Below are 56,147 nucleotides of genomic sequence, written 5' to 3'. Positions count from 1 at the left end.
GCAGCGTTTCCGTGCTGCCGCTGCGGCCCAGGTCCAGAGTGATGTACGGACCGCCGTTGTCCGCCGGGGTCTTGGTCTGGAAGATGTGCGTGAACTTGCTGGTGCCGTGCAGCGAGGTGGGCATGAACATCTCGTAGCTGATGGTCCATGTCTCACCGTCGCGCATCTTCAGGGCGGTGCCGTCCTGCACCATGCCCTTGGACTCGGTGCGCTGGCGGTCGCCGCCACCTGTGGTGTCCCGGTCGTCCTTCCAGATGTTGAAGCGGTAGTGGTCGCCGCCCTCGACGACCACATAGTCCCGGTCGGGGTGTGCGTTGCCGCGGTCGGCCTCGATGCCCTCGAACGCCTTGAGCCCGGCGCTGGACGGGTCCGGATGCCAGAGCAACTGCGCGGCCGCGGCCCGGGAGGCGGCGGAGGCCGGGGCGGCCCCCGAGGTCAGTTGCCCGAGGGCGATCGGTGTTCCGACGGCGGCCGCGGCCATCGAGCCGAGGACCCGGCGGCGGCTTAACGAGCGCGGAACGAGGGGTTCTGCCATGGTCGTTGACTTCCTTCCTGATTCGGTAAAGGAGTGGCGTGCTCATGGCGCACCACGCACATTGGACCGGACCAAATGGACCGTCAAGGCTCACGGGCGGTTCTTTACCTCAGAATGACATTCACGTAGATGAACATGCGTGCCCCTTTTTGGGTGCTTCGCAGGTCCTCTGGTCTCTGATGATGGGCATTCATTCGTCATTTTGAACGCGTAGACACTGTCTACTCCTCTCTGGTAGACAGTGTCTATGGATGAGCGTGAGCAGGACTCGGGTCTCCGGTCCCGATTGGTGGACGTCGGAGTGGGGCTGGTGGAGGCGGAGGGGGCGCAGGCCCTTTCGCTGCGGGAGATCGCCCGTCGGGCCGGGGTGTCCCACGGGGCGCCGCGGCGCTACTTCCCGACGCATCTGGCCCTGCTGTCCGCCATCGCGCGCCGCGGCTTCGAGCGCCTGGCCGACCAGGCCGGTGCGGCCATCGCCGCTCATGAGGGCGATCCACGCGGGCAGTTGACGGCTCTGGCGCGGAGCTGTCTCGACTTCGCGCTGACCAACCGTGGCATGTTCGAGCTGATGTTCCGTCACGATCTCCTGGAGAGCAACCAGCTCGGCCTGCGGGAGACGAGCCTGCCGCTTTTCGCCACCCTCGTCGACCTGGTGGCCAGGGTGCGGCCGGACTCCGGCGCGGAGCCACGGATCGTCGCGGGCGCGCTGTGGGCGAATCTGCACGGCATCGCCCAACTGTGGGGCTGGGGCAGCCTTCAGCTCGCGGTGGGAGTGGATGACGCCGAGCCGCTGCTGCGTGCCGCGCTCGACGCGCACCTCGGCCCGGAGGCCCGATGAGCGCCCCGCGTGCACGACGCCTCACCCTCGTCGGCAGTGTCACCGGGGCCGTGATCGTCGCCCTGGACAGCACCGTGCTGACCGTCGCCCAGCCCCGTCTGCAGCGGGACCTCCATGCCACGTTCGCCCAGGTCCAGTGGACCAGTACCGGATATCTGATCGCCGTGGCGAGTCTGCTGGTGTTCGCGGGCCGCCTCGGCGACCGCCACGGCCATCGGCGCGTCTTCGCCATCGGGATGCTGGGCTTCGGCGCCGCCTCGGCGGGCATCGGGCTCGCGGGCGGCATCGGCTGGGTGATCGGGCTGCGGGTCGCCCAGGGGGTCTTCGGGGCGCTGCTGCAACCCGCCACCCTCGGGATGCTGCGCGCCGCGTATCCGCCCGACCTGCTCGGCAGGCCCCTCGCGGTGCGGACCGGCGCCATCGGGCTGGCGGCCGCGGCAGGCCCCCTGGTCGGCGGGGCGCTGACCACGCCCAGCACCATCATCACCGCCAGCGGGAGCGCCCTCAGCCCGCTGGCGAGCGGATCCAGCGCGAGCACGTCCTGCACGCACCGGTGGCGGCACTGCTGAGGCGCCGTCAGGGACCCCGCCGGACTGCGGTTGCGGGGATGGTTCTGGTGGCGGCCGGTGTGCTGCTGATGTCCCGTCTCGGCCGGGGCTCGGGCGCCGAGGCGATCGGTGGATGCTTTCTCGTGCTGGGCGCGGGTTTCGCCACCGTGATGGTCACCGCGACCACCGTCGTCGTGCGCCACGCGTCCGTGGACACCGCCGGGGTGGCGGGCGGGCTCCAGCAGACCGCCATGAACATCGGCCCCGCGCTGGGGGTCGCCGCCGCGACCACGCTGATGAGCGTGGCCGGACCGGGCGGCACCACCGGACGGCCGCCCGGCGACGGGCCGGGCTGGGCGGCCGACGGCTTCCTCTCGGCGATGGGGCCGGCGCTGACGGCTCTCGCGGCCGTGGCCGCGGCCGGTGCGCTACCGGCCACCAGACTGTCGGGCCGTGCGGCGGCGCGGCCACCCGAGGTCAGCCGGTGGAGGAGCTCCCGGACGGGCCGCCGAGGTCGGAGATCGCGTCGAGCGCCTGACCCCACTGCGGGTGCATCGCCACCTTCTTCAGATGCATCCCCATGACCTGTTCGCCGAGCGCGGGGTCCATGTCGTCCGACAGCTGGAACGCCGAGAGCTTCGCGAGATGAGGAAGGATCTCGTCGTCGCCCGCGATGTGCAACGGGTCATGCAGATACCGGTCCAGTGCCGCCAGATCGGCCACCGCCGCGCAGTAGGCATGGGTGAAGCCCTCGGCCGAGTCGCCGAGGAACTGGCCGACGGTGGAGAACGCGACCGGCTCCAGCGCGCCCGTACGGCGCATTGCCGCCAGAACCCTGGCCTTGTCCTCCTGGGTCGTGCCGTCCTTGAAGCTGAACCGCAACACGTTGAGCAGCATGGGGAGTTCCCCTCGTGGATAAGTTGGCAGATGAACTGGCTGGTTCAAATTAATGTCCAGTCGCGTCAATGGGCAAGGGGGTTGGGAAATCTGAACCGACGAGTTCAGTACGGCGTGTTGTGAGATACGATGCGCCGATGACGGCAGTGACAGCCTCGTCCGGGCGGAAGGTCTCGCGAGGGCGTATCGACAAGCGGCAGGCGATCCTTGACGCCGCCTTCACCGTCTTCGCCCGGCGGGGCTACGGACAGGCGTGCGTCCAGGACATCGCGGATGAGGCGGGTGTCGCCAAGCCCACGGTGTACAACCACCTCACCGACAAGGAGACCCTGTTCCGCCATGCCATGGAGGCCGCGGCCGACGCCGTGATGGCGGAGAACCTCGCCGTCGTCGAGCGGCTGCGCGAGCCCGGGGACGATCTGCGCGCCGCTCTGGAGGACATGGCGTACCGCATGCTCCAGGTGTGCTGCGGGGAGCGTTCCCGTGCCCTGCGGCGGCTCACCTACGCCCAGGCGGCCGACTTCCCCGATCTGATCGAGATCGTCCAGGGGCGTACGGCCATCCGGCTCGGTGAGGCGCTGGCGGACCGGCTGGCCCGGCTGTCGCTGGCCGGGGGGCTGCGGCCGGGTGATCCGGCGCAGGCCGCGGAGCAGTTGCTCGCGCTGCTCACCGGCCCCATGGAGGCGCGGTCCCGGCTGGGCACCCGCAAGGTCTCCGCGGCCGAGACGCGCACGGTCGCCCGGTCCGCGGTGGACACCTTTCTGCGGGCATACGAAGCCGCCGCCACCGAGCACCCCTGACCCGAGGGCCGGGGACCGGTGGCGGCGGCTCGTCGACGCTGTCGGCTCAGGTGAGAGCGACCAGCAGATCGCCGCCTTCCACCTGCTGGATCGCGCTGATGGCGATGCGCGACACGGTCCCGCTCTTCGGGGCCGCGATGGTGGCCTCCATCTTCATCGCCTCGATCGTCGCCACGGTGGCACCGGCCTCCACCTGATCGCCCTCGGTCACCGCCAGCGTCACCACACCCGCGAAGGGCGCCGCCACATGGCCGGGGTTGCTCCGGTCGGCCTTCTCGGTGGCCGGTACGTCGGAGGCCGCGGAGTTGTCCCGCACCTGGACCGGGCGCAACTGCCCGTTCAGCGAGGCCATCACCGTGCGCATACCGCGCTCGTCGGCGTCGCCGATGGCCTCCAGCTCGATCAGCAGCCGGACCCCGGGCTCGAGGTCCACCGTGTACTCCTGCCGCGGGCGCAGCCCGTAGAAGAAGTCCTTGCTGTCCAGCACGCTGGTGTCGCCATGGGCCTGCCGACGCGCCTCGAACTCCTTGGTCGGACCGGGGAACAGCAGCCGGTTCAGCGTCGCCCGCGGATCCTTCTCCAGCAGCTCCCGGTCCTCCGTGGACAGCTCTGCGGCCGTCGGCTTGGCGGCGGCGCGGCCCTCCAGCGCCTTGCTGCGGAACGGCTCGGGCCAGCCGCCCGGCGGATTGCCCAGCTCGCCGCGGAGGAACCCGATGACCGAGTCCGGGATGTCGTACCGGCCCGGATCCGCCTCGAAGTCCTCCGGCGACACCCCCGCCCCCACCAGGTGCAGCGCGAGATCGCCGACCACCTTCGACGACGGGGTGACCTTCACCAGATGGCCCAGCATCCGGTCCGCGGCGGTGTACATCGCCTCGATCTCCTCGAACCGGTCGCCGAGGCCGAGCGCGATGGCCTGGGTGCGCAGATTGGACAGCTGACCGCCGGGGATCTCATGGTGGTACACCCGCCCGGTCGGCGAGGCGAGGCCCGCCTCGAACGGTGCGTAGATCTTGCGCACCGCCTCCCAGTACGGCTCCAGGCCGCCGATCGCCTCGAGGTCGAGCCCGGTCGGCCGGTCGGAGTGGTCGGTGGCGGCCACGATCGCCGACAGCGACGGCTGGGAGGTGGTGCCCGCCATGGAGGCCACCGCGCCGTCCACCGCGTCCGCACCGGCCTGGACCGCCGCGAGATAGGTGGCGAGCTGGCCGCCCGCGGTGTCATGGGTGTGGATGTGCACCGGCAGGTCGAACTCCCTGCGCAGCGCGGAGACCAGTGTGGCCGCGGCCGGGGCGCGCAGCAGCCCCGCCATGTCCTTGATGGCCAGCACATGCGCGCCCGCGTCCACGATCTGCTCGGCGAGCCGCAGATAGTAGTCGAGGGTGTAGAGCTGCTCCGAGGGGTCGGACAGGTCGGAGGTGTAGCAGAGCGCCACCTCGGCGATCGCCGAGCCGGTCTCCCGTACCGCGTCGATCGCGGGCCGCATCTGCCCGATGTCGTTCAGCGCGTCGAAGATCCGGAAGATGTCGATTCCGGTGGCCGTGGCCTCCTGTACGAAGGCGGTGGTCACCTCGGTCGGGTACGGCGTGTAGCCCACCGTGTTGCGGCCGCGCAGCAGCATCTGCAGACAGATGTTGGGCACCGCCTCGCGCAGCTTGGCCAGCCGCTCCCACGGGTCCTCGGCGAGGAAGCGCAGCGCCACGTCGTAGGTGGCCCCGCCCCAGCACTCCAGCGACAGCAGTTGCGGCACGCTCCGGGCCACCACCGGGGCCACGGCCAGCAGGTCCCTGGTGCGGACCCGGGTGGCCAGCAGCGACTGATGCGCGTCCCGGAAGGTGGTGTCGGTGACCCCGATCGTGGGCGACTCGCGCAGCCATCGCGCGAAACCCTCCGGGCCCAGCTCGGTGAGCCGCTGCTTGGAGCCGGCGGGCGGCGCGGTGTCCGGCACCGGGGGCAGCTTGGTGCTCGCGTTGATCAGATGGGGCCGCTCGCCGTGCGGCTTGTTCACCGTGACATCGGCGAGATAGGTGAGCAGCTTGGTACCGCGGTCGGCGGAGTGCCGCGCGGTCAGCAGATGCGGCCGCTGCTCGATGAACGACGTGGTGACCTGTCCGGCCCGGAAGTCCGGATCGTCCAGCACCGCCTGGAGGAAGGGGATGTTCGTGGATACGCCGCGGATGCGGAACTCGGCCACCGCACGCCGGGCGCGGCCGACCGCGGTCGCGAAGTCCCGCCCCCGGCAGGTCAGCTTGACCAGCATCGAATCGAAGTGGGCGCTGATCTCCGCACCGGAGTGGGTGGTGCCACCGTCCAGCCGGATGCCGGAGCCGCCCGGGGAGCGATATGCGCTGATCATTCCGGTGTCCGGGCGGAAGCCGTTGGCCGGGTCCTCGGTGGTGATCCGGCACTGCAGCGCCGCACCCCGCACATACACGCTGTCCTGGGTGAGGCCGAGGTCGGACAGCGTCTGGCCGGCGGCGATCCGCAACTGCGACTGGACCAGATCGACATCGGTGATCTCCTCGGTCACCGTATGCTCGACCTGGATCCGCGGATTCATCTCGATGAACACATGGCGGCCCTCGCGGTCGAGCAGAAACTCCACCGTGCCGGCGTTGCGATAGCCGATCTGCCGGGCGAACTTCACCGCGTCGTCGCAGATCCGCGCCCGCAGCTCCGGATCGAGGTTGGGCGCCGGCGCCAGCTCGATCACCTTCTGGTGGCGCCGCTGCACCGAGCAGTCGCGTTCGAACAGATGGATGACATCGCCCTGCCCGTCGGCGAGGATCTGCACCTCGATATGGCGGGGCTCCACCACCGCCTTCTCCAGGAAGACCGTGGAATCGCCGAAGGCGGACTCGGCCTCCCGCGCCGCCGCCTCGATGGACTCACGCAGCGTCTCCCGGTTCTCGACCCTGCGCATCCCGCGCCCGCCGCCACCGGCGACGGCCTTGACGAACACCGGGAAGCCGAGCTCGTCCGCGGCCCGGACCAGCTCGTCCACATCGGTCGACGGCTCGGAGGAGCCGAGCGCCGGCACCCCGGCCGCACGGGCCGCGGCCACCGCGCGCGCCTTGTTCCCGGTGAGCTCCAGGATCTGCGCGCTGGGCCCCACGAACGTGATCCCCGCCTCTTCGCACGCACGTGCGAGATCGGGGTTCTCGGACAGAAAGCCATATCCGGGATAGACGGCGTCCGCGCCCGCACTGCGCGCCGCGCGGACGATCTCCTCGACGGAGAGATAGGCCCGCACCGGATGGCCCGGCTCACCGATCTCATACGCCTCATCGGCCTTGAGCCGATGCAGCGAGTTGCGGTCCTCGTGCGGGAACACGGCTACGGTTCTCGCGCCCAGCTCATAGCCGGCGCGGAAGGCGCGAATGGCGATCTCTCCACGATTGGCGACCAGCACCTTGCGGAACATGCCCGATCCCTTCTACCTGCCCGGTACCTACAACACACGCTTGTCGGCGAACACTACTGCCGCGTCCCACGCAGGACGCCCGGGGTGTGATCGAGTTCTCGTGGATGGGGTGCGGGATGGCAACCGGGTCCTTGTCGTCCATGGTCGCAGCGGATACGGAGAGCGACCCTGTGGCCGCGCCGGGTGACGCCGTACATGGACCCGGAACGCCGTTTCGAACGCTGGGATCGAGGAGCGCGGGTGCGACGTAATGGGTAAATCACAATAATTTGCGCAAACCCTCAGGTGCCGAAAATGACCGCTGAAAAGGACCTTGTGCCGTGCCATGGCGAGATCTGGCGACTCCGCCCATCATGCCGCCATGACAGCAGACCTGACGCGTCGTCACATTCTCGGTCTGGCCGCCCTGCAGAGCGCGGCGGCCCTCGGACTCACCCGCATCGGCCTCACCCCGGCGGCCGCCGCCCAGCGCGCCGACCACTTCCCCGCCGTCGTCGTCGGCTCGGGCTACGGCGCGGCCGTGGCCGCGCTCCGGCTCGGTGAGGCGGGCATCAGAACCCTCGTCGTGGAGATGGGGCGGTTATGGGACACCCCGGGTCCCGACGGCCGGGTCCACTGTTCGATGACCGCCCCCGATCAGCGCTCCATGTGGTTCAAGACCAGAACCGAGGCGCCCCTGTCCACCTTTCTGTGGCTGGACGTCATCAACAAGGACATCACCCCCTACCCCGGCGTCCTGGACCGCGTCCGCTTCCCCGGCATGTCCGTCTACGTGGGGCGCGGGGTCGGCGGCGGTTCGCTGGTCAACGGTGGTATCGCGGTCACCCCGTCGCGCTCGTACTTCCAGCAGATGCTGCCGCAGGTGGCCGCGGACCCGATGTACGACACCTACTTCCCGCTGGCCAACCGCATGCTCGGCGCCAACACCGTGCCCTCCGCGTGGTTCGAGGCCACGGAGTGGTACACCTACGCCCGCGTCGCCCGCGACCAGGCGGCCAGGGCGGGCCTGAAGACCGTCTTCATGCCCAATGTCTACGACTTCGACTACATGCGGCGCGAGGCCGACGGAACGGCGACCAAGTCCGCGCTCGCCCAGGAGGTCATCTACGGCAACAACTTCGGCAAGCGCAGCCTCGACAAGACCTATCTCGCGGCCGCGCTCGGCACCGGCCAGGTCACCCTGCACACCCTCAGCCGCGCCCGGGCCCTGCGGCGGGCGCCCGACGGCAGCTATGTCCTCACCGTGGAGCGCGTCGACACCACCGGCACCGTCGTCTCCACCGACGAGATCACCTGCGGTTCGCTCTTCCTCGGCGCGGGCAGCCTCGGCACCACCGAACTTCTGCTGCGCGCCCGTGAGACCGGCGCCCTGCCCGAGCTGAGCGAGGAGGTCGGCCGGGGCTGGGGCGGCAACGGCAATGTCATGCTCGGCCGCGCCAACCATGTGTGGCACCCGACCGGTGCCCGTCAGTCCACCATCCCGGTGATGGCGATCGACGACTGGTCCAACACCGCCAACCCGGTCTTCGCCGAGATCGCCCCGCTGCCGGCCGGCCTCGAGACCTGGGTCAGCCTCTACCTCGCCATCACCCGGAACCCCGAGCGCGCCACCTTCACCTATGACGCGGCCAAGGACGCCGCCGTGCTCGACTGGACCCGCGCCCAGAGCGCGCCGTCCGTCGCCGCGGCCAAGGCGCTCTTCGACCGCGTCAACTATGCCAACGCCACCATCTACCGCTATGACCTCTTCGGCGACACCCGGGCCATCGCCGACGACTTCTGCTACCACCCCCTGGGCGGCTGTGTCCTGGGCCGGGCCACCGACCCGTACGGCCGGGTGACCGGCTACGACGGCCTCTATGTGACCGACGGATCCCTCATCCCGGGCTCCATCGGCGTCAACCCGTTCGTCACCATCACCGCCCTGGCCGAGCGCACCATGGCCCGGGTGCTGGCCGAGGACCGCGTCGGCGCCCGCTGACGCCCGGTCCCACCGGGATCACTTCCAGGGAAGGGTGAGCCAGGGGCTCTCCGGATCGGTGGTGAGGATGCGATGCGCGGTGAGCATGTCCTCGTACCACTCACCGAACTCCTCGTCGTCGAAGTGGAGACACCGCCCGAGGATGTACGCGGCGGAGAACTCCTCCCAGGAGCGGTAGTTGGCCTGCGCCGACCGTCCCGCGCGCAGCACCGCGCGCTCGGCCTCGTCGAGGGAGCAGAAATGTGCGGCGAGCCCCCAGCGGGCCATCCCGGAGGCCCGCCCGTAGTCCCACGCCTCCACCGTGCGGACGAACTTTCCCTCGGCGATCAGGCCGTCCGCGCGGAACCGGGCCTCATAGCGGGCGATCCGGCCGATGAGCCGCTGCACGCCCGCCACCTGCGCCTCCACCTCCGCGCTGTCCCGGGGCTCCGCCTTGGTGACCCCGTCGGGGGTGATCCGGACCTCGCCGGGCTCGGCGTCGGTGCGCCGCAGCACCCGCTCGGCCACCGTCCGCCAGTGGTCCACCCCGACCGGGCCGGCGAAGTCCAGGGCCAGGGTTCGGCGCACCCCGAGCGCGAACTCCCAGACACCGCTGATCAGTTCGGCGCTCAGCAGCAGCTCCTGGATGCGCTGCCACTCCTCCCGGCCGGTGATGCCCCACCACTCCTTGAGCCGGCTCCGCTCGCGGGTGTATCCGCCGCCGTGGTAGGCCATGGCGTTCCACAGCTCGCCGTTCTTGACGAACAGCAGTGCCCCGCAGGCCAGTCCATGGGCCACCGGGCCCTGCGTCGGCCCGCCCACCCGCAGCCCGCGCAATTCCATGGGCGCGTGTGCGCGGCCTTCGCCATCGGCGGCGTGTTCGGCGTGGCCGCTCCACAGGGCGCGGTGCGCCGGGGAGGTCGGGAAGAACGTCTCACACGGACTGCCGGGGTTGACCACGATCCACGGCGGATCGCCGGGCTCCCACTCCGTGGCGAACCACCCCAGGGAGTAGGAGAGATAGACGGTCTCCGGATGGGGCGCGGGGAGCATGCCCTCGGTGAAGATGGGCAGGCAGTTGGCCTGCACCTGGGGATACCAGTACGGGGTGAACAACACCGTCCCGGGGCGCGCCTGAAGGCGGGAGTACGCATCGGCGACGAAGAGTTCGGCGCGCGCCAGCACATCGAAGTACGCCGACCAGTCGCCGCGCGCCTTCGCCTCGTACAGCTCCCGCTCGATCGCGCTCGGCGCCTGCCAGGTGGTCTGTGTGCCGCCCTGGACGCCGTGTTCCGACACGGCGGCGGGCCCCTCCCCGTTCCCCATGGCCGGCCACTCTATCCAGCGGTCCGCCGGGCCCGCGTGATCAGCCCAGGGCCCGGTCCAGGTTGAACGCGGCGCTGATGAGCGCGAGATGGGTGAACGCCTGAGGGAAGTTGCCGATCTGCTCACCGGTGCGGCCGATCTCCTCCGCGTACAGCCCGACATGGTTGGCGTACGTGAGCATCTTCTCGAAGGCCAACCGCGCATCGTCCACCCGTCCGGCCCGGGACAGCGCCTCGACGTACCAGAACGAGCAGATCGAGAAGGTGCCCTCCTCACCGCGCAGCCCGTCCGGGCTGACCTTGGGGTCGTAGCGGTAGACCAGCGAATCGGACACCAGCTCCTCGCCCAGCGCGTCCAGCGTGGACAGCCATTTGGGGTCGGTGGGGGAGATGAACTTGGACAGCGGCATCATCAGCACCGAGGCGTCGAGCACCTCCTCGCCCTCGCGCTGCACGAAGGCGCGCCGCCGCGGCGACCAGCCGCAGCGCATGATCCGGCGGTAGATGTCATCGCGCGCCTTCGACCAGCGGGCCATGTCCGCGGGCAGGCCGCGGTGGCGGGCGATGCGCATCGCCCGCTCGATCGCGACCCAGCACATCAGCTGCGAGTACAGGAAGTGCTGCGGGCCGGCGCGGGTCTCCCAGACGCTCATATCGGGCCGGTCCCAGTTGTCGCAGACCCAGCCGACGGCGTCGCTGACGGTGTCCCAGTGGTCGCTGGCCAGCGGCTGCCCCCATTTGTCGTAGAGGTAGAGGGAGTCCACCAGCGCTCCGTAGATGTCCAACTGGAGCTGGTGGACCGCCGCGTTGCCGACCCGGACCGGGGCGGAGCCCTGATGGCCCTCCAGATGGGGGAGCGTCTGCTCGGGGATCTCACTGCGGCCGTCGATGCCGTACATGATCTGCATCGGGCCGCCGGGGCCGTTATCGAAGCTGATGTCCTCGGACAGGAACCGGACGAACGCCTCGGCCTCCTGGGCGAAGCCCAGCCTCAGCAGCGCGTAGATGCAGAACGCGGCATCGCGGACCCACACATACCGGTAGTCCCAGTTGCGCTCGCCGCCGATCTGCTCGGGCAGGCTGGTCGTCGGGGCCGCCACGATGGCGCCGGTCGGCGCGTAGGTGAGCAGCTTGAGGGTGAGCGCCGAGCGGTGCACCATCTCCCGCCACCGCCCGCGGTAGCGGGACTGCGAGAGCCAGCGCCGCCAGTAGCGCACGGTGGCGTCGAACAGTTCGTCCGCCTCCGCCTGCGGACAGTGCCGCGGCTGCACCGTGCCGCCGATCCGGTCGAGCGCGAAGACCGCGGCCTCGCCCTCGACCAGCTTGAACGTGGAGACCACATCGGCGCCGTCGGTCTCCACGGCGACGCTGGACGTGAGCGCCAGCGACAGCTCGGGGGACTCGAAGATCGTGAGCCCCTCCTCGGCGCGCACGGTATGCGACTGCCGGGCGTAGTCGAACCGGGGCGCCACCCGTGCGGTGAAGGGCAGCGATCCGCGAACGCACAGCACCCGGCGGATCAGCCGGTGCCGGTCCGCCTCGCGTGAGTCGTCCACGATCGGCATGAAGTCCTGGACCTCGGCGACCCCGTCGTCCGCGAAGAAGCGGGTGATGAGGATGTTGGTGTCGGGGAAGTAGAACTGCTTCGTCCGGGCGGGCACCTCCGGTGTGAGCCGGAACGAACCGCCGCGGTCGGCGTCCAGGATCGACGCGAACACACTGGGTGCGTCGAACCGGACCGGGCAGTACCAGTCGATGGTGCCGCGGGTATCGACGAGCGCGGCGGTGCGCAGATCGCCGATCAGACCGTGCTCGGCGATCGGCGCATAGCGGGACGCGTCCGTCGGGCGGCGGATGGGGTCGGCGACGGTCATCGGAACCTCCCACGCTGAGGGAGGGGCGGGAAACCCTGGGTAGCGCGGACTCTCGCTTCAGGATACGACCGACGGGCCGGTCCGGCGCAGCGCCGCCCGTCTGCGTAGCCGGTCGCCACGCTCTGTGCACAGGAGTGCTCGGGGGCGCCCCGGGCCGGCGCGAACGCGGACGGGACCGCCGTCGCACGCCGGCTCGGTGATCACCGCGCCACCTCCGGAGACACGGTGCTCCGGCCCCGTCGTCACCGGTGGGCGGCGCCGGGTGCCGCCAGCCAGGACGCGACCGCCGCCGCGATGGGCTGACCGGTCTCCAGCTCGACAAAGCCGAATTGCCCGCCCTGGTTGCACTCCAGGAACCACCAAAGGCCATCGGCGTCCTCGGCGAAGTCGAAGGCCCCGTAGGCGAGACCGGTGAGAGCCATGTACTCATGAACGGCGCGCACGATTCTGGCGGGCACATCCACGGCTTCCCAGCGGTGTCCATGACATCCATAGCGCCCGTCCACCTGCCCCGAGGCGGCGGTCTTGCGCGCGGCGAATAACTCGCTGCCGACGCAGATCAGCCGGATGTCGGCCACTTTGGGAATGTACCGCTGAAGAAGGGTCGCCCCGGCCGCGACATCGGAGAAATCCGTGTCCGGTCCGATACGGGTAGTAGGCAGTGCGACCGGCGGATCGGCGGTCGGTGGACCGGACGCGGATTTCACCACGATGTCCGAGCACTGGATGGCGAAATCGCGCGCCGCGCGTGGATAGGTGGTGACCAGAGTCGAGGGCACGGCGAAACCGCTGTGCTGGGCGACCCGCAACTGGAACGGTTTGTGCCGGGCCGGTTCGGCGGCCGCTGGATGGTTCATCCAGCGCGCCGTTGTCCCGTAGAGCATCCCGTAGAGCGCCTGTCCGCACTCGGCCGTCAGCCACTCCGATGCATTCGCCGCGTGGGCCGCGGGGCGGCCCGGCCTGCGCACCCAGATGGACCGCACGCCGTGGATGCTGACGAGGCGTCCCTCGGTCGACAGATATCCCGTGAAGTCACCGCGATCGAATTCGACCGACAGCCCGGCCTGATCCGGAAGGTCGGCTGGATCGAAACGCACCAGAGGGACGCCTTGTTCGCGCAGCTCTGCCACCACCAAGTCGGCGGTGACATCCTGGCGACAGGTCAGGATGAGTACCGTCATCGACGTATGCGCAGGTCAGTCGTCGAAGTGCGTCTTCGAACCCGCTGTGGACGTGGTGGTGCCGGTGGCCAGCAGCACCGCACGGTCGGCGATGGCCGGACGCCCGTCGGAGAGGACATTCAACTGCAGGGCGGCGTCATAGGCGTAGGTAACGCTGACCGACGACCGCTCGGCAGGGATTGCGTGCTTCAGTACGAAGGGCTGCATGAGTGACCTCTTGGTGCTCCATGTATTCGTCTATCCACCACGCAACAGTACGTACTAAAAGTCTACGGCACTCCCTGGCAACGATTTTGTCCTCTGTGTTGCGATATGAAGTGTGTCACAGGATCCCAGTGGAACCTCAACGCCCGATTGAACGTCAACATATGCCTCAGGTATTGCGTCACCGAATAGTCGGCCACCGCAGAGGGAGCACCGGCTGAGGAACGGCGGGTCAGGACGTCTGAGCGGCCTCGCGGTGGGTGATACGGATCTTCGACTGGCCGTGCGGCAGCTCCTCCCAGTCCGTCATGAACCGGGCCGCCAGACCGTGTTTCTCCGCCAGCGCGATGAGCGTCTCGGTGCGGTAGTAGAAGTCCTCCCGCAGCACCTGGTGTTCGACGCCCTCGGTGCGGTCGAAGGTGAAGTCGAACCAGCCGCCGGGCGCCATGACGCGGCCGACATGGGCCAGGCACTCCTCGATGACGGGCAGCGGCGAGTGCGAGAAGACACTGTGCGCGTGCACCACGTCGAAGTGGGCGTCGGGCAGGAAACGCAGCGTCAGATCGCGGACCGGGGTGAGGGTGGGACGGCGGCCCTGCAGCCCCTCGCGCACCAATGTGTCCTGTGCGGCCGCGAGGATCTCGGGCGAGATGTCGACGCCGTAGTAGTGGCCCGGCTGCAGATGGCCGATGAACCGCCAGCCCGCCCGTAGATTGCCGCAGCCGATCTCCAGCATCCGGTGTTCCGGCCGCAGACCGTGGTCCAGGAGATAGTCGAACTGCATCGCGCCCAGCGCCAGCCACCGCTCATGGCTGCGGCTGCCGACCGCCGCTTCCGGGCTGGTGCGGGTGTCGGACCGCATCACCGCGCGGTAGTACGCGACGTGGTCGGGGTAGCGGTAGCGCAGCCAGGCGTCCCGGGTGGCACGGAACAGGTGGCGCGGTACGCGCTGCGGGTGGCGCAGTGCGTAGGAGACCCGGTGGCCGAGGGCGGAGCGGTTGACGCCGAGGTTCTTGGCGGGCATGTGGACTCTCTCGTGGTCGTCGTACGGACGCGCGGCGGACGATGCGTTCCCGCGTCGCTGTTGTCGGTACCAGCCTCGGCGCCGTGGCGGCGGCGCGGATCGGCGGAGCGGTCCAGGTCCGGACGCGGTCCGGGTGATCCCCGTATCAACCGATCGGATGATGCGGCGTCCGGTCCGGCGCGTTAGGACTGGCTGAGGGAGTGATCCCAGAAGGACCGGAGAGGTCCGCAGTGAAACCGGGAGAGTTGGGAGGCCAGGGGTGCGGTCGGCGGTCAGGGCGGTCGGACGGTCAGGATGGGCGCCGTGGTCGGCGATGTGGTCGGCATGGTCCGGGCGGTCCGGGACCGACGGCGTGGACGATCCGGATGAGCGGTGGCTGACGGCGGTCCTGCACATCGCGTTCTTCCTGCTGCTGGGCTCCTCGCTGGTCCGCTATCTGATCCGGGACACCGGCACCCCGCCGAACGGCTGGGTCATCGCCCTCTTCGTGGCCTTCGGCGCGCTCTATCTGCCCGGCCGGTGGCCGGCGCCCGCGCCCAGCCCCGGTGGCCGGCCCTCCGGCCGCTATCTGGTCTGGCTGACAGCGGTGCTGGCCGCATGGGTCGCGCTGCTGGTCCTGGCGCCGAGCGCCGCATGGTGCGCCATGCCGCTCTTCTTCACCGGTCTGCACACGCTGCCCACCCGGTTCGCGGTGCCCTTGGCCGCCGTGCTCACCGCGCTCGTCGTCACCTCGAAACTGCGGTTCATGCACGACGGCTTCGACCCCAACGCGCTGATCGCGCCGCCCGCCATCGCCGCCGTGGCCGCCGCCGTCCTCATTCATCTGCGGCGCCAGTCGGCGCGGCAGCGGGTGCTGATCGACGATCTGGTCCGCACCCGTCGCGATCTGGCCGCGACCGAGCGGCGGGCCGGAATCCTGGCCGAGCGTCAGCGGCTGTCCTCGGAGATCCATGACACCCTCGCCCAGGGCCTGTCCAGCCAGCGGATGCTGCTGCAGGCCGCCGACCGCACCTGGGAGACGGATCCGGAGGCGGCCCGAGGCCATATGCGCGACGCGGCGGAGATCGTCTCCCGCAGCCTCGCCGAGGCCCGCCGGTTCGTCCAGGACCTGGCCCCGGCCGACCTCGCCGAGCGCTCCCTGGCCCAGGCGCTCGGCGCGCTCGCCGAGCGGGAGAGCGGCGCGGGGCAGACGGTGGACTTCCACCTCGACGGCCCCCTCGGGCCGCTGCCCGAGCGGGTGGCGGCGGCACTGCTGCGCATCGCCCAGGGCGCGCTGGCCAATGTGCGGGAGCACGCCGGGGCGAGCCGGGCCGCGCTCACCCTGACCTGTATGGGCGACCAGATCTGTCTGGACATCGCCGATGACGGCCGCGGCTTCGACACCGACGCCGTCCCCGCGCCAGGAGCGGACCGGTCGCGCGGACACGGGCTGCGGGCGATGCGGGTCCGCGTACGGCAACTGGGCGGCACGCTCACCGTCGAATCCGCACCGGGCGAGGGGACCGTCGTCTCGGCCGCGATCCCCGTCGAGCCCCTTCCCGCCCTCGTCCCCGACCGTCCCGTGGAGGCCACGGCATGAGCCCGACCCCATCCCCGTCGTCCGGCGCTGCTCCGAGCGCGGATGCGGCCGTGTCCCCGTCGCCCGGCCCCGCCGCGGGCCCGGTCCCGCCCGCTCCCGCCATCCGGCTGCTGCTCTGTGACGACCACGCCGTGGTGCGGGCGGGGCTGCGGGCGCTGCTGGCCAGTACCGACGGCATCGAGGTGGTCGGCGAGGCGGGCAGCGGCGAGGAGGCCCTCGCCATGGCCGCCCCGCTCCGGCCCGATGTGGTGCTGATGGATCTGCAGCTCGGGGAGGGCATGGACGGGGTGACCGCCACCCGGCGGCTGGTCTCCGGCGACCCGCCCGCGCCCCGTGTCCTGGTGCTCACCATGTTCGACACCGACGCCGACATCACCCGTGCCATCGAGGCCGGGGCCACCGGCTATCTGCTCAAGGCCGAGCGGCCGGAGGAGCTGTTCGCGGCGATCCGCAACGCCGCCTCCGGCCGTACCGCGCTGTCCGCCCCGGTCGCCGACCGGGTGCTGGCCCGGATGCGCAGCCCGCGCCCCGGGCTGTCCGAGCGGGAGCGCGACATCCTCCGGCAACTGGCCCGTGGCCTGGGCAACCGGGAGATCGCCCGGGCCCTGTTCATCAGCGAGGCCACGGTCAAGACCCATCTGGGTCGGATCTACGGGAAATTGGGGGTCGAGACCCGGGCCGGGGCGGTGGCGGTGGCCACCGAGCGGCGGTTGTTGCCCTGACGGCGTCAGATCGCCGAACGGTCCAGCAGCGGCAGCCGGTCCTGGTCGGGCAGGACGAGCGTACGCGTGGGCAGCGGGATCTCGATGCCCTCGGCGCGGAACCGGCGGTGCAGCTCCTTCATGAACTCATGCTTGATGAGGTACTGGTCGCTGAACTCCAGGGCCCGCAGAAACACCGAGAAGTCGATGCCGGACTCTCCGAAGGTGTGGAAGCGCACGCTCGTCTCGTGGTCGACGACCCCGCCCTCGACGCCGGACATCACCTTCCCGGCGACCTCGATGGTCACCCGCTCCACCTGGTCCAGATCGCTTCCGTAGCCGACCCTCGCCTGGACCATGACCGACATCTGCTGCTCGGGCTGGTGAAAGTTGGTCATGATGGTGTTGCCCAGCTTGGCGTTCGGGATGATGACGAGATTGTCCGACAGTTGCCGCACCGCCGTGTTGCGCCAGTTGATGTCGACCACATAGCCCTCCTCCCCGCTGCTGAGCCGGATGTAGTGGCCGGGCTGCACCGTCTTGGAGGCCAGGATGTGCACCCCCGCGAAGAGGTTGGCCAGGGTGTCCTGCAGCGCCAGGGCGACCGCCAGACCGCCCACGCCCAGGGCGGTGAGCAGCGGTGCGATCGAGACGCCCAGCGTCTCCAGCAGGATCAGCACGCCCATCGCCAGCACCGCGATCCGCGTGATGTTGACGAAGATGGTGGCCGTTCCCGCCACCCCGGAGCGGGACAGCGCCAGCGAGCGCACCATACCGGCCACCACCCGCGCCGCGGTGACCGTGCTGACCAGGATCAGCACGGCCTTCAGCGTCTGATTGACGTCATGGCCGACCGTGGCGGTCAGCGGCAGCGCGGCGGCCGCGGCGGCGACACCGGCGGCCATCGACGCCCACGGCGCCAGTGTGCGCAGTGTGTCGACGATGATGTCGTCGCCGCTCCACCGGGTGGAGCGGGCCCGCTCACCCAGCCAGCGCAGCGCCACGCGCAACAGCACACCACCGGCCGCGCCGCAGACCAGCGCCGCCCCGACGACGATGACATCGTGCAACGTCAGGTCCCGGTTCATCGGCTACCGCCCGCTATGCCGGAAAGCGCGTCAGAACCGGCCGTGCGGCCGGCGGTCGTCGGTGCGGCCTCCGGTCTGGAGTTCTGTGGAATCACGTTGTCACCTGTTCGTGCCTGGGTTGTACGGGCTGCGCCGTGCGTACATGTGTACGGCTCCGGCGTGAGGTGCCATCCTGCCGCATGCGATCAGGACCGAATGACGGGATGCCCCGCTACCGCACGTAACCCGCCAGGAAGGCGGCGGCGCGCCACCGCATGTGACGGAGAGGTGATGTGTGGTGGAATCGGGTCGTATGGAAAGCCGGAAGGGCGTGGAGAGGGGATGGCCGTTCCTCGCGGCCGCCTACGCCTTCGTGGTCACGATGTGCGGTACGACGCTGCCCACCCCGCTCTACTCGCTTTATCAGCGGGAGTTCGGCTTCTCCTCGTTCATGGTCACGGTGATTTTCGCCGTGTACGCGGCGGGGGTCATCGTCGCGCTGCTGCTGCTCGGACGGATGTCCGACTTCATCGGGCGGCGGCCCGTCCTGCTGGCCGCGCTGGCACTGTCGGGCCTGAGCGCGGTGTGTTTCCTCCTCGCCGGCGGACTGCCGGAGCTGTTCACGGGCCGCACCCTCTCGGGGCTGTCCGCCGGTCTGGCCACCGGCACCGCCACCGTGATGGTGATCGAGCTGGCCCCCGAGCCCCGGCGCCGTGCCGCCACCCTCCTCGCGACCGGGGCCAACCTGGGCGGCCTCGGTGTCGGCCCGTTGCTGGCCGGCCTGCTGGCGCAGTACGCCCCGGCGCCGCTGAAGCTGGTGTTCGTGGTGGACCTGGCGCTGGTGGCGGTGGCCGCCGCCGTGGTGCTCGCTCTCCCGGAGACCGTACGGACCCGAGGGCGTCCGCCGCTGAGGCCGCAGCGGCTGCGGGTGCCCAAGGAGATGCGCGCGACGTTCGCGGCCGCGGCGATGGCGGGGTTCGCGGGCTTCGCCACACTGGGCCTGTTCACCTCGGTGTCGCCCACGTTCCTGAGCGAGGTGGAGGGGGAGAGCAATCTCGCGGTGGCCGGTGCCGTGGTGTTCTCCGTGTTCGCCGCCTCGGTCGCCGGGCAGGCGCTGGGGCGGCGGCTGGGCCCGGGGCGGTCGCTGCCGGGAGGGTGCGCGGTGCTGGTGGCCGGTATGGCGGCCATCGCGGTCTCGCTGGCGATCGCGTCGCTGGCGCTGCTGGTGCTGGGCGCCGTGATCGCGGGGACGGGCCAGGGGCTGTCGTTCCTCGCCGCCGTACGGGTGGTGACCGAGCGCAGCCCGGCCGACCGGCGCGCCGAGGTCACCTCCGCCCTGTTCGTGCTGATGTATCTGGCGATCTCGATTCCGGTGATCGGCGTGGGGGCGCTGTCGCTCGCGGTCGGGCTGCGCTCCGCCGGGCTCATCTTCACGGGCTGTGTGGCGCTGCTGGCCGTGGCCGCCCTGCTGCGGCTGCGGGGGATCTCCGACGCGGCATCCAGCCGCTGAGCAGGCACTCCGAATGCGGCGGGGACGGCGCGCGGCGCGGCGAACCGCTCGATCCGCCCCCAGGGGGAGCGGATCGACGGCATCACGGCATTCGGCGCGGGCGCCTCGCGTCACAGCTCCAGGACGGTCCGCACCGGCAGATGGTCGCTGGGGTACTGGCCGTCCCCGGAGTAGGTGTCGATGACGGCGTGGTGGGTGCGCACACCGGGTGAGGTCAGGATCCAGTCGATCCGGTCGCCGTCCGGGACCAGCGGGCCAAAGCCGTGGAACGTCCCGTACAGCGGGCCGCGCCGCTCGGCGGTGTCCCACGAGTCCACCAGCGTGCCGCCGTGCAGCATCGCGTCGTAGACCGGGTTGCCATGGGCCGCCACATTGAAGTCGCCGGTCACGATGCGGGGGAGCGCGGAGTCCAGCCCGCCGAGCCGCTCGGTGATCAGAGCGGCGGCGTGGTCACGGGCGTTCTGGCTGCGGTGGTCCAGATGGGTGTTGAGGGCGTAGAACTCCTCGCCGGTCCGCCGGTCGTGGAAGCGCACCCAGGTGACCATCCGGACCACGGCCCCGCCCCAGGTGTTGGAGCCGATCACATTCGGGGTGTCGGACAGCCAGAAGTGGTCGTACTCCACGGGCTCGAGCCGCCCGGTGTCGTAGAAGACGGCCATGAACTCGTCACGGCTGCCCCCCATCCGCCCGGTGCCGATCCACGCGTAGCGCTGTCCGAGGTCGTGGGCGATATCACGGAGCTGGCCGTACAGCCCCTCCTGAGTGCCCAGCAGATGGGGCCGGGCCCGGCGCAGCAGCTCCCGCATGACCGGGCGGCGCCGGCCCCAGGAGTTGGGCTCGCTGTCGCCGGCGTAGCGCAGGTTGAACGTCATGACGGCCAGCCGCGAACCGTCGGCGGGGGCGACCGGGGCGGCGGGGACCGCCGTGGCCACGTACTGCGGCTGGGAGGCGAGCGGAAGCGCGGCGGCCGCCGCGGCCGCGACGCGCATACCGTGACGGCGGCTGAACACAGGTGCGGGCATGGCTCCTCCAAGGTCTTGAAGGTGCGGTGACGGACCCAGTGTCGGACCCCGCGGTGTGGGGGGTGTGTCCTGCGGTGGCCGTCCGGTGGAACGTACGGTCACGCAGAGCCGACCTCAAGAGCGCGGGCGGACCCCACCCGTGACGGCGGACCCACCCGTGACGGCGGACCCACCCGTGACGGCGGGCCCATCCGTGACGACGAAAGTGGCCGGGGATGCGCGGTGGCGGCGATGGGTAGAGAAGGGCGGTAGCTGTCGAGACGGAAGGGGCACCTGGGGTGACGTTACGGCCGCTGACCTTCGTCGTGGGGACCGGACGATGCGGTTCGACCGCTCTGTCCCGCGTCCTGCGGCTGCACCCGGATCTGCTCAGCGTGAGCGAGCTGATCGCCGCACTGGAGCCGGACGCGCTTCCCGAGGCGCCGCTGACCGGAACGGAGTTCTGGCGGATCCTCGCCACTCCGCGGTCGTTCGCCAACCGCGTCATCCGCGACGGCATTCCGCTGCCGGAGTACCGGTATCCGCATGTCAAGGGGCGGTTCTCGGTGGCGGGCGGAGGCATTCCGGCTCTGTGCATGATGACGCTGCCGCATTTCACCGACGACCCCGACGCGCTGTTCGACGCGCTGGAGCCGGAGCTGTCCCGGCGGCCCGCCGCCCCGGTGGCCGATCACTACCGAGCGCTGTTCGACCTGCTGGGGGAGCGGTTCGGCGGGCGGGCCATCGTGGAGCGTTCCGGCTACTCGCTGCGGTCGGTGCCCCGGCTGAGGGAGGTCTTTCCCGAGGCCCGGTTCGTCCACCTGCACCGGGACGGCGCCGACTGCGCGCTCTCCATGAGCCGCCACCCCGGATTCCGGCTGATCCAGTTGATGGCGGAGCGCGCCGAGGCCACCGAGGACCTTCCGGCCGGTCTCGACGCGCTGCTCAGCGACGATGACGCCGATCTGCGTCCGCTGTACGAACGGACCGTACCTGTCGCCGAGTTCGGCCGGTTGTGGTCGCACACGATCGTGGAGGGGCTGGCGCATCTGTCCCAGCTCCCGGCCGCGATCCGGATGTCCCTGTCGTACGAGAGCCTGCTCGACGCGCCCGAGCGCGAGCTCACCCGGCTGGCCCACCACCTCGGCGTGAAACCCCTCCCGGAGTGGCTGGCGGCCGGAAGCGCCCTGCTCGACGGCGACCGCCGGGGCACGGCGGCCGCGACCCTGTCGCCCACCGAACTGGCCGCCCTCCGCGAGAGCTGCGCCCCCGGCGCCCGGGCCCTGAGCCTGGCCGGCGCCGGATGAGATAGCCGCTCCGGTGTGCGGATGAGGTAGATCCGGTATGCGGATGGGCTAGCTCCGGCGCGTGGATGAGATTGCTCCGGCGTCGGGACGGGCTAGCTCCGGCGTCAGGCCGTCGCCGCCTCGGCGACCTCCCCCGACTGCTCGACGGCCACCGCCCGCAGCGCCTCCAGCAAGGCGGCCACCGCGGGCACCCGCGCCGCTTCCGGCCGCAGCAGCGCGCAGACATGGCGCCGTGGCCAGTCGTCCAGCGGACGCGGCTCGACCCGCGGATCGGGCCGGGGGAGCAGCCCGAGGCCGTCCATCAGGGCGATGCCCACCCCGTCGCCCACCAGGCCGAGAGTCGTCGCCTGGTCATCAGTCGTGGTCACCACCCGCGGCTCGAACCCCGCCTCCGCGCAGCGCCGCAGCAGCCGCTCGCGGTCCCGCTCCAGGATCCACCGCTCCCGCGACAGATCGGCGAGGCCGACGCTGCGCCGCCCCGCGAGCGCATGGCCGCGCGGCAGCAGCACATGGCGGCGGTCGACCAGCAGCGGGACCCGGCGCAGCGGGCTGTGTGCGGTCCCCGAGGCGTCGCCCGTCTCATCGTCGGCGACGATCGCCAGATCGGTCTCGCCCGCGTCCAGCAGCCGGTACGCGTCATGGGAGTCGGTCTGGCCCAGCTCCACCTCCACCTCGATACGGGAGGCGCCCAGCCTGGCCAGCGCCGCGGGCAGCACGGCGACACAGACGCTCTGCACCGAGGACATCCGCACCCGGCCACGGGTGCGCGCGGCGAGCGCCTCGAACTCGTTCTCCACATCCCGCAGCCCGGCCAGCACGTCCTGGGCGCGCTCGGCGAGTCTGTGGCCCGCGGGCGTGAGCCGTACCCCCCGTCCCGCCTTGACCGTGAGCGGCACGCCCACGGCACGTTCCAGCGCGCGCATGTGATAGCTGATGGCCGGTTGGGTGTAACCGAGACGGTCCGCCGCGGCGCTGTACGAGCCGGCGCGACAGACCTCAGCGAGTACGGTGAGCTGGCGAAGATCGATCACTACAGGACGATAAAAATCGTTTATCAATTCCCGTAAGACTCTAATTGGACGCGTGATCGAGAGACCGTCAAAATCATGGTGACGGATTTCGCCCGCACCCGCTCATTGATCTGACCGATCGGACACGGCCCCACCCGCACTGGCTGCCCGTACGGTCACAGCCCGCCCACAACGGTTTCCTCCCCACCGATCCGGCCGGACCGGCAAGGGGACCCGGGCGCGGTGACTTTCCTCCCTCCGCCCGAATCCCCCGCTGGAATGGATGGATGGTGCCCGATGCATGATGGCTGGAATCGCATGACTCCGGTGGTCGCGGAGAACAATCCCTTCCACCAGATGTCGCTCAACGAAACCGTTCACCCCCCGCTCCCCGAAGTGGTGGACGCCGTCCTGCGCACCGCGCGGACCGCTCACCGTACCCTGGATGCCCTCGGCACCGGGCTCTGTCAGGCCCTCGCCGGACATCTGGGAGTGCGCCCGGAACATGTGCTGGCCGGACCGGGTTCCGGCGCGCTGCTCCAGCAGTTGTTCTCCACCCTCACCGGACCGGATACGGACACGGTGCACGCCTGGCCCTCGTGGGAGGCGTACCCGATGATGGCGGCCAACGCCGGATCCACCACCGTCCGGGTGCCGCTCACCGGATACGACCACGATCTGAAGGCGATGGCCGACGCCGTCACCGACCGCACCCGCATGGTCCTGCTGTGCACCCCCAACAACCCCACCGGCACCGCGCTGGACCAGGAGCGCATCCTGCGCTTCCTCGAGCGGCTCCCCGCGCATGTCACGGTCGTCATCGACGAGGCCTACCGGGACTTCGCCGATCCCGGCGCCGTCGCCGACGGCATCGCACTGCACCGCGCCGATGAACGGGTCTGTGTGGTGCGGACGTTCTCCAAGTCGTACGGGCTGCTCAGCCTGCGGGTGGGCTATCTCGTGGCACATGAGCCCGTGCTCGCCCCGCTCCGCTCGGTGCTGCCCTTCTACCGGGTGAGCGCCGTGGCGCAGGAGGCCGCCATCGCCGCGCTCGGCGCCCAGGAGCAGGTGCTCCGGCAGTGCGCCGAGACCGCCGAGGAGCGCGACCGGCTCCATCGGACCCTGCTCGACCAGGGCTGGGAGGCGCCCGCGAGCCAGGGCAACTTCCTGTGGCTGCCCATGACCTCCGGTGTGGAGCGCTTCACCCAGTTCTGCGCGGACCACGGCGTGGTGGTGTGCGGCAAACCGGGCGAAGGGGTACGGGTGACCGTCGCCGAGCCCGCCGCCAACCAGGCGTTCGCGGAGCTCGCCGGGAAGTACCGGGAGGCGTCCGTATGACGCCGCCCGACGTCGCGGTCACCGATGTGGCCGACCCGCTGGCGGAGGCCGCACCGACCATGGAGCTCCTGCTGCGCGAGCTCGACCGGCGCTGGCCGCCGGAGGCCGAACGCCTCCACCAGATCTCCCGGTACGCCCTGCTCCCGGCGGGAAAGCTGCTGCGCCCGCTGCTGCTCATGGAGTCGGCCGAGGCGGTGGGCGGCGGCGGACCGGCCGTCGTCCCGGCCGCGCTGAGCGTGGAGTACCTCCATGTGGGATCCCTTGTCCACGACGATGTCATCGACGGCGACGCGACGCGGCGGGGCCGTCCGTCCGTCGTGGCGCGCTACGGCACCGCCGACGCCATCGTCACCGGGGACGCCCTGATGCTGGGCATGTTCGGCGTGCTCACCGACGGCGCCGAAGAGGCCGGCGGGCTGCCGCCGGGCCGGGTCCTCGGCGCCGTGCGGGTCTTCGCCCGGGCCGGCGTCGACCTGTGCCGCGGCCAGTCGATGGAGGGCGAACTCCGCGGCGACCTCGGCTGCGGACTCGACCGGTATCTCACCATGAGCTCCCTGAAGACCGGGGCGCTGTTCCGGGCCGCCTGCCGGGGCGGGGCGATCCTGGGCGGCGGAAGTCCCGCCCAGCAGCACGCGCTCACCGCCTATGCCGAACATCTGGGGCTTGCCTTCCAGATGCACGACGACCTGCTGCCGTACACCAGCGACCCCCGCACCACCGGCAAGTCCGCCCTCAGCGACATCGCGGCCGCCCGGCCCACCTTCCCCGTCCTGCTCTGCCACGCCATGGCCGGCGCCCCGGGCCGCGCCCGGCTGGAGGCGGCGCTCGGCGGCGCCCTGCCCGCCGCCGACGCCCTGCGGACGGTGCACGAACTGCTGGAGACGACCGGCGCGCTCGACGCCGCGCGGGACCAGGCCACCGCACAGGCGGACCGGGCCACGTCCTGTCTGGCGGAGCTGCCCCGCTCCCGGGCCACCGCCGTGCTCGCGGCGGTGGCCGATCTGTCGGTCAGCCGGGACCGGTGACACCGTGGCGGCCCCGCGCACCGCACTCCTGGCCCATCTGCAGACCTGGCGCCCGTACACCCTGTGGTACCCCGGGCTGGTCGGCCTCGCCGGAGCCACTCTCGCCGGATCACACCCCACCACGGGGCAGTTGCTGGTGGCCTGGGCCGCGCCGACCCTCGGCTGGGTCGCCGGCCACTATCTCGGCGACTACTACGACCGTGACCTCGACGCGCTCAGCAAGCCCCAACGCCCCATCCCCTCGGGCCGGTTGAGCCCACGAGCCGCCGTGGCCACGGGCATCGGCTGCGTCATCGCGGTGGCCGTGCTGGCCCTGTGGGCCAACTGGCGCGCCGTGGCCGTGGCCGCCGCCGCCATGGCGGGCATCGTGGCCTACAGCCGGGTCCTCAAGGGACGTGGCCTGTCGGGCAATCTCATACGCGGCGTGCTGACCGCGCTCACCGTGCTCTTCGGCGCGATGGCCGTCCAGCCGTGGCCACCGTGGCGGGCGCTGCCCTTCGCCCTGGTCTTCCTGGCCCATGACACCGCGTCCAACCTCGTCGGCACCCTCCGCGACGTCGACGGCGACCGCGAGGGCGGCTACGCCACCGTGCCGGTGCGCCAGGGCGTCCGGCGCGCCACCCACACCGCCGCCGCGCTGTATCTGGGCGCCGTGGCGGTGGCCTGCGCCGCCACCGGGCTGGTGCCCAAGGACACGGCCGGCTATCTCGTGCTGCTGTCGGCGGCGGCGCTGTGCGGCGCGGGCGCCTTCGGGCTGCTGCTGCGGTCACCCGGACACCTCGCCCCCGCGCTGGCCCTGCGCGCCCACGCCGTCCTCGTCGCCGAACGCCTGGTGCTGGCCGCGGCGGTGGTGGCCGGGGGCGCCGGTACGGCACCAGCCCTGGCGCTGCTGACGCCGCTCCTCACGGTCAGCGTCATCACCCAGAGCCGGATGCGGGCCCGGCATGAATTCCCCGCCCCCTTGGCCGACGGCGGGCCCACCCTCCCCGATCCACGCCCCTGAAACACCGCGCGCCACCAGCAGAAGGGTCCGCTCCCATGCCCGCTTCCGCCTTGACCGAGAGCGTCGGCACGGCCGTCACCGCCGGTACCGAGGCGCTCCTCGCCCACCGGCGCGACGACGGCGCCTTCGTCTTCGGCGCGCACCACGCCTCCCCGCTGAACACCGCCGGAGCCCTCACCGCACTCCACTTCGCCGATCCGGAGGGCTCGGCCGAGACCATCGAGCGCGGTGTCACCTGGCTGTGCGAGACCCAGCGGGACGACGGCGGCTGGGCCATGCGCGGGGTGCCCACCGAACCCCTCACCACCGCGCTCGCCGCCGCGGCGCTCCACCTGCTCGCCCCCCGCCGGGCGGCGACGGCCGTACACGCCGCACGGGCCCGGTTCGACGAGCTCGGCGGCTCCGGGGCCGTCCCGGAACCCGCGATGACCGCCCTCATCCGCCAGTTCCACACCTTCGCCGGACTGCCCCACGAGGGTGCCCAGCGACGGCTTCCCCTGGAACTGCTGCTCTTCCCCGGCCTCAGCCGCCGCCTGCTGAGCCTGCGGCTGCCGATCTACGCGAGCCAGGCGCTCGCCCAGTCCGCCCACCGCCGCCGCGGCCCGGCCGGCCGCGCCCTGGACCGGCTGGCCCGGCCGAGGGCCCTGGCGATCGTCCATGACGCCTACGAACGTGAGGGCGCCACCGGCGGGTTCAGCACCGACCCCTGGCTCACCGGACTCATCTGCCTGGGCCTCGCCCGCTCCGGCCAGGCGCCCGGCCTGGTCCGCGCCGCCGCCCGCTGGCTCCGCTCGGCGGCGAACCCCGACGGCTCCTGGGATCTGATGCCCCTCGACGTGACCTGGACGAACTTCGCCACCGCCGCGCTGATCGAGGCCGGTCACGCGGCTGACCCGCAGCTGATCGGCACCCGCGAGATGCTCCACCGCCACCAGCAGCCCGAGCCGTTCGACGCCCTCGGCTGCCCGGCCGGCTACTGGGGGTTCTCCAGCCCCCGGAGCTGGCCGATGGCCCTGGAGACGGCCGAGTCCAGCGCCATCCTGCTGAAGCTGCCCGGCGGCGCGGACGACCGCCACGTCCGCGCCGGGCTGGCGTGGCTGACCGCCACCCAGGACGGGGCCGGGTCCTGGAGCCTCGCCGTACGGAACAGCAAACCGGGCGGCTTCGGGCCCTGCCCCCAGATGACCGCCAAGGTCGTGGGCGCACTGCTCGATTCCGGGGCCGGGGCCGACGACCCGCGCGTGGCCAAGGCGGTGCGCTGGCTGCTCGGCCGGCAGCGACCCGACGGATCGTTCGAGGCCATGTGGTACCGCGGCGGCACCCCCGGCACCGCCGCGGCGCTGGAGGCGCTCAGCCGGGCGGGCCGCACCGGGGAACACCACCGGGCGGCGGCCCGGGCCAGGGACTGGCTGCTGCGCACCCGGCACCCCGACGGCTCGTGGAGCACGGGCGAGGGCACCCGGCCCGGCACCGTCGAGGAGACCGCCTGGGCGCTGCGCGGGCTGCTGGCCGCCGGGTTGAACCCTGCCGACCCTGCCGTCGCGGCGGCGGCCCGATGGCTCGTCGACGCCCAGCGGGCGGACGGCGGCTGGACCCCGGGCCCGGTCAACGAGTACGTCCGCGGCTGTGCCCGCTACGCCGACGACGGCATCGCGGCGGGCCTGGCGCTGCGGGCCCTCGCCCACTACCGCTCCGCGGAAGCGGCGGAGGCCGCGGGAGCCACCGGCGGGTCCGGCGCCCTGGGCACAACCCCCGGCACCACCGACACCACCGGCATCGGCGAAGGAGGCCGGAAATGAGCCCCGATGTGCTCGTGTGCGGGGCGGGCGTCGGCGGTCTCGCCGCGGCCCGCGCGCTCGGCGGCCTGGGACTGGACGTCCTGGTGGTCGACAAGCAGCCGAAGGTCCGTCCGATCGCCAAGGGAGAGGTGCTCCAGCCGGGCGCGCTGCGCCTGCTGCGCTCCTGGGGCGTGGAGAAGCGGCTCGACGCGCAGGGGGCGGTCCGGCTCGGACGGCTGGTCGTCCGCGATCCGCGAGGCACCGCGCTGATGTCCCTCGACTACGGCCAACTGCCCGCCCCCGACCAGTGGTTGCTGGCCCATGACCACACCGCCATCCTCGCCGCCCTGGCCGAGAGCCTCGGGCCGGGTGTCGAACTGCGCCGGGGTGTCCGCGCGGAGGCGCCGCTGCGCGACGACTCCGGCCGGATCACCGGACTGCGGCTGGCCGAAGGCGGCAGGGTCTACGAGCAGCGGGCGCCACTCGTGGTCGCCGCCGACGGCATCTCCTCACGGCTGCGGTCCTGGGCGGGCATCGAGGCCAAACGGGCCGACTATCCGCACCGGCTGGTCTCCTTCGACATCGGCGACGCCGACGCGGCGGCGCGGGCCGACGACTTCTCCGCGTATGTCACCGACCGGGGGCTGCGGCTGCTCTATCCACTGCCGGGCGGCCGGCTGCGGCTCTACCTCCAGGCCGGGCCCGATGAGCTGCGCGGGGTCACGGCACGTGGGGGACTGACCGACTGGGCCGCCCGGGCGCTGTCCCAGGTGCCCGCCCTGGAGCCGCTGACCGCGTCCCTGCTCGCCCATCTCGGCAGCCGCCAGACCCTGCCCGTCGGGCGGCTGCTGTCGCCCCGGCTGGCCGGCCGCGGACTGGCGCTGGTCGGCGAGGCCGCGTACGCCGTCCATCCGATGGCGGCGCAGGGCATGAACACCGCCATCACCAGCGCCGGTGCCCTCGCCGAGCGGCTGTCGGGCCAGTTGGAGCGTACGGGCGGGATGTCGGCCGCGGCGGTGGACGCGGCGCTGCGCGACTACCACGAGCGGCAGTTGCCCCTTCTCACCCAGGCGGCCAGGACCAGCGGCAACGCGGCGCGGATGGTCACCGATCTGTCGTGGCGCGGCCGGGTCCTCGGGCGCCGGGCCGTCCGTCATACCGGCGCCAACCCCCGGCTGCTGCACACCGTCACCCACAACATGTCGGGCCTCGGCCCGCGCCCGCTGACTCCGCTGGACCGGCTGCAGCAGCTCGGTCTCCTCCCCGATCCGCGCGCCCACCGAGTGCCGACCGCCCCGGCCGGCCGACCGCGACCCATGTGAGGACGGTTTACCGCATGCCCACTTCCGAATTGATGGTGACCCCCGTCTCCGGAGCACTCGGCGCGGAGATCCGCGGTGTCGATCTGACCGAGCTCACCGATGAACTCTTCGAGCGCGTCCACGAGTTGCTGCTGGGGCACCTCGTCGTCTTCTTCCCGGGCCAGGAACACCTCACCCCCGAGGCGCATATCGCCCTGGGGCGGCGGCTGGGGGAGCTGGAGGTCCATCCGTTCCTGCCGAAGGTCGAGGGCCATCCCGAGATCGTCGTCCTGGACGCGGACCAGGGCGCCAAGGCCGACGAGTGGCATATCGACGTGACCTTCCAGCCCAATCCGCCGGTCGCCTCCATCCTCCATCTGCAGGTGTGTCCCGCCTCCGGCGGCGACACCATGTGGAGCAACCAGTACCTGGTCTACGAGACGCTCTCCGAGCCGATGCGCGAACTCCTCGACGGGCTCACCGCCGTGCATGTCCTCAACACACCGCAGACCGGCGAGCACTCCGCCGAACACCCGGTGGTGCGGATCCACCCCGAGACCGGCAGGCGCTCCTTGTACGTCACCCGCATGTGGACCTCGCACATCCCGCAGCTCAGCCGCCCGGAGAGCGACGCCCTGCTGCAATACCTCTTCGAGCACTCCGAGTCGCCCCGGTTCAACTGCCGCTACCGCTGGCAGCCCGGCGCCGTCGCGATGTGGGACAACCGCGCCACCCAGCACCTGGCCGTCAACGACTACACCGAACCCCGCAGGGGACAGCGGGTGACCGTCCTCGGCGACCAGCCCACCGGCGACACCCCGCGCTGGAAGGAGTACCGGCCCGCGCCCGACGAGCGCTACTACCCGCGCCACGTCACGGCCCGCCACGGCTACCGGTGACAGCAGCCCGTCAGCGGCTCGGGCGTCGCCGCCGTACGATGGCGGCGACACCCGCGCCGAGCACCAGCACGGACGCACCACCGGCGAGCAGCACGGGAGTGCTGCCGCCGTCGTCCCCCTCGGACGTGGCGGAGGTGGCGGAAGTGGCGCGGGAGGCCGCCGAGGCGTCGTCCGATGAGGGGGCTTCCGACGAGCGGGCCTTGGATCCCAACACCACATCGGAGCAGGAGTAATAGGTGTCCGGGGTGCTGGTGTTCCGCCAGATCGTATAGAGCAGCTGACGGCCGGTCCGGTCGGCGGGCAGCGTGGCCTTGATGCGGTACGCGTCGTCGACCAGCGCGGGGTCCTTGGCCGTGGCGAACGGCTTCGCCTCCAGGTCCGACCACTTCAGCGGCCGCGCGGGATCATAGCCCTCCTTGGTGAGATACAGCTCGAAGGTCCCCGTGTGCGGGATCGTCGACCGGTAGGTGAGCGTGAGATCGGCCCCGGCCGACAGCCGCGTCGAAGGCCAGTCGGCACGCACCAGATCCAGCCCCCGGTACGCCTCCAGGCCCCCGCTGCACAGCTTCCCGTCCGGGACCCGCTCCCGGTCCCTGCCCGCCACGCCCGCGATGCGCAGGTTGTCCCAGTCCGCCGCCTCCGGACCATTGGCGGCCCGAGCCGCCCGGCACGCCGCCGACCGGGCCGCGCCCCCACCCTCGGGGGAGCAGGCGAACGTCCGGCTTACCGGGTCCGTCGGCGCCCCGTGCGCCTGGGCGGGCTGAGCGGCCAGCGCCGTGAACAGGCAGGGGAGGGCCCCGAGAAGAGCGCCCACGGCGGCGGTGCGATGCGAGGTCATCCGGTGCGGCCCTCCGGGTCGGTTCTACGGGACGGGCGCGTCGCCCGTCCCGTCGAATACGGGAAGCTTGGACCGGGCGTTCAACGGCCCGCCGGAAGCAGTCGTGGAATGCCGTACAACCATCCGCGACCCCGGCATGTCTCCCTAGTCAGACGCAAACAGCGCCTACGCCCATGAAGAATCATTAAGGGGGACAAATGAATCTTTCTCGCCGTATGGCCGCCACCGCGGTGCTCGCCACCGCCATCGCGGGCACCGTGGCCCTGACGCCGCAGGCATCGGCCGCCACCAAGGCCGCGTACAACGGGGTGTGCGGCAGCGGGTACAAGGTGGTGAACTCGGCGCCCATCGGCTCCAAGGGCACCGTCTTCCTCACCTACAACTCCGCCAAGGGCAAGAACTGCGTGGTCACCGTCCGGAACGCCACGGGCAAGGCGGTTCCGATGTTCGCCTACCTGTACGTTCAGGGCGCCGACGAGTCGGCCGAGGATGCCGGCGCGTACACCGCGTACGCGGGCCCGGTGTACGGCGACGGGCGCGGTAAGTGCGTGGACTGGGCCGGGGGCATCGACAACCAGTCCACCTGGACGTACGAATCGAACTGCGGATCCCTCAAGGCCCACCGCGTGACCAAGGGCTGGTAAGCCCGAAAGCCACGCGTCGGCACACCGACGGGGGAACACACGGGGGAGCGGCGGCCACCTTCTGGGAGGGTGGCCGCCGCGATCGTCGTGTCGGCCCCTGGCGCTCGGTGACCCTCGGTGAGGTTGGTGGCGTACATGTACGCCACCGCCGAGATGTCATCGCCGTCGACCCGCTCGATATGGATGTTCGAGGCGTTGTGGCGCAGCGGGTATCCGGCCGCCTCGCGGTGCTCCCGCTGCCAGGCGATCACCTGCTCGCGGCCCCGGTTGTCGGAGGCGGTGAACTCCTCGTACGGGGACTTCCCGGTGTCCGAGCGGGAGGTGACGTGGACATCCTCGGTCAGCGGCTCGGGTCAGAGTCGAACTGCCCCTCGTCGAAGGCGAACCACCAGCGGTGGATCAGCTCATGGACCGCCAGACGATCGAGCATGCGGAACTCTCCCCCCGAAGATTCAAGTGATCGACAACATATCCCCCGAGCGCCAGTACGGTGGCCCCATGGCCCGCACTCCACGACCGTCCCGCCGCCGCGAACGCCTGCTCCGCCATGTGCGGGCCCTGGCGCCGAGCGTGTCGAGCGAGGGCGGGGCGCGGCCGTACGCACTTGCCTCCGCCGACGTCGTATTGTCGCCGGTCGGCGGGGACCCTGCCGAAGTGCCCGTCTTCGTCAACACGGTGGCGGAAGCACTGCGCCGCCATGAGGTCCTCAAGGCAGGCCGAGGATGACGCCGTCGCCCACCGCGCTGCGGCAGGCCGAGGAGATCTACCGCCGGGTGGCGTTCGATACGTTCGCCCAGGATCTGAAGATGGGGCTCAACCTGGGGTTCTGCCGTACTTTCGCGGTACCGGAGATCGCCCGGCTGCTCACCGCCACCGGCCGGATGACCCGGCACACCCGGGCCCGCGCCAAGGCGACCGGCGAGTTGATGTATCGGATGTTCCGCCATGGTCTGGACGGTGAGGAAGGCGAGCGGACCGTCGCCGCGCTGAAGAGTCTGCACGCCCCGTGGGCCATCAGCGACGACGCCTACCGCTATGTGCTGGCCTGCTTCGACCTCGCCCCGCTGCGCTGGTGCGCGGCCTATGCCTGGCGGGCTCCCACCGACGCCGAGCGGGACGCGTCCCACACCTTCTATCTCGCCCTCGCCGAGCGGATGGGCATTCCGGACGTGCCGCCGGACCGGCGGGAGTTCGAGGCATGGACGGAGGACTTCGAGCGGGCCCACTTCACCTTCACCCCCGAGGCCCACGCCCTGTGGGCGGCCACCAGGGACCTGCTCGCCGGGCGTGTCCCCGGGGTGCTCGGCCCGCTCGCGGGCAGCGCCGCCGACAGCCTTCTGGACGAGGGGCTGCGCCGGGCGCTCGGCGTTGGGCGGCCCGCGATGCCGGTCCGCGCCGCGACCCACACCGCGCTGCGGCTGCGCGCCGCCACCGGACGGGCGGGCAGGAGAATTCGCGGAAGCCACCGACCCGCCGGTATGTCGATGGTGCAATAGCGGGGCAGGCTCTGGTATCTGACCTGGCCGTGGCCTCACGCTGCCGCGTCGAGCTGCGCATTGCCCGTCACAGGTGGAGGAACGTTCATGCGCCCAGTCACCGGCTCCCGCGCTTCCGTACCCGCCATGGGCCGCGCCGTCCCCCGCCTGTCCGCCGACCGGGGGCGGACGCCGCCCCGGATGCCCGCCGCCCGTCCGCCGATCCGGTCGCGGGCCGATGCCGAGACCGTGGCGCTGCTGCACCGCGCCGCCCGGGTGCTCATCGAGGAGGTGCCGCGGCTGGCGGACCGTATCGTCGCGCTGATGAAGGAGCGGGAGCCCGTCTACCGGTCGCCGTCCCTCGACCCGCATGAGGTGTGGCGGGAGGTCCACGACTCGCTGAGCAACAATGTGCGTTCGCTGGTGCACCCCAAGGAGACGCGAGAGTCGGCCAGGTCCTGCGCATGGCGGATCGGCACCGACCGCGCCGCCCAGGGTTTTCCGCTGGACGCGCTGCTGCACGCGTACCGCATCGGCTGCACCGTCGTGTGGGAGCAACTCCTGGAGACCGCCTCGAAGGAGGACCCGCTCGGCGCCCAGTCGCTGGTCCACGTCGCCGCCGACGTATGGAACTTCGTCGACGAGCACTGCACCCTCGTCGCCACGGCGTATCAGGAGGTCGAGCGGCAGCTCTCCTGGCACCGGGAGAACCGCTACCGGATCATCGTCGCGGCCCTGCTCGACGGCACCGCCCGGGTGAGCGACTTCCCCGAGGCGGAGGAGGCCCTCGGCCTGCCCGAGCAGGGGCGATACGCGGTCGTGGCGCTTGAGGACGCCGACGCCTCGTCCCGGGCGCCGCACCCCGCCACGGTGTGCGCGGGTCTTCGCACGGTCTGGCATGCGGCGGAGGGCACCGCCCACGCCATCGTGCTGCTCGGCGACGTCGGCGCGGAGCGGCTGGTGCGCGGGCTGGAGGTGCCGCCCGGCGCACGGGCCGGGGTCAGCCCCGCCGTGGCCGGTCTCGCCGCGGTGAACACGGCCCGCCGGCTCGCCGATACGGCGCTGCGCACCCGCCCGGCCGCCGGGCAGGCGGCGCTGCTGGACGAGCGCTACCCGGAGGCGCTGGTGGTGTCCTCCCCGGACCTCGGGGCCGCGCTCGCCGACCGGATGCTCGGGCCGGTCCTGGCGCTGGAGTCCGCCGACCGGGAGATGCTGCTGACGACGCTGGCCACCTGGCTGGAGGGCGGGGGATCGGCGCGCCGCGCGGGAGAGCTGCTGTTCTGCCACCGCAACACGGTGCTCAACCGGCTGCGCCGCTATGAGCAGTTGACCGGGCGTTCGCTGGACCACCCCCGAGAGGTCATGGAGTTGTCGCTCGCGCTGTCCGCGCACCGGCTGCTGACGCCCTGAGCAGCACCCCTCGGCCTGAGGTGATGTGGGCGTGCACAACGGCCCTCGGCCGAACATGTGCACCCGTCACACGGTCCGCCGGTTGGGCTGTACGCGACCGCGCTGACCTGCTGTCGTGGCGATTCCGCCCCTGTGACATGGGGCGGAACCCGCACAAGGAGCCGCGACATGTCCGACTACGATCAGCCCTGGCGCGCGTCCGTCCCGCCCTTCAAGCCCCGGACCACGCGCCGCACCAGCACCATGCCGCCCCGCCCCACGGCACCGCCTCCGCCGACGCGGCGCACACCGTGGCAGCGGCCCTGGCCCTGGCCGGCGCGGGCGGCGTGCACCGCGCTCGCCTGTCATGTGGCCGCCGTGGTGGTGAACTGTGCCGCCGAAGGCGTCGTCAACCTCGGCGCGGGCGGCGGATTCACCGTGGGCGCCTTGCTGATCGGCCTGGACACGGCGGTGCTGCTCACCGTCCTGGCCCGGGCCCACCGCCGGTCCACCGCCACGACGGAGGAGGGGGAGGGGTGAGCTTCCTCGATCCCAGAACGCTCGCGTTCGTGCTCTTCGCGGGCTTCATGGCCATCTCGTTCCTGCTGTGCATCCTCGCGGCCACCGGCAATGACGACCCCACCGAGTTCTACCTCGGCACCGGCGGGCTCAGCCCGATGCAGAACGGCCTGGCCATCGCGGGTGACTACATCTCCGCCGCCACCGTGCTCAGCACCACCGGCACCATCGCCCTGGCCGGATTCGACGGGGTGCTCATCGCCTCGTCCACCGTGCTCTCCATCCTGCTGTTCATGCTGGTCCTCTCCGGACCGCTGTGCGGACGGGGGCGGTTCACCCTCGGCGACGTCCTCTCCGAGCGGCTGAGCGAACGCCCCGCCCGCATCGGCACCGCCGTCGTGGTGCTGGTGGTCGTCATGCCGCTGCTGCTGGTCCAGCTCAACGGCGCCGGCGCCATGCTGGCGGTGCTGCTCGGCATCCCGGGAAGCGGCGCGGTCACCGGCTGCACCGTCTTCATCGGTTCGCTCATGGTCTGCTACGCCGCCCTCGGCGGGATGAAGGGCACCGGATTCATCCAGATCCTCAAGACGGTGCTGCTGCTCGCCGCGTTCGTCCTGCTCGCCTGTCTGGTGCTGAAGCGCTTCTCGTGGAACCCCTTCACCCTCTTCGACGCCGCGGCCGACGCCAGCGGCTACGGCGACGGCTTCTGGCAGTCCGGCCGACAGTACGGTGACTCCCTCAGCGGCCGCCTGGATGTCATCAGCGTCCAGCTCACCCTCGCCGTCGGCGCCGCCTGCATGCCCCATCTCACCATGCGGCTCCACCCGATCCGCGGCATGCGGGCCGCCCGCGCCGCCACCACCTGGGCGGTGGGCGCGGTCACCACCATCCTCGGGCTGATCGTGATCGTGGGCGCCGGAGCCACCGCCGTCGTCGGCGCCCGGGCCCTGCGCGCCTCCGACCCCACCGGCAGCGACTCGCTGCTGCTGCTGACCCTCGCCCTGGACCCGGCGGCGCAGGAGGCCCACCGCAGCCTGCTCTTCTCCGTCGTGGCCTGCGCGGTCGTCGCCACCACCCTCGCGGCGGTCGCCGGACTCACCCTGGCCGCCGCGGCCTCCCTCGCCCATGACGTCCTGGCCAAGGTCGTCTTCAAGGGCAGGCTCTCGGCGAACCGGGAGCTGGCCGCCGCCCGTACGGCCATCGTGGTCGTCGGCGTCGTGGCCGTCGTCCTCGCCATCGTGACCCAGCACTGGAACCGGCAGGTCCTGATCTCCTTCACCTTCGCGGCCGCCGCCTCGGCCCTGCTGCCGATCGTGCTCTACGGCACCCTGTGGCGCGGCTTCACGGTGAACGGACTGCGCTGGGCGCTGTACGGGGGACTCCTCCTCACCGCCGTGACCATGGCCTTCTCCCCGGCGATCTCCGGCAACCCGCTCGCGGTCTTCCCCGGGCACGACTTCCACTGGTTCCCGCTCCGCAACCCGGGCCTGGTCACCATTCCCGCCGGGTTTCTGCTCGGCTGGCTCGGCTCCCGTACCGGACGGCGGGCACGGCATGCCCAGGACCCCACGCGGGGGGACATGCCGTACGCGATGCCCACCGGCTGACCCGACCGGCGCCGCCCCGGGCCTCTTACGGGGACCGGGGCCCGGCCTTGGCGCGCCGGTGGGCGGCCACCCGCTCACGGGTGGCGCACCGCCGTGAGCAGTAGCGGCGCTCCGGTCCGCTGCCCACGGTGAGGAAGACATCGCCGCAGCCGGGGGAGGAGCACAGGCCGCCGGGCGGGCGCTGACCGTCCCAGATCAGCACGGTCAGCGCCATGCACGAGGAGGCGAGGAACCATTCGCCCCAGGGCGCCTCGTCATCGCTGTCCAGGTGCGGATGCCAGGGCGAACGGCCGTCGTGCGAGCTCAGCCGGAGCGGACCCGTGCCCTCCCGCAGCAGTCGGTTCAGCACCCCGGCGGCGGCGTCGACCTGCTCGGCGGCGAACACCTCGCGCAGCCGCAGCGCGGCGGTGCGCATGCCCGCGACATCGTCGGCGGTGAGCTCGACCGGGCCGGGCTCACCGTGGTCGAGGAGGATCCCGGCGATCGCGCGGGGATCCGGACGCGGCTCCGCCGTCAGGGCGTTGACGAGGGCGGCGGTGCGCCGGGCGGTGTCCCGCACCGAAAGCCGGGTCGACCGGTCGTCCATCGAGGGTGGTGACACGACGCCAATGTAACGCACCTGGCGAACATTTACGTTACCTCCGTAACGTGATCCGCATGCCAGGGCGTTACGCGATGGGGTGCTATCTGGGCGGGGCGGCCACCGCCCGCGCGGGGGACGAGATGTCCGGGCCCGCGCTGCTGCTGGCCGGACCGGCGCTCACCGGTTCGGCCTCCTCGGGCTCGTCGCTGCTGGCGGGCATCATGATCGCGGCGGCGGTCGGCGGACCGCTGTTCGGCGTGCTGCTCGACCGCTCCGCCCGGCCGGGCCGACTGCTGGCCGCGGCACTCGCCCTCTACGCGGCGGCGCTGACCGCGATCCTTCTGGGCCTGGGGCGGCTGCCGTTCGCCCTCACCGTTCTTCTCGCGGTGGGCGCGGGGCTGCTGGGACCGGCCCTGTCCGGCGGCTGGACCTCCCAGCTACCGCGGGTGGCACCGCCGCGGGCCCTGCCCCGGGCCAACGCACTCGACGCGATGACATTCAGCCTCGCCGCGCTGGTGGGGCCCGCACTCGCCGGGGCCGTCGCGGGGGCGGCCGGGGCGCCGGCCGCCGTGGCGGTGTCCATCGCCCTGATCGGCCTCGCGCTGCCCGCCGCCTGGGCGCTCCCCGCGCGACCGCGGCCCGCCCCGGTCCCGCCACCGGCCACGTCGGTCGCCGCCGATCTCACCGCCGGACTACGCGCCATCGCCCGCAACCGGCCACTGGCCCGAGCCACCGCCACCTCCGTCGTCTCCTGTGTCGGCCAGGGCGCGCTGCTCACCTGCTGCCCGCTCCTCGGCGCGGCCGTGCTCGGCGGCGCCGACCGCGGCGCCCTGCTGCTGTCCGCCACCGCCGCATCCGCCCTCGTGGCCAACGCGGTGCTCGCCCGCCGCCCCCGCCCGCCGCGTCCGGACACCGTGCTCCTCGGCGGAGTCCTGCTGCTCGTCCTCGCGCCCCTGCTCGCGGCCACCGGCCACCCGGTCGCGCTGATCGCCGCCGTGCTGCTCGCCGGGGCCGCCGAGGGCCCCCAGCTCACGGCCCTGTTCGCGGTGCGCCACCGGGAGGCGCCCGAGCGGCTGCGCGGCCAGGTGTTCACCACCGGCGCCAGCCTGAAGATCAGCGGCTTCGCCGTGGGCGCGGCCTTCGCCGGTCCACTCGCCACCTGGTCGCTGCCCGGCGCCCTGTTGGCCGCAGGGGGGTGCGAGGCGCTCGCGGTCCTGGTGTTCGTATGCTTGCCGGGCGATTCGGAGGATGTCGTTCCGGATCTGTCCCCGGGGGCTGTGTGACAGAGGCACGTCAGCCATGATGACCTGCATGGAAGACCTGAAAGACCTGCTGCCCGTCGAAGCCGTCCGGCTCGACGTCCGGGCGGCCGACTGGCGTGAGGCGATAGGCGCGGCCGGCCGACTCATGGTGGAAACGGGCGCCACCACCGACGAGTACACCGGCGAGATGGTCGCCAACGTCGAGGAGAACGGGCCGTACATCGTCATCGCCCCGGGGGTGGCGTTCGCCCACTCCCGGCCGTCCCCGGCAGTGCTCAGGACCGGGATGTCCTGGGTCCGGCTCGCCGAGCCCGTGGAATTCGGGCATGAGTCCAACGACCCCGTCACCCTCGTCGTCGCCCTGGCCGCCCAGGATTCGGCCGCGCACACCTCCGCGATGGCGAGCCTGGCCCGGCTCCTGGGCGACCCCGCCACCGCGGCCGCCCTCGCGGAGGCGCCCACCCCGAAGGCGCTGCACGCCGTACTGGCGGGGGAGCGGCCGGAGGACGGCTCCGAGGAGTCCGGGCCGACCGACGCGCCCGAGGCGTCCACCACGCCCAAAGCGTCCGCCACCCCCGAGCCGCCCACCGCCTCCGCGCCCCGTGCGGCCTCGCTGCACACGATCCTCACGGTCTGCGGCAACGGCGTGGGCACCAGCCTGTTCCTCAAGAACACCCTGGAGCAGGTGCTGGACCGCTGGGGGTGGTCGGGGTTCGTCACCGTGGAGGCCACCGACACCATCTCCGCGAAGGGCAAGGCGTCCGAGGCCGTGGCCCTGCTCACCTCCCGTGAGATCGCCAGGACTCTGGGGGATGTGGGACGGCCCGTGAAGGTCGTCCAGGACTTCACCAGCACCGCCGAGGTGGACGCGGTGCTCCGGGACACGTACGACGTCTGAACGACGGGGACAGAGGAAGCACCATGGGCTGGTTTGTCACCCTCGCCACGTTTCTCGTCAATGAGATTCTGAGCGAGCCCGCGTATCTGATCGGCATCATCACCGCCGTCGGACTCATCGCGATGAAGAAGAGCACCGGGCAGATCATCGGCGGCGCCATCAAGGCGACCCTCGGCTTTCTGCTGATCGGCGCGGGAGCGGGACTGGTCACCGCCTCCCTCGACCCGCTGGGCACCATGATCCAGGGCGTCACCGGCGCCCACGGCGTCATCCCCACCAACGAGGCCATCGTCGGCATCGCCCAGGACCAGTTCGGCTCACGGGTCGCCTGGCTGATGATCCTGGGCTTCGTGGTCAGTCTGCTGCTGGCCCGGTTCACCCCGCTCCGCTATGTCTTCCTGACCGGGCACCACATGCTCTTCATGGCCACGCTGCTGACCGTGGTCCTGGCCAACGGCGGCCGCTCGACCGTGGCCGTGGTGGCCGTCGGCGGTGTGCTGCTGGGCATCATGCTGGTCGCGATGCCCGCCTTCGCCCATCCCTGGACCAAGCGCGTCACCGGCAGCGACACCGTCGCCATCGGCCACTTCGGCACGGCCGGATACATCGTGGCGGGCGCGACCGGACGGGTGGTCGGCAAGCGCAGCCGCTCCACCGAGGAGATGAAGCTCCCCGAGGGGCTGCGGTTCCTGCGTGACTCGATGGTGGCCACCGCCCTGTCGATGCTGCTGATCTACCTGGTCATGGCCGTCCTTCTGCTCGTCAAGGAGGGGCAGAAGACCGCCTTCAAGGCGTTCGCCACGGGCACCGGCACGGTGGCCACCGGCACCGGGAACTACCTGATGCAGTCCGTGATGCAGGGGCTGCAGTTCGGCATCGCGGTCGCGGTGATCCTCTTCGGGGTCCGTACGATCCTCGGTGAGCTCGTCCCCGCCTTCCAGGGGATCGCCCAGAAGGTCGTCCCCGGCGCCCTGCCCGCGCTGGACGCGCCCATCGTCTTCCCGTACGCGCAGAACGCGGTGCTGATCGGCTTCATCTCCAGCTTCACCGGCGGCCTGATCGGGCTGGCCCTGCTCACCTGGATCTTCAATCCGGCCTTCGGTCTCGCCCTGGTGCTGCCCGGTCTGGTGCCGCACTTCTTCACCGGCGGTGCGGCCGGGGTCTACGGCAACGCGACCGGCGGCCGGCGCGGCGCGGTCGTGGGGGCGTTCCTCAACGGGCTGCTCATCACCTTCCTCCCCGCTCTGCTGCTCAAGGTGCTCTGCGCGTTCGGCGACCAGAACACCACCTTCGGCGACGCCGACTTCGGCTGGTTCGGCGCGCTCATCGGCAACGCGGGCAAGGCCGGTGGCGCCGCCGGACTCGTCATCATCGTGCTGCTCGGCCTCGCCGTCCTCGGGGGCGCGATCCTGGTGCAGAAGCGGGTGGTCGACACCGGCTGGGACCCGGGCGCGGCGCGCGACGCCCTGATGCCGCGCGAGAGTGTGGCGACGCCCGCCGAGGCGGGTACCACCACGGCCGCGTACGCCAAGATCCCGCCGCCCGCGGGCGCTCCCGCACCCCCGCCCGCCGCCTGACGCGGCGCGGCGCCCCGGTGGTCCCGTCCTGTCCCGTCCAGAGCCCTCGGCCCGGGACGGGACAGGACCACCACCGGGGCGAGAGGGTTCACGCCCGCTTGACGTAGTCGCGCAAGTGGACGGCCGTGAGGGAGCCGCCGGTGTCCACGAGGTCGGCGGGGGTGCCGGTGAACACCACCTGACCGCCGTCATGACCGGCCCCCGGACCCATGTCGATGATCCAGTCCGCATGCGCCATCACGGCCTGGTGATGCTCGATGACGACGACCGTGTTGCCCGCGTCGACAAGGCGGTCGAGCAGGGCGAGCAGTTGGTCCACATCGGCGAGATGCAGTCCGGTGGTCGGCTCGTCCAGGACGTACGTCGTGCCGCTCCGCGCCATATGGATGGCCAGCTTCAGCCGCTGGCGCTCACCCCCGGAGAGTGTGGTGAGCGGCTGGCCGAGACCCAGATAGCCCAGCCCCACCGCGGCCAGCCGGTCCAGGATCAGCCGGGCCTGACCGCCTGTGAAGAACTCCCGCGCCTCGGCCACCGACATGCCCAGGACATCGCTGATGTTCCGCCCGCGCAGCCGGTACGTCAGCACCTCGGGCCGGAACCGCCTCCCCTCGCAGTCCTCGCACACCGAGGCCACCTCGGCCATCATGGCGAGATCGGTGTAGATCAGCCCGATGCCCTTGCACCGGGGGCAGGCCCCCTCGGAATTGGCGCTGAACAGACCCGGTTTGACGTGGTTGGCCTTGGCGAACGCCGCCCGGATCGGATCGAGGAGCCCTGTATACGTGGCCGGGTTGCTGCGGCGGGAGCCACGGATCGCCGACTGGTCGGCGACGATCACCTCCTCCCGCCCGGACAGCGACCCGTGGATCAGGGAGCTCTTGCCCGATCCGGCGACACCCGTGACGACGGTGAGCACACCGAGGGGGATGTCGACGCTCACATCCCGCAGATTGTGCAGCCGCGCGCCCCTGACCGGCAGTTGCCCACTGGGCTGCCGCACGGTCTCCCGCAGCCGCACCCGGTGGTCCAGATGGCGCCCGGTCAGGGTGTCCGAGGCGCGCAGCCCGGCCAGGTCGCCCTGGTAGCAGATCCGCCCGCCCGCCACCCCCGCACCGGGCCCCAGGTCCACCACATGGTCCGCGATCCGGATGGTCTCCGGTTTGTGCTCCACGACCAGCACCGTGTTGCCCTTGTCCCGCAGTTGGAGCAACAGCCGGTTCATGCGCTCGATGTCATGCGGATGCAGACCCACCGTGGGCTCGTCGAAGACATAGGTGACATCGGTCAGACTGGAGCCCAGATGCCGGACCATCCGCACCCGCTGGGCCTCGCCACCGGACAGGGTCGAGGACTCCCGGTCCAGGCTCAGATAGCCCAGGCCGATCTCGACCAGTGAGTCGAGGAGCGCCCGCAGGCTCTCCAGCACCGGTCCGACGGAATCGTGCCGGATGCCGCCCACGAACTCCGCCAGATCGCTGATCTGCAGGGCCGAGCACTCCGTGATGGAGCGGCCGTCGATCCGGCAGGACCGGACGGCCTCGCACAGCCGGGCGCCCTCACATTCGGCGCACTCGGTCAGGGCCATGGCCCGGTCGGCGAACGCGCGCATCCGCGGCTGCATCGTCTCCCGGTCCTTCGCCAGGTACAGCCGGCGGACCTTGGTCACCAGCCCCTCGTAGGTGAGGTTGTTCTTCCCCACCTTGATCTTGGTGGCCGGTTTGTGGAGGAAGTCCTCCCACTGGGCGGGGGAGTAGTGCTGGAGCCTGATATCGGGGTCGAAAAGGCCGGAGGCCGCCATAACCTGCCAGTGCCAGCTGTCCACCTCGAATCCGGGGACGGTGATGGCGCCCTCCTTCAACGACTTCTCCCTGTCGATGAGTTGGGCGATGTCCATGTCGGTGACCCTGCCGAGCCCCTCGCACCGCGGACACATGCCTTCGGCCGTGTTGAAGCTGAAGGCGAGGGGAGGGCCGACATAGGGGCTGCCGACCCGGCTGAACAGGATCCGCAGCAGGGTGTGGGCATCGGTGGCGGTGCCCACGGTGGAACGGGAGTTGGAGCCCATCGGCTCCTGGTCCACGATGATCGCCGCGCTCAGATTCCGCAGCGAGTCGACATCCGGGCGGCCGAGCGTCGGCATGAAGTTCTGGACGAACGCCGTATAGGTCTCATTGATCAGCCGCCTCGACTCCGCGGCGATGGTGTCGAAGACGAGCGAGGACTTACCGGAGCCGGAGACGCCGGTGAAGACCGTAAGGCTGCGCTTGGGAATGTCCACACTCACGCCCTGGAGATTGTTCTCCCTGGCGCCACGGACCTTGATTTCGCTGACATCCATGCCTTCAAGTGTTTCATTGAAGTGCACGTTGAGACTTTTCGCGGATTTCCTCCCAACACCCGCCGGATACGGTGCGGCAGAGCCGCGCTAACCTTCAACTCGCCCGTGAACCCTTGCCGGGAAGGTGACGAACCGTGAGCCGTACGGACGCCGCGCTGCGCCCCGTCGATCTGGCCCGGATGGCGGGTGTCTCCACCCAGCAGATCCGCAACTACGTCGACGCGGGCATCCTGCCCGCGGCCCCCCGCACCCCTGCCGGCTACCGCAGGTTCGAGGACCGGCACCGCAGAGCCCTGGGGACCTACCGGGCCCTGCTGCCGGGATACGGCGCGGAGACCGCCCGCGCGGTCATGCGGGCCGTCCACGCCGAGGACATCGCCCTGGCGCTCACCCTCGTCAACGCCGGCCATGCCGCGCTCCACGACCAGCGGCTCTCCCTCCAGGCGGCGGGAGAGGCGCTGGAGACGGTCGCCGGGCAGACCCCGGACACCTCGGCGCCCGCACGCTCCGGGCCACTGCGCATCGGCGAGGTGGCCGCCCGGATCGGGGTGCGCACCTCGGCCCTCCGGGTCTGGGAGTCCGCCGGTCTGCTGCGCCCGCGCCGCGACCGGGGCACCGGCTACCGCGTCTACGGCCCGTCCGACGTCCGGGACGCCCGGATGATCGACCTGCTGCGCCAGGTCCGCTATCCGCTGCCCCAGATCCGGCCCGTCATCGAGGGCCTGCGCCGCACCGGCAGCAGCGACGCCCTGCGCACGGTCATCGCCCGGCGTCAGGAGGGGCTCGCCCAGCGCGCCACGGCCATGCTCGAGGGCTCCTGCCGACTGCACCACTACCTCACGGAAAATCGGTCGGCCGAGGACCGATGAGTTCCCGGCGCGGGAGCGGTCGATAGGGGTGAACGCTCCCCAGCCCAGGAGGAACCGATGGCCACCGACGGATTCACCACATGCCTGTGGTTCGACGGCAACGCCGAAGAGGCCGCGCAGCACTACATCTCGATCTTCAAGAACTCCAGGCTCGGACGGATCGCGCACTACACCGGGGGCGAGCCCGGCGGCGCGGCGGGCTCCGTGATGACCGTCGAGTTCGAGGCCAACGGGCAGAGGTTCGTGGGGCTCAACGGCGGGCCGCAGTTCACCTTCAGCGAGGCCATCTCCTTCCAGGTGCACTGCGCGGACCAGGACGAGGTGGACTACTACTGGAGCAGGCTCTCCGAGGGCGGCGAGGAGGGCCCCTGCGGCTGGGTGAAGGACAAGTTCGGGGTGTCCTGGCAGGTCGTCCCCACCGTGTTCCTCGACATGGTGACCGGCTCTGACCCGCAGAAGGCCAAGCGGGCCACCGACGTGATGATGAAGATGGGCAAGCTCGACATCGCCGCGCTGCAGGCGGCGTACGACGGCGCGTAGTCGGCCCTGGGAGCGGGCCCGTACGGCATGCGGTCAGGCTGCCGTACGGGCCCGGTCAGGCTGCCGTACGGGCCCGGTCCGCGTCGTACGGGCCCGGTCCGCAGTCGTACGGGCCCGGCCCGCGAGCGTGCCGCTAGCGGCCGTGGGTGAAGTCCGCGGGGTCGGTGTTGGCGCCGCAGAGGAGTACGGCGACCTTCTCCCCGGGCCGCGGCCGGTACCCGCCGGAGGTGAGGGCCGAAAGCGCCGTGGCCGCCGCGTGCTCGACCGCGATCCTGCGGTCGTCCCACAGGGCCTGCCGCGCGGCGACGATCGCCTCGTCGGACACCAGGACGGACCGCACCCCGTCCTTGCGGGCCCACTCCAGCGCGTCCGAGGACACATGGCGCGCCCCCAACGAGTCCGCCGCGACCGAGTCCACCGGGACATCGACCACCGCACCGGCCTCCAGCGCGGCGTTCAGGGCCCGGCACCCGTACGGCTCCACGGCGACGACCCCCACCCCGTGCTCCAGGGCGGACACCGCGACACCGGTGAACAGCCCGCCGCCCCCGACCGCCACCACCACGGTGTCCAGGTCGGGCCGGGCCTGGAGGATCTCCTCCATCACGGTGCCCGCCCCGGCGGCGATCAGTGGGTGGTCGTACGCGTGCGACAGCAGCGCACCGGTCTCGGCGGCGTGCTTCTGCGCGGCCTCCCGCGCTTCGTCGTACTCGGTGCCGATCTGATGCACCTCGGCGCCGAGCCGGCGCAGCCGGCCGACCTTCACCGGGGGCGCGGTCTCGGGCACGAACACCGTGGCGGGCACGGAGTGCTGTGCCGCCGCCCACGCACACGCGAGCCCGGCGTTTCCGCCGGAGGCGATGGTGACACCCGTGTCCGGCAGAGTGCCCGCCTCCTGGTGGGCTCTGACGAAATTGAACGCGCCGCGCGCCTTGAAGGTGCCCGTGTTCTGCAGGAACTCCAGGGCCAGCCAACCCTCGGCCGCACCCCATGTCCCCTGCTCCACCGGAGCGAGCGCCACCGGCCGGATATGTCCCGCGGTCCGTTGGGCCGCGGCTCGTACGTCCTCGATGGAAAGAGTCACTGAAACACTGTAACAACCACTGGTACGCTCGGCCCCGTGCGAAGCAACCGGGACCGAGCCGATCAGCCCACCCTGGAGGCCATCGCCGAGGCCGCCCTGTCCGTCGTCGACGACGAGGGGCCCGAGGCGCTGAGCTTCCGCAGGGTGGCGCAGCTCCTGGGCGTCTCCCATGCCACGGTCTTCCGCCGCTGCGGCGACTTCGACGGTCTGGTGAACGCGTGCGCGGACCGGCTGGCCGCGCGGATGCCGCAGGTGGGGCAGGACCTCGACTGGGCCACCGCCACCGAGGCCCGCTTCTCGGCGTTCTACGAGGTGCTGATCGAGCATCCCGGGCTGGTGGCACTGAGGTCGGGCCGCGCCTGGTGGGGCCCGCATCTGCTGAGCCGCCTCGTGGAGCCGCAGCTGGCGCACAGCATCGCCGCCGGCATGGCGCCCGAGGTGGCGATCCGGGTCTACCGGCGGCTGTATCTGCTCACCCTCGGCGCCGTCGCCTTCGTCGACCACCGCGACGCGAAGAAGGTGCGCACCGCCGCACGCACGGCGCTCGCCGCCCTGGACCCCGAAGAGTTCCCGGCCCTCACCGGGAACCTCGGCGTCATCGTGCCCGCGCTGACCGACCACGAGGTCTACCGCGGCGCGCTGCGGCAGTTGATCGACGCCTCCGCGGCGGCCTGCGCCGGACGGTGACCAACGCCCGCGGGGCGGGCCCCGAAAGGGCCCGCCCCGCTTGGCACTGCGGTGTGGCTACAGCGTCTGCTGCACCCGCTCCGCCACCAGCTTGATGAAGCGCGCCGGATCGCTCAGCTCACCGCCCTCGGCGAGCAGCGCCATGCTGTGGAGCAGCTCGGCCGTCTCCGCGAGACCGCTGTCGTCCTTGCGCTCACCGTGGGCCTTGCGCAACCCGCTGACCAGTGGATGGGTGGGGTTCAGCTCCAGAATGCGCTTGATCTGGGGCAGGTTCTGGCCCATGGAGCGATAGATGTTCTCCAGGGCCGGGGTGACATCGAAAGTGTCACCCACGATGCAGGCCGGGGAGGTGGTCAGCCGCGTCGACAGCCGCACCTCCTTGACCTGCTCGCTCAGCGCCGTGGTCATCCAGGAGAGCAGCTCCGCGAAGTCCTTCTGCCGCTGCTCCCGCTCGGCCTCCGCCTCCTCGTCCTTCTCGTCCTGGGAGTCGAGGTCGACCTGCCCCTTGGCGATGGAACGAAGCTGCTTGCCCTCGAACTCCGGCACGGCGTCGACCCACAGCTCGTCGATGGGGTCGGTGAGGAGGAGCACCTCGAAGCCCTTGTCCCGGAACGCCTCCATATGGGGCGAGCTTTCCACGATCGAGCGGGACTCGCCCGTCATGTAGTAGATGTGCTCCTGCCCGTCCTTCATGCGCTCGGTGTAACCGCGCAGAGTGGTCGGCTGCTCGGCGTCCCGCGTCGAGGCGAACGAACACACCTCGAGAATCGCCTCGCGGTTCTCCAGGTCGCTGAGGAGACCTTCCTTGAGAACGCGGCCGAATTCCGTCCAGAAGGTCCCGTAGCGCTCCGCGTCGGAGGACATGATGTCCTTCACCGTCGAGAGCACCTTCTTCACCAGGCGACGCCGCATAAGCTGAATCTGGCGGTCCTGCTGAAGGGTTTCCCGCGAGACGTTCAGCGAGAGGTCCGCGGCGTCCACCACGCCCTTGACGAAGCGGAGGTACTCCGGCATCAGCGCTTCGCAGTCGTCCATGATGAAGACGCGCTTGACATAGAGCTGCACACCCCGCTTGCGGTCCTGCATATACAGGTCCTGCGGTGCGCGGGCCGGAATGAAGAGCAGCGACTGGTATTCGAAGGTGCCCTCCGCCTGCATGCGGATGGTCTCGAGCGGATCGACCCAGTCGTGGCTGATGTGCTTGTAGAACTCGTGGTATTCCTCGTCGGTGACCTCGTCCTTGGGACGGGCCCACAGCGCCTTCATCGAGTTGACGGTCTCGAGCTCGGGCGCCTTCTCCTCGCCCTGCTCGGCCTCGTCCGTCTCGTCCGTCGTCACCGGGGCCTGGGCGGGGGCCATCCTGATGGGCCAGGTGATGAAATCCGAGTGCTGCTTGATGATTTCCCGGATCTTCCAGGGCGAGGCGTAGTCGTAGAGATGGTCCTCGGTGTCCTCCGGCTTGAGCTTCAGCGTGACGGAGGTGCCCTGGGGCGCGTCGTCGGCCGGTTCGAGGGTGTACGTGCCCTCGCCGCTGGAAACCCAGCGGGTGCCCTGGCTCTCCCCGGCGTGACGGGTCAGCATGGTCACCTCGTCGGCCACCATGAAGCTGGAGTAGAAACCCACCCCGAACTGCCCGATGAGGTCCGCGGAAGCGGCCGCGTCCTTCGACTCCCGCAGCTCCTTGAGGAATGTGGCGGTGCCGGAGTTCGCGATCGTGCCGATGAGCTCCACGACTCCGTCATGCGACATGCCGATGCCATTGTCGCGGATGGTCAGTGTGCGGGACTCCTCGTCGACCTCAACGGTGATATGGAGATCAGAGGTGTCCGCCTGAAGGTTTCCGTCGCGGAGCGATTCGAGCCGCAGTCTGTCCAGCGCGTCGGAAGCGTTGGAGATGAGCTCGCGCAGGAAGACGTCCTTGTTCGAGTAGATCGAATGGATCATCAACTGCAGAAGCTGCCGCGCCTCGACCTGAAACTCGAAAGTCTCGACCCCTGTAGTCAACTGTTTCCCCTCATGAGATAAGTGTCGACGCCATCAAGTACCGTGCGTCATCGGCAGCTTATCGAAGGTGAGGGGTGTCGAGCGGCCTTCCGGGTAGATGACGGACGGCCGCTCACGGGACACGGATACGGTGGCCCGGGCGAGGGGGCCGGAGTGCGTCAGCCGCCGCCGCGCACCCTGCTCCAGTCCAGGGCCTCGGCGGCCTCCCGCTGGATGACCTCGGCCGCCTCGCGGGCCTCGGCGGGGACGTCGCCGTGCTCCGCCACGAGGCTGTCGTAGATCGGCACGAAGTCGGGTTTGTCGGTCGCGGTCATGTGGCGCACTTCCTTGGCTGCGGAATCCGGGTCAGCCCCCGGCTACCCGATCTATCAAACAGTCATGCTTTGGCGTAGATCACACAGGGGTTCCCGGCGGTCCACAGGGCCCGGCGCGGCGGGAGGCGCCGGGCCCCGCAGGTCAGTCCCCGGCGGGCGTCGGCTCCAGGACGAAGACCGGGATCTGGCGGTCGGTCTTCGTCTGGTAATCGGCATAGTCCGGGTACGCCTCGACCGCGCGCTCCCACCACAGGGCCTTCTCCTCGCCCGTGACCTCGCGCGCGGTCATGCCCTGGCGCACCGGGCCGTCCTGCAGCTCGACCCGCGGGTCGCCCTGGACGTTGTAGTACCAGACCGGATGTTTGGGGGAGCCGCCCAGCGAGGCGACGACGGCGTAGGTGCCGTTGTGCTCCACCCGCATCAGCGGGGTCTTGCGGATCTTTCCGCTCTTCGCGCCCCGCGTGGTCAGGAGGACCACGGGCATGCCCCGCATGGTCGTTCCCTCGGTGCCACCGGAGCTCTCGAAGAGCTCGACCTGATCCCGTACGAACTTCTCCGGGCTCGGCTCGTACTCACCCTGCAACGGCATGATGTGCGTCCCCTTGCTGCGTTGTCCCTGATGCGAAGACTCGCCTGACGTCTCCCCGCGCTCATCCTCAACACGGGGGGTACGCGAGATCATCCCGACAACACGGGGAGTACGCGAGATCATCCCGACGGGCTCCGGCCGTCGGGGCGGCGACGTGGAAGACGTCCGTCACGCCGCCATGCGGCGCTGGTCGGGGGAGGAAGTGGGGGTGGGGGCAGAGGTGGGGGTTTCCTTGTCACCGTTCCGCTCCGCCGCACGCTTCGACTCATCGGACTGACGTCCACGAGCAGGGAAGGTCAGATCCGGTACGTCGACGACCGGCGGCAGATCGGGAGTGAGCAGTGGCTGCTCATTTCTGTTCATGGCCAGCGGGTACCCCGGCGCGGCAGGCTCACCCTGCGATACCGGTCACAGTCGGACATGGCGGTCAGATCGGCGGTTCACGCCCGGGTGCGGTTCACGCGCGGGCGACGGCAGACCGTGGAGACGTCGGCGATCTGCGACGCCTCCACGGCCTGCCCTCGGTGCCGGTGGCTCAGCCCACGCGTTCGATGCGGGCGTTACGGATCAGGAATTTGCCCGGCTCGCGAACCTGTTCGAAGGCGGCGTTGTTGAGCAGGGCGCAGCTTCCCGAGGTCGAGGCGACGGAGACCGTGGTCGACTTGTTGTTGTCCAGATTGGTCACCTTGAGTTCTGTGCCGACCGGGAATTGATTGCTGGAGGCGGCCGGTGCCCCGCCCTCACCGGACAGGGTGACGGTCGACCCCGCGCAGACGACCTCGCCGGAGGCGCCGGAATCACCGGCACCGGAGTCCGAGGGGGCGGCCGAGGCGGGAGCCGAGGCCGAGGCGCCGCCGTCGGACGGGGCCGCCGCCTCCCCCTGGCCGGCCGCCTCGTCGACGGCGCACCCCGACGCCTGCTGCTTTCGCTTGATCTCCTCGATGACGGCCTGACGATTGGCTATCCGCGCCTCCGACTGTGCGTCCGGGTTGGCCTGCTGGTCCGCGATGAACTTCTGGTTGTTGGCCAGCGCCTGCTCCAGTCCGGTGCAGGCCGTGGAGGACTGCGCCGCGCCGTCCGTGCTGGCGTTGCTGGTGGCCGCCAGGACCCCGGCGCCGGTGCCCGCCAGCGCGAGCGCACCGACCAGCAGGCCGAGCTTCTTCTTGCCGCTGAGTGTCCTTTTGCGTGTCATTTCGACTCCTTTTCGAGCTGTCCGTCATCCCATACGGGCGGATGCCGAAGTCGTCTCATGACCGGCGGAAAATATTTTGGCGAATGTGATTGAGGATTGAACGGTGCTGGGGCTTTCCGGGCCTCACCTTAAAAGGGCCTTAAGGCTTCATGAAGCCTTAAGGCCCTTTCGGGCGTAAGCCGATTTCCTCAGCCCAGCCGCCGGTGCAGGAAGTCCACCGTGCTCCGCCAGGCCGACGCGGCGGATTCCGCGTGATAGGACGGCCGCTCGTCATTGAAGAAGGCGTGCCCGGCGGGATAGAGCCGGAAATCCGGCTCCACCCCGGACTGCTCCCGGATGGCCCGGCGCAGCCGCTCCAGCCCGTCCAGCGGCACAGTGTTGTCGTTCTCCCCGAAATGGCCCAGGATGTCGGCCCGCAGCCCGGAGAAGTCCGGCAGATCGCCCTGAATGACGCCGTAGAAGGGCACCGCAGCGCCGACCCGCGCATCGGTGGCGGCCAGATACAGCACGAAGCCGCCGCCCATGCAGAACCCGACCGCCCCCACAGTGGCGGAGGTGACCTCGGGCCGGCCGAGGAGATGGCCGACCGCCCCGGAGAGCAACTCGACGCCGCGCTCCACCGGCAGCTCCGCCATCATCCGGTACGCCTCGTCGGTGTCATGGGCGACGCTGCCCCCGTACAGATCGGGCGCCAGCGCGACGAAGCCCTCGCGGGCCAGCCGGTCGGTGACATCGGCGATGTGGTGGTCCAGGCCCCACCACTCCTGAATGACGATCACCCCGGGCCCCCGCCCGGAGGGCGGCAGCGCCAGATAGCCGTGGGCGGTGGTGTCCGCGCCGGGGAAGGTGACGTTCTGACGGGCGGGCGAGCCGGTCGGCCTCGGGGGCTCGGACATGGGGGTATCGCTCCTGTCATACCGATCGTCGCCGGCCCCACTCCGGCCGCGGGTCAGGTGCCGGCCGTGGGTTGCGACGTGGCCGATGCGCGGATGTCGTGTCCGTCCGAGGTCAGGCAGCGGCCCGTGGTCAGGTCGTAGCGCCAGCCGTGCAGGGTGCAGGTGAGCACCTCGCCCTCGATCTGCCCGAACCGGCCGAGGTCGGCGCGCAGATGGGGGCAGCGCCGCTGCACCCGCCAGCCGTCCAGCACGATGTCCTGGCCGTCGTCCTGGCATGAGTCGTAGTAGTTCTCCACGTACTCGATGCGCTCCATGGACAGGCACTTGAAGAACACATACAGGAACTCGTTGTAGGGCCCGATCCGGCTGGCGGTGAACCGCAGCGACAGCAGCAGGCTGTTGGACCAGTCCACCTCGCGCCGGTCGATGTTGGTGGCCACCAGATCGGCCGAGGTGGACAGCGTGTAGCGGCACCGCTCACCGTCCCAGAGGCGGACCTCCCGCGCCGGGAAGTCGATCACAATCGGCACCTCGCCCACGTCCAGCCGCGCCGGACCGCCGACGCCCGCGCAGATCCGGTCGGCCCGCGTCAACAGCGGTTCCCACCACTGCTTCAGCTCGGCCAGCAGCCGCTCGCGCGGCAGCGCCGGGGCCCGCGAGGCGCGCTCGGCGGCGAGCACGGACTGCTGCCGCCGGGCGAATTCCCGCAGATACGCGCGCTTCTCGCCGAAGATGTGCTCGATCTCCGACTCGGTGTAGCGGTGGGTGAGCTTGCACGCGGTGTCCTCCGGCTCCGCCACCGTCCCCGGCAGCAGCAGATGCGCCCTCATCTCCGGGCGCGCCCGGCCCAGTTGGCGCAGAAACTCGAGCTGGTCCACGAAGATGCTCTCGCCGTCCCGGCCGGTGCCGTTGTGCTCGAAGAGCTCGTCGTCGAGGAAGCACGGCGGGCCCGCGTTGGGGAACACATGCTTGGCCTCCACCGCTTCGATATAGCGCAGCGCCCGGTCGAACTGCCCCTGCCGCTTGCGCGCGGCGAACTCCTTCTTGGCGGAGTCCGGCAGTTGGTACACCATCGGGTACCAGATAGCCCCGGAGAACTGGACGAAGTACGCGTCCACTTCGCCGAACTCCCGGATGGCCGCGATGTCCAGCGGATGGGCGTCGTTCTGGTTGAGCAGCACCGTCTCGCCGTCGTCCAGCGAGAGCGCCGAGTCGCCGATGGGGCCGTCCCCGGGGCCGGTCAGCGCGGTGATCATGATGCGCAGGCCATCGCGCTCGACCGGGGTGCCCGCAGGGGTGTGGAGGAAGTTCGTGAAGCCGAGCGCGCTCAGCTCGCGTTCCAGCTCATCGGTGGCGAAGGCCGGAAGCAGGACGGTGATGTCCTTGTGCACGCTCCGGCGCAGATTCTCCGCGTCGAAGTGGTCGCGGTGCAGATGGGAGACGTACAGATAGTCCGCCGCGCGCCCATAGTGCGCCCAGTCCAGGTCGGTGTTGTCCGGGAACGGAAACCACGAGCCGAAGAAGGCGGGATTGACCCATGGGTCGCAGAGCACCGACCCCGCCGCGGTCTCGATGAACAGCCCAGCATGCCCAAGTCCGGTCACGCGCATACCACAGCACCCCAACTCGGTCGATGATGTCCGATATCTCCACCGTGTGGGGGTTCGTGGTGATGCGCATCCGCGGCTGCGCTTGCCGGGTGGCGGGATCCGCCACCCGGGTCACGCCGGTGTGCCGGAATCTCACCGGGCGTCCGGCAGGCCGTCGTCCTGTCATGAGACCGTGGCGCGTGGTCGTCCGCCGCTACGGCGCGGATGCCGGAAGGTGCGCCTCTACGTGGGCGAATGGTGCGGATGAGGGGGTCGGGTGGTGCGGATCACGTTGGTCGCGCCCGCCGTCAACGCGGCGCTGCGGCAGGTGCGGTTCGACGACGCGCCGCCGGACCCGGCCGGGGTGCGCCGGGCCGAGGCGGCGGCCGCGGCGCTGCCCCACCACGACACGGCGTTCACCGCGCCCTCCGCGCGCTGCCGCGGTACCGCCCAGGCCCTGGGGCTCGCCGCCGCCGTGGCGCCTGAGCTGGGCGATCTCGACGTGGGCCGCTGGCGGGGCCGTTCGCTGGACGAGGTGGGGCAGGAGGCGCCGGAGGAGGTCGCCGCGTGGCTGTCCGATCCCGCCGTGGCGCCGCACGGCGGTGAGTCGCTGCTGGAGCTGGTGGAGCGGATCGGGGCCTGGCTGGAGGCGCACCGGGAGAGCCCGCCACCGGCCGCACCGCCCGCCTCCGCCCGCGAGGGGCGGCTGCTCGCCGTCGTGGAACCGACCGTGGTCCGGGCCGCGCTCGTCCACGCCCTCGGCCTTCCCGCGCCCGCGTTCTGGCGGCTGGATGTCGCCCCGCTGACCGCGACGGAGCTCAGCGGCCGTGCGGGCCGGTGGAATCTGCGCTGCGGATACCCGCTGGCGGGGAGCGTGCCGTAACGGGGTGTCCGCGCTACCGGCGCCGTAATGGGGCCGCCCCGTAACGAAATGATCTCTCCGATGGCGTGGCTCCACCGGATGCGCTGTCGTGGCCTGATGGCATCCCCCACCACCAGTCTCCGCCCCGTCCCCGCCGCCCTCTGCGCCGCCGCGCTGGCGCTGCTCACCGCGTGCGGCGGTGGCGGTGGAGACGATGCGAAGAAGGGCGGCGACGGGGCCGGGAAGAGCACGGCCGCACCCGTCGTCACCCCCACCGCGACCGTTCCCGTCGCCCGGGGCAAGGGCAGCGCGCTGCCGGACGACCTCAACGGCGACGGCCGCCCCGAGCTCAGAATTCCCCTCGCCTCCGGGCAGGAACTCGGCAGCCTGCGCCACATCGCCTACGTGTACGGCGCGGCGAAGGGCGTCGACCCCGCCGTCCGCACCGTGCTCGGCCGTGCGGACCTCGGCCTGCCCACCGGCGCCGGGTGGCAGGAGCGCAACGCGGGCGAGACGCACTCCGCGACCACCGCCGACCTCGACGGCGACGGCTTCGCCGATGTGGTCGCCACCGCCACCAAGGAGCGCGATCCGGCCGGCAGTGAGCGCACCCACATCTCCAGCCAGACGCTCCCCTTCATCGCCTGGGGTGGCCCCGAGGGGCCGCGCCGGGGAGCCCCCGCCACTTTGGTGCGGCTGACCGACGCCGACGACGGCCTGGAGATCCCCCGGCCCCTGGCGGCGGGCGACTTCAACGGGGACGGACACCACGATCTGGCCGCCGTGCGCCAGAGCGGCAAGGACTTCCATGTGATGTACGGCCCGTTCCGCCGCGACGGCAAGGCCGCCCGCACCGAGACGTACGCCAATCCGCTCGGGCCCAGCGGCCAGATCGCGGAGCTGTACGCCGACGCCATCGACGGCGACCGGCCCACCGACCTGGTGGTGCATGCGCAGGGCGACGACGACCAGATGGAGTCCGCGCTTCTCACGGCGGGCCCGGACGGCCTCGCCACCACCGGCCGCACCCTCCGCAAGGGCAACGCCATCGCCTTCGGCGACTTCGACGGCGACGGGAAGCGGGATGTCGCGGTCGCCGACACCGGCAGCCGCAACGACGAACCGGGCTATGAGACCGAACCCGCTGACGTCAACCAGTCGGTGAGTGTGTACACCAAGCACACGGCCGGATCGACCCCTTCGCCGATCAAAATCCCCGCCCTGGGCGGCGATGTCCTCGCCGCGGCCGACACCGACGGAGACGGCACCGACGAGCTGGCCGTCTCGCTGCGCACCGGCGGCACCGAACTGCTGACGATCCGCCCGGACGCCCCCGGCGAGATCGCCCACCGGCGCACCCTCGACCGCACCGTCCCGGCCCGCGTGGACGGCCGCAAGGTGCCGAAGAAGCAGCGCGCCGTCAGGCTCTTCGGCGCCGGGGACTTCGACCACGACGGCAAGGACGAGGTCGTGCTGGCCTGGGGACCGGACCCGCTCTTCGCGCTCTACGGGGAGAAGCCGCAACGGTTCTGGGTGACCGACGGCACCCGCGACAAGGTGGTGTTCACCAGCGCGCCGTACGAGAAGGGCGCCTCCTGAGCCGCGGTGCGCCACCGGGCTCGTGTCCGTGGCCCCCTTCGCCGGGCCCGGCCGACGCCCTACTGTGGGCATCAGTCGGCTGGTGAGGGGGTGGCGGATGGGGACGACCGGGGGAACATCCGGCGGCGATCGGCACGAGCACGGCTCCGAGCGGGGATCGCCCCACGGGACCATGCTCGGCGGCCGGTACGAGTTACGCGGGCGCCTGGGCGCAGGCGGTATGAGCCTGGTCTGGGACGCCTACGACGTGGCGCTCGGTCGCCCCGTCGTCGTCAAGGAGCTGCGTCCGGGCGGCGATCCGGACCCGGAGGCGTACCGGCGGTGGCGCGAACGGCTGCGCCGTGAGATCCGCGTCCTCGCCGCGACCGTGCATCCGCATCTGGCCGCCATCTATGACCTGGGAGAGAGAGACGGCCGGGTCTGGATCGTCATGGAGCGCCTCGATCCGCGTTCGCTGGCGGACCGGATGCGTGAGTGGGACGGCCGGCCGCACGTGCCCGAGATCGCCCGGATCGGCCTGGAGGTGCTGCGCGGGTTACGGGCCCTGTACGCGGCGGGGGTCGCCCATCGGGACGTCAAACCGCGCAATATTCTCTTCCGCCCGGACGGCCCCGCGGTACTGGTGGACCATCTCGGCCTGACCTTCGTGGACGAGGACACGGT

General features: G+C 71.2%; 50 protein-coding genes and 2 pseudogenes (2 of these 52 only partly in view). 29 read left to right on the top strand and 23 right to left on the bottom strand.

Annotated features, from left to right (window positions below):
• Nucleotides 1–535 carry the 5' portion of a hypothetical protein gene (locus tag STRVI_RS23780; RefSeq protein ID WP_014058178.1) on the bottom strand. 314 nt of this gene lie to the left of the window's left edge, so the window shows 535 of its 849 coding nt (coding positions 1–535); its start codon is at nt 533–535; its stop codon lies beyond the left edge, outside the window.
• A 247-nt stretch (nt 536–782) separates the two neighbouring features.
• Between STRVI_RS23780 and STRVI_RS23775 the strand changes: the two genes are divergently transcribed.
• A complete protein-coding gene (locus STRVI_RS23775) occupies nt 783–1,373 on the top strand; it encodes a TetR/AcrR family transcriptional regulator (RefSeq protein ID WP_014058177.1) in 591 nt (196 codons plus the stop codon).
• Nucleotides 1,370–2,505: pseudogene (locus STRVI_RS48400) on the top strand (MFS transporter). Before STRVI_RS23775 ends, STRVI_RS48400 begins: the two are co-directional and overlap by 4 nt.
• Here STRVI_RS48400 and STRVI_RS23765 read toward each other — a convergent pair.
• Nucleotides 2,399–2,818, bottom strand: a complete 420-nt coding sequence (locus STRVI_RS23765; RefSeq protein ID WP_014058176.1) for a Dabb family protein — start codon at nt 2,816–2,818, stop codon at nt 2,399–2,401. The pseudogene STRVI_RS48400 and the gene STRVI_RS23765 overlap by 107 nt on opposite strands.
• 137 nt (nt 2,819–2,955) lie before the next feature.
• Here STRVI_RS23765 and STRVI_RS23760 point away from each other — a divergent pair, with 137 nt between their 5' ends.
• Nucleotides 2,956–3,618, top strand: a complete 663-nt coding sequence (locus STRVI_RS23760) for a TetR/AcrR family transcriptional regulator (RefSeq protein ID WP_014058175.1) — start codon at nt 2,956–2,958, stop codon at nt 3,616–3,618.
• 46 nt (nt 3,619–3,664) lie between these two features.
• Here the strand turns inward: STRVI_RS23760 and STRVI_RS23755 are convergent, their stop codons facing one another.
• The gene (locus STRVI_RS23755; RefSeq protein ID WP_014058174.1) at nt 3,665–7,042 is read right to left on the bottom strand and encodes a pyruvate carboxylase; all 3,378 of its coding nucleotides are present in this window, start codon (nt 7,040–7,042) and stop codon (nt 3,665–3,667) included.
• Nucleotides 7,043–7,403: 361 nt separating this feature from the next.
• On the opposite strand from STRVI_RS23755, the gene STRVI_RS23750 reads away from it, so the two are divergent.
• A complete protein-coding gene (locus tag STRVI_RS23750) occupies nt 7,404–9,023 on the top strand; it encodes a GMC oxidoreductase (protein ID WP_043239612.1) in 1,620 nt (539 codons plus the stop codon).
• 18 nt (nt 9,024–9,041) lie between these two features.
• On the opposite strand, the gene STRVI_RS23745 is transcribed toward STRVI_RS23750, so the two are convergent.
• From STRVI_RS23745 to STRVI_RS23725, 5 genes are all read right to left on the bottom strand, one after another.
• Entirely contained in the window at nt 9,042–10,328 is a 1,287-nt protein-coding gene (locus STRVI_RS23745; RefSeq protein WP_014058172.1) for a DUF1266 domain-containing protein, read from the bottom strand.
• Between the two features lie 40 nt (nt 10,329–10,368).
• Nucleotides 10,369–12,201 (bottom strand): glycoside hydrolase family 15 protein, encoded by a 1,833-nt coding sequence (locus tag STRVI_RS23740; protein ID WP_014058171.1) that lies wholly within the window; start codon nt 12,199–12,201, stop codon nt 10,369–10,371.
• A 242-nt stretch (nt 12,202–12,443) separates the two neighbouring features.
• Nucleotides 12,444–13,382: an ATP-grasp ribosomal peptide maturase gene (tgmB, locus tag STRVI_RS23735; protein ID WP_014058170.1), complete on the bottom strand. Its 939-nt coding sequence runs from the start codon at nt 13,380–13,382 to the stop codon at nt 12,444–12,446.
• 15 nt (nt 13,383–13,397) lie between these two features.
• The gene (gene tgmA, locus STRVI_RS23730) at nt 13,398–13,589 is read right to left on the bottom strand and encodes a putative ATP-grasp-modified RiPP (protein WP_014058169.1); all 192 of its coding nucleotides are present in this window, start codon (nt 13,587–13,589) and stop codon (nt 13,398–13,400) included.
• Nucleotides 13,590–13,818: 229 nt separating this feature from the next.
• Nucleotides 13,819–14,610 carry a class I SAM-dependent methyltransferase gene (locus tag STRVI_RS23725; protein WP_014058168.1) on the bottom strand — a complete coding sequence of 264 codons (792 nt, stop codon included), beginning with the start codon at nt 14,608–14,610 and terminating at the stop codon, nt 13,819–13,821.
• Between the two features lie 313 nt (nt 14,611–14,923).
• Here STRVI_RS23725 and STRVI_RS23720 point away from each other — a divergent pair, with 313 nt between their 5' ends.
• Both STRVI_RS23720 and STRVI_RS23715 read left to right on the top strand, forming a co-directional pair.
• Complete coding sequence (locus STRVI_RS23720) at nt 14,924–16,189, top strand: sensor histidine kinase (RefSeq protein ID WP_050993736.1); 1,266 nt, start codon at nt 14,924–14,926, stop codon at nt 16,187–16,189.
• Nucleotides 16,186–16,911: a response regulator gene (locus STRVI_RS23715; protein WP_014058166.1), complete on the top strand. Its 726-nt coding sequence runs from the start codon at nt 16,186–16,188 to the stop codon at nt 16,909–16,911. The genes STRVI_RS23720 and STRVI_RS23715 overlap by 4 nt, the downstream gene beginning before the upstream one ends.
• Nucleotides 16,912–16,916: 5 nt before the next feature.
• Here the strand turns inward: STRVI_RS23715 and STRVI_RS23710 are convergent, their stop codons facing one another.
• Nucleotides 16,917–17,978, bottom strand: a complete 1,062-nt coding sequence (locus STRVI_RS23710; protein WP_014058165.1) for a mechanosensitive ion channel family protein — start codon at nt 17,976–17,978, stop codon at nt 16,917–16,919.
• 292 nt (nt 17,979–18,270) lie between these two features.
• Here STRVI_RS23710 and STRVI_RS23705 point away from each other — a divergent pair, with 292 nt between their 5' ends.
• On the top strand, nt 18,271–19,467 hold the full coding sequence (locus STRVI_RS23705) for an MFS transporter (RefSeq protein ID WP_014058164.1): 1,197 nt from the start codon (nt 18,271–18,273) through the stop codon (nt 19,465–19,467).
• Between the two features lie 110 nt (nt 19,468–19,577).
• Here STRVI_RS23705 and STRVI_RS23700 read toward each other — a convergent pair whose 3' ends face one another.
• The gene (locus tag STRVI_RS23700) at nt 19,578–20,489 is read right to left on the bottom strand and encodes an endonuclease/exonuclease/phosphatase family protein (protein WP_014058163.1); all 912 of its coding nucleotides are present in this window, start codon (nt 20,487–20,489) and stop codon (nt 19,578–19,580) included.
• Between the two features lie 278 nt (nt 20,490–20,767).
• On the opposite strand from STRVI_RS23700, the gene STRVI_RS23695 reads away from it, so the two are divergent.
• Nucleotides 20,768–21,775 (top strand): sulfotransferase family protein, encoded by a 1,008-nt coding sequence (locus STRVI_RS23695; RefSeq protein WP_014058162.1) that lies wholly within the window; start codon nt 20,768–20,770, stop codon nt 21,773–21,775.
• Nucleotides 21,776–21,879: 104 nt separating this feature from the next.
• Here STRVI_RS23695 and STRVI_RS23690 read toward each other — a convergent pair whose 3' ends face one another.
• Nucleotides 21,880–22,806 carry a LysR family transcriptional regulator gene (locus STRVI_RS23690; RefSeq protein ID WP_014058161.1) on the bottom strand — a complete coding sequence of 309 codons (927 nt, stop codon included), beginning with the start codon at nt 22,804–22,806 and terminating at the stop codon, nt 21,880–21,882.
• 297 nt (nt 22,807–23,103) lie between these two features.
• Here STRVI_RS23690 and STRVI_RS23685 point away from each other — a divergent pair, with 297 nt between their 5' ends.
• The 6 genes from STRVI_RS23685 to STRVI_RS23660 are packed head-to-tail and all read left to right on the top strand — an operon-like array spanning nt 23,104 to nt 30,129.
• On the top strand, nt 23,104–24,123 hold the full coding sequence (locus tag STRVI_RS23685; protein WP_251982724.1) for an aminotransferase class I/II-fold pyridoxal phosphate-dependent enzyme: 1,020 nt from the start codon (nt 23,104–23,106) through the stop codon (nt 24,121–24,123).
• Nucleotides 24,120–25,148, top strand: coding sequence for a polyprenyl synthetase family protein (locus STRVI_RS23680; protein ID WP_014058159.1), 1,029 nt, complete (start codon nt 24,120–24,122; stop codon nt 25,146–25,148). Before STRVI_RS23685 ends, STRVI_RS23680 begins: the two co-directional genes overlap by 4 nt.
• 4 nt (nt 25,149–25,152) lie before the next feature.
• A complete protein-coding gene (locus tag STRVI_RS23675; protein WP_014058158.1) occupies nt 25,153–26,151 on the top strand; it encodes a UbiA family prenyltransferase in 999 nt (332 codons plus the stop codon).
• A 35-nt stretch (nt 26,152–26,186) separates the two neighbouring features.
• Nucleotides 26,187–27,950, top strand: coding sequence for a prenyltransferase/squalene oxidase repeat-containing protein (locus STRVI_RS23670; RefSeq protein WP_014058157.1), 1,764 nt, complete (start codon nt 26,187–26,189; stop codon nt 27,948–27,950).
• On the top strand, nt 27,947–29,251 hold the full coding sequence (locus STRVI_RS23665) for an FAD-dependent oxidoreductase (protein ID WP_014058156.1): 1,305 nt from the start codon (nt 27,947–27,949) through the stop codon (nt 29,249–29,251). The genes STRVI_RS23670 and STRVI_RS23665 overlap by 4 nt, the downstream gene beginning before the upstream one ends.
• A gap of 14 nt (nt 29,252–29,265) precedes the next feature.
• Nucleotides 29,266–30,129 carry a TauD/TfdA dioxygenase family protein gene (locus STRVI_RS23660; protein WP_014058155.1) on the top strand — a complete coding sequence of 288 codons (864 nt, stop codon included), beginning with the start codon at nt 29,266–29,268 and terminating at the stop codon, nt 30,127–30,129.
• A 10-nt stretch (nt 30,130–30,139) separates the two neighbouring features.
• Here STRVI_RS23660 and STRVI_RS23655 read toward each other — a convergent pair whose 3' ends face one another.
• The gene (locus STRVI_RS23655) at nt 30,140–30,967 is read right to left on the bottom strand and encodes a lytic polysaccharide monooxygenase auxiliary activity family 9 protein (RefSeq protein WP_014058154.1); all 828 of its coding nucleotides are present in this window, start codon (nt 30,965–30,967) and stop codon (nt 30,140–30,142) included.
• A 215-nt stretch (nt 30,968–31,182) separates the two neighbouring features.
• Here STRVI_RS23655 and STRVI_RS23650 point away from each other — a divergent pair, with 215 nt between their 5' ends.
• On the top strand, nt 31,183–31,611 hold the full coding sequence (locus STRVI_RS23650) for a spore-associated protein A (protein WP_435532621.1): 429 nt from the start codon (nt 31,183–31,185) through the stop codon (nt 31,609–31,611).
• Nucleotides 31,612–31,721: 110 nt separating this feature from the next.
• Here STRVI_RS23650 and STRVI_RS56050 read toward each other — a convergent pair.
• Nucleotides 31,722–31,955 (bottom strand): annotated as a pseudogene (locus STRVI_RS56050) (nuclear transport factor 2 family protein); the annotation flags it as partial.
• 154 nt (nt 31,956–32,109) lie between these two features.
• Here STRVI_RS56050 and STRVI_RS52140 point away from each other — a divergent pair.
• The 5 genes from STRVI_RS52140 (at nt 32,110) to STRVI_RS23630 (ending at nt 36,601) form a co-directional block, all read left to right on the top strand.
• Nucleotides 32,110–32,337, top strand: a complete 228-nt coding sequence (locus STRVI_RS52140) for a hypothetical protein (protein ID WP_150112912.1) — start codon at nt 32,110–32,112, stop codon at nt 32,335–32,337.
• Nucleotides 32,334–33,107 (top strand): oxygenase MpaB family protein, encoded by a 774-nt coding sequence (locus STRVI_RS23645; RefSeq protein WP_014058152.1) that lies wholly within the window; start codon nt 32,334–32,336, stop codon nt 33,105–33,107. Before STRVI_RS52140 ends, STRVI_RS23645 begins: the two co-directional genes overlap by 4 nt.
• Before the next feature lie 87 nt (nt 33,108–33,194).
• Nucleotides 33,195–34,496: a PucR family transcriptional regulator gene (locus tag STRVI_RS23640; protein ID WP_014058151.1), complete on the top strand. Its 1,302-nt coding sequence runs from the start codon at nt 33,195–33,197 to the stop codon at nt 34,494–34,496.
• 168 nt (nt 34,497–34,664) lie between these two features.
• Complete coding sequence (locus STRVI_RS23635) at nt 34,665–35,015, top strand: hypothetical protein (protein ID WP_014058150.1); 351 nt, start codon at nt 34,665–34,667, stop codon at nt 35,013–35,015.
• Nucleotides 35,012–36,601 (top strand): cation acetate symporter, encoded by a 1,590-nt coding sequence (locus STRVI_RS23630; protein ID WP_014058149.1) that lies wholly within the window; start codon nt 35,012–35,014, stop codon nt 36,599–36,601. The genes STRVI_RS23635 and STRVI_RS23630 overlap by 4 nt, the downstream gene beginning before the upstream one ends.
• A 25-nt stretch (nt 36,602–36,626) precedes the next feature.
• On the opposite strand, the gene STRVI_RS23625 is transcribed toward STRVI_RS23630, so the two are convergent.
• Complete coding sequence (locus STRVI_RS23625; protein WP_014058148.1) at nt 36,627–37,187, bottom strand: CGNR zinc finger domain-containing protein; 561 nt, start codon at nt 37,185–37,187, stop codon at nt 36,627–36,629.
• Between the two features lie 71 nt (nt 37,188–37,258).
• Between STRVI_RS23625 and STRVI_RS23620 the strand changes: the two genes are divergently transcribed.
• Genes STRVI_RS23620 through STRVI_RS23610 form a run of 3 tightly spaced genes read left to right on the top strand, consistent with a single transcriptional unit; the run spans nt 37,259 to nt 40,921 of the window.
• The gene (locus STRVI_RS23620) at nt 37,259–38,467 is read left to right on the top strand and encodes an MFS transporter (RefSeq protein ID WP_050993734.1); all 1,209 of its coding nucleotides are present in this window, start codon (nt 37,259–37,261) and stop codon (nt 38,465–38,467) included.
• A 28-nt stretch (nt 38,468–38,495) separates the two neighbouring features.
• A complete protein-coding gene (locus STRVI_RS23615) occupies nt 38,496–39,344 on the top strand; it encodes a PTS sugar transporter subunit IIA (RefSeq protein ID WP_043236439.1) in 849 nt (282 codons plus the stop codon).
• A 23-nt stretch (nt 39,345–39,367) separates the two neighbouring features.
• Nucleotides 39,368–40,921 carry a PTS ascorbate transporter subunit IIC gene (locus tag STRVI_RS23610; RefSeq protein WP_014058145.1) on the top strand — a complete coding sequence of 518 codons (1,554 nt, stop codon included), beginning with the start codon at nt 39,368–39,370 and terminating at the stop codon, nt 40,919–40,921.
• A gap of 88 nt (nt 40,922–41,009) precedes the next feature.
• Here the strand turns inward: STRVI_RS23610 and STRVI_RS23605 are convergent, their stop codons facing one another.
• Complete coding sequence (locus tag STRVI_RS23605; protein WP_014058144.1) at nt 41,010–43,259, bottom strand: ATP-binding cassette domain-containing protein; 2,250 nt, start codon at nt 43,257–43,259, stop codon at nt 41,010–41,012.
• A 134-nt stretch (nt 43,260–43,393) separates the two neighbouring features.
• Between STRVI_RS23605 and STRVI_RS23600 the strand changes: the two genes are divergently transcribed.
• Both STRVI_RS23600 and STRVI_RS23595 read left to right on the top strand, forming a co-directional pair.
• Entirely contained in the window at nt 43,394–44,128 is a 735-nt protein-coding gene (locus tag STRVI_RS23600) for a MerR family transcriptional regulator (RefSeq protein ID WP_014058143.1), read from the top strand.
• A 57-nt stretch (nt 44,129–44,185) separates the two neighbouring features.
• A complete protein-coding gene (locus STRVI_RS23595; protein ID WP_014058142.1) occupies nt 44,186–44,668 on the top strand; it encodes a VOC family protein in 483 nt (160 codons plus the stop codon).
• A 133-nt stretch (nt 44,669–44,801) separates the two neighbouring features.
• Here the strand turns inward: STRVI_RS23595 and STRVI_RS23590 are convergent, their stop codons facing one another.
• Complete coding sequence (locus STRVI_RS23590; protein ID WP_043236437.1) at nt 44,802–45,752, bottom strand: serine/threonine dehydratase; 951 nt, start codon at nt 45,750–45,752, stop codon at nt 44,802–44,804.
• Nucleotides 45,753–45,788: 36 nt separating this feature from the next.
• On the opposite strand from STRVI_RS23590, the gene STRVI_RS23585 reads away from it, so the two are divergent.
• The gene (locus STRVI_RS23585; protein ID WP_014058140.1) at nt 45,789–46,439 is read left to right on the top strand and encodes a TetR/AcrR family transcriptional regulator; all 651 of its coding nucleotides are present in this window, start codon (nt 45,789–45,791) and stop codon (nt 46,437–46,439) included.
• A gap of 57 nt (nt 46,440–46,496) precedes the next feature.
• Here the strand turns inward: STRVI_RS23585 and htpG are convergent, their stop codons facing one another.
• The 7 genes from htpG to STRVI_RS23560 all read right to left on the bottom strand — a co-directional run bounded on the left by htpG (nt 46,497) and on the right by STRVI_RS23560 (nt 53,044).
• Nucleotides 46,497–48,443: a molecular chaperone HtpG gene (gene htpG, locus STRVI_RS23580; protein ID WP_014058139.1), complete on the bottom strand. Its 1,947-nt coding sequence runs from the start codon at nt 48,441–48,443 to the stop codon at nt 46,497–46,499.
• A gap of 158 nt (nt 48,444–48,601) precedes the next feature.
• Nucleotides 48,602–48,757: a hypothetical protein gene (locus STRVI_RS52845; RefSeq protein ID WP_014058138.1), complete on the bottom strand. Its 156-nt coding sequence runs from the start codon at nt 48,755–48,757 to the stop codon at nt 48,602–48,604.
• A 142-nt stretch (nt 48,758–48,899) separates the two neighbouring features.
• Nucleotides 48,900–49,346 (bottom strand): nitroreductase family deazaflavin-dependent oxidoreductase, encoded by a 447-nt coding sequence (locus tag STRVI_RS23575; protein ID WP_014058137.1) that lies wholly within the window; start codon nt 49,344–49,346, stop codon nt 48,900–48,902.
• A 168-nt stretch (nt 49,347–49,514) separates the two neighbouring features.
• Nucleotides 49,515–49,709 carry a hypothetical protein gene (locus STRVI_RS52135; RefSeq protein WP_150112911.1) on the bottom strand — a complete coding sequence of 65 codons (195 nt, stop codon included), beginning with the start codon at nt 49,707–49,709 and terminating at the stop codon, nt 49,515–49,517.
• Nucleotides 49,710–49,881: 172 nt separating this feature from the next.
• Nucleotides 49,882–50,538, bottom strand: a complete 657-nt coding sequence (locus STRVI_RS23570) for a hypothetical protein (RefSeq protein WP_014058136.1) — start codon at nt 50,536–50,538, stop codon at nt 49,882–49,884.
• 188 nt (nt 50,539–50,726) lie between these two features.
• Nucleotides 50,727–51,434 carry a dienelactone hydrolase family protein gene (locus STRVI_RS23565; RefSeq protein WP_014058135.1) on the bottom strand — a complete coding sequence of 236 codons (708 nt, stop codon included), beginning with the start codon at nt 51,432–51,434 and terminating at the stop codon, nt 50,727–50,729.
• A gap of 53 nt (nt 51,435–51,487) precedes the next feature.
• A complete protein-coding gene (locus tag STRVI_RS23560; protein ID WP_014058134.1) occupies nt 51,488–53,044 on the bottom strand; it encodes a Rieske 2Fe-2S domain-containing protein in 1,557 nt (518 codons plus the stop codon).
• 256 nt (nt 53,045–53,300) lie between these two features.
• Here STRVI_RS23560 and STRVI_RS23555 point away from each other — a divergent pair, with 256 nt between their 5' ends.
• The 3 genes from STRVI_RS23555 to STRVI_RS46500 form a co-directional block, all read left to right on the top strand.
• A complete protein-coding gene (locus tag STRVI_RS23555; RefSeq protein ID WP_014058133.1) occupies nt 53,301–53,906 on the top strand; it encodes a histidine phosphatase family protein in 606 nt (201 codons plus the stop codon).
• Nucleotides 53,907–54,002: 96 nt separating this feature from the next.
• Nucleotides 54,003–55,484, top strand: a complete 1,482-nt coding sequence (locus STRVI_RS23550; RefSeq protein ID WP_063644403.1) for an FG-GAP repeat domain-containing protein — start codon at nt 54,003–54,005, stop codon at nt 55,482–55,484.
• Nucleotides 55,485–55,581: 97 nt separating this feature from the next.
• A protein-coding gene (locus STRVI_RS46500; RefSeq protein WP_014058131.1) for a serine/threonine-protein kinase crosses the window boundary here: on the top strand, nt 55,582–56,147 show its 5' portion. The gene runs 865 nt beyond the window's last position; only the first 566 of its 1,431 coding nucleotides appear in the window; its start codon is at nt 55,582–55,584; its stop codon lies beyond the right edge, outside the window.

Source organism: Streptomyces violaceusniger Tu 4113 (assembly GCF_000147815.2).
In the GTDB taxonomy this organism is placed as follows: domain Bacteria; phylum Actinomycetota; class Actinomycetes; order Streptomycetales; family Streptomycetaceae; genus Streptomyces; species Streptomyces violaceusniger_A.
Note: the sequence above shows the minus strand (reverse complement) of the source record. Positions and strands in the feature narration are given on the sequence as shown.

Excerpts from the sequence above, each read along its gene's own strand:
- STRVI_RS23775 (WP_014058177.1), top strand. The coding sequence starts at position 783 with ATGGATGAGCGTGAGCAGGACTCGGGTCTCCGGTCCCGATTGGTGGAC.
- STRVI_RS23765 (WP_014058176.1), bottom strand. The coding sequence starts at position 2,818 with ATGCTGCTCAACGTGTTGCGGTTCAGCTTCAAGGACGGCACGACCCAG.
- STRVI_RS23760 (WP_014058175.1), top strand. The coding sequence starts at position 2,956 with ATGACGGCAGTGACAGCCTCGTCCGGGCGGAAGGTCTCGCGAGGGCGT.
- STRVI_RS23755 (WP_014058174.1), bottom strand. The coding sequence starts at position 7,042 with ATGTTCCGCAAGGTGCTGGTCGCCAATCGTGGAGAGATCGCCATTCGC.
- STRVI_RS23750 (WP_043239612.1), top strand. The coding sequence starts at position 7,404 with ATGACAGCAGACCTGACGCGTCGTCACATTCTCGGTCTGGCCGCCCTG.
- STRVI_RS23745 (WP_014058172.1), bottom strand. The coding sequence starts at position 10,328 with ATGGGGAACGGGGAGGGGCCCGCCGCCGTGTCGGAACACGGCGTCCAG.
- STRVI_RS23740 (WP_014058171.1), bottom strand. The coding sequence starts at position 12,201 with ATGACCGTCGCCGACCCCATCCGCCGCCCGACGGACGCGTCCCGCTAT.
- tgmB (WP_014058170.1), bottom strand. The coding sequence starts at position 13,382 with ATGACGGTACTCATCCTGACCTGTCGCCAGGATGTCACCGCCGACTTG.
- tgmA (WP_014058169.1), bottom strand. The coding sequence starts at position 13,589 with ATGCAGCCCTTCGTACTGAAGCACGCAATCCCTGCCGAGCGGTCGTCG.
- STRVI_RS23725 (WP_014058168.1), bottom strand. The coding sequence starts at position 14,610 with ATGCCCGCCAAGAACCTCGGCGTCAACCGCTCCGCCCTCGGCCACCGG.
- STRVI_RS23720 (WP_050993736.1), top strand. The coding sequence starts at position 14,924 with ATGTGGTCGGCATGGTCCGGGCGGTCCGGGACCGACGGCGTGGACGAT.
- STRVI_RS23715 (WP_014058166.1), top strand. The coding sequence starts at position 16,186 with ATGAGCCCGACCCCATCCCCGTCGTCCGGCGCTGCTCCGAGCGCGGAT.
- STRVI_RS23710 (WP_014058165.1), bottom strand. The coding sequence starts at position 17,978 with ATGAACCGGGACCTGACGTTGCACGATGTCATCGTCGTCGGGGCGGCG.
- STRVI_RS23705 (WP_014058164.1), top strand. The coding sequence starts at position 18,271 with ATGGAAAGCCGGAAGGGCGTGGAGAGGGGATGGCCGTTCCTCGCGGCC.
- STRVI_RS23700 (WP_014058163.1), bottom strand. The coding sequence starts at position 20,489 with ATGCCCGCACCTGTGTTCAGCCGCCGTCACGGTATGCGCGTCGCGGCC.
- STRVI_RS23685 (WP_251982724.1), top strand. The coding sequence starts at position 23,104 with ATGACTCCGGTGGTCGCGGAGAACAATCCCTTCCACCAGATGTCGCTC.
- STRVI_RS23680 (WP_014058159.1), top strand. The coding sequence starts at position 24,120 with ATGACGCCGCCCGACGTCGCGGTCACCGATGTGGCCGACCCGCTGGCG.
- STRVI_RS23670 (WP_014058157.1), top strand. The coding sequence starts at position 26,187 with ATGCCCGCTTCCGCCTTGACCGAGAGCGTCGGCACGGCCGTCACCGCC.
- STRVI_RS23665 (WP_014058156.1), top strand. The coding sequence starts at position 27,947 with ATGAGCCCCGATGTGCTCGTGTGCGGGGCGGGCGTCGGCGGTCTCGCC.
- STRVI_RS23660 (WP_014058155.1), top strand. The coding sequence starts at position 29,266 with ATGCCCACTTCCGAATTGATGGTGACCCCCGTCTCCGGAGCACTCGGC.
- STRVI_RS23655 (WP_014058154.1), bottom strand. The coding sequence starts at position 30,967 with ATGACCTCGCATCGCACCGCCGCCGTGGGCGCTCTTCTCGGGGCCCTC.
- STRVI_RS23650 (WP_435532621.1), top strand. The coding sequence starts at position 31,183 with ATGGCCGCCACCGCGGTGCTCGCCACCGCCATCGCGGGCACCGTGGCC.
- STRVI_RS52140 (WP_150112912.1), top strand. The coding sequence starts at position 32,110 with ATGGCCCGCACTCCACGACCGTCCCGCCGCCGCGAACGCCTGCTCCGC.
- STRVI_RS23645 (WP_014058152.1), top strand. The coding sequence starts at position 32,334 with ATGACGCCGTCGCCCACCGCGCTGCGGCAGGCCGAGGAGATCTACCGC.
- STRVI_RS23640 (WP_014058151.1), top strand. The coding sequence starts at position 33,195 with ATGCGCCCAGTCACCGGCTCCCGCGCTTCCGTACCCGCCATGGGCCGC.
- STRVI_RS23635 (WP_014058150.1), top strand. The coding sequence starts at position 34,665 with ATGTCCGACTACGATCAGCCCTGGCGCGCGTCCGTCCCGCCCTTCAAG.
- STRVI_RS23625 (WP_014058148.1), bottom strand. The coding sequence starts at position 37,187 with ATGGACGACCGGTCGACCCGGCTTTCGGTGCGGGACACCGCCCGGCGC.
- STRVI_RS23620 (WP_050993734.1), top strand. The coding sequence starts at position 37,259 with ATGCCAGGGCGTTACGCGATGGGGTGCTATCTGGGCGGGGCGGCCACC.
- STRVI_RS23615 (WP_043236439.1), top strand. The coding sequence starts at position 38,496 with ATGGAAGACCTGAAAGACCTGCTGCCCGTCGAAGCCGTCCGGCTCGAC.
- STRVI_RS23610 (WP_014058145.1), top strand. The coding sequence starts at position 39,368 with ATGGGCTGGTTTGTCACCCTCGCCACGTTTCTCGTCAATGAGATTCTG.
- STRVI_RS23605 (WP_014058144.1), bottom strand. The coding sequence starts at position 43,259 with ATGGATGTCAGCGAAATCAAGGTCCGTGGCGCCAGGGAGAACAATCTC.
- STRVI_RS23595 (WP_014058142.1), top strand. The coding sequence starts at position 44,186 with ATGGCCACCGACGGATTCACCACATGCCTGTGGTTCGACGGCAACGCC.
- STRVI_RS52845 (WP_014058138.1), bottom strand. The coding sequence starts at position 48,757 with ATGACCGCGACCGACAAACCCGACTTCGTGCCGATCTACGACAGCCTC.
- STRVI_RS23575 (WP_014058137.1), bottom strand. The coding sequence starts at position 49,346 with ATGCCGTTGCAGGGTGAGTACGAGCCGAGCCCGGAGAAGTTCGTACGG.
- STRVI_RS52135 (WP_150112911.1), bottom strand. The coding sequence starts at position 49,709 with ATGAACAGAAATGAGCAGCCACTGCTCACTCCCGATCTGCCGCCGGTC.
- STRVI_RS23570 (WP_014058136.1), bottom strand. The coding sequence starts at position 50,538 with ATGACACGCAAAAGGACACTCAGCGGCAAGAAGAAGCTCGGCCTGCTG.
- STRVI_RS23565 (WP_014058135.1), bottom strand. The coding sequence starts at position 51,434 with ATGTCCGAGCCCCCGAGGCCGACCGGCTCGCCCGCCCGTCAGAACGTC.
- STRVI_RS23560 (WP_014058134.1), bottom strand. The coding sequence starts at position 53,044 with ATGCGCGTGACCGGACTTGGGCATGCTGGGCTGTTCATCGAGACCGCG.
- STRVI_RS23550 (WP_063644403.1), top strand. The coding sequence starts at position 54,003 with ATGGCATCCCCCACCACCAGTCTCCGCCCCGTCCCCGCCGCCCTCTGC.